The sequence below is a fragment of the Thiomonas sp. SCN 64-16 genome (assembly GCF_001725585.1).
Lineage (GTDB): Bacteria > Pseudomonadota > Gammaproteobacteria > Burkholderiales > Burkholderiaceae_C > Thiomonas > Thiomonas arsenitoxydans.
The window spans coordinates 1-52,084 of sequence record NZ_MEGQ01000015.1 but is presented as its reverse complement, the minus strand read 5'-3'; the positions used below and the strand labels follow the sequence as shown (position 1 = coordinate 52,084).

At 65.0% G+C, this 52,084-nt stretch carries 42 protein-coding genes, 1 pseudogene and 1 riboswitch; of the genes and pseudogenes, 29 read left to right on the top strand and 14 right to left on the bottom strand.

Annotation, left to right across the window (positions count from 1 at the left end; translation table 11 throughout):
* Together ABT24_RS06000 and ABT24_RS05995 are read left to right on the top strand one after the other, a co-directional pair.
* A pseudogene (locus ABT24_RS06000) lies at positions 1-435 on the top strand (bifunctional diguanylate cyclase/phosphodiesterase); the annotation flags it as partial.
* A 2-nt stretch (positions 436-437) separates the two neighbouring features.
* A complete protein-coding gene (locus ABT24_RS05995; protein WP_276729757.1) occupies positions 438-1,403 on the top strand; it encodes a fatty acid desaturase in 966 nt (321 codons plus the stop codon).
* Here ABT24_RS05995 and ABT24_RS05990 read toward each other — a convergent pair.
* Positions 1,400-2,308 (bottom strand): LysR family transcriptional regulator, encoded by a 909-nt coding sequence (locus ABT24_RS05990; RefSeq protein WP_276729759.1) that lies wholly within the window; start codon positions 2,306-2,308, stop codon positions 1,400-1,402. The genes ABT24_RS05995 and ABT24_RS05990 overlap by 4 nt on opposite strands.
* 118 nt (positions 2,309-2,426) lie before the next feature.
* On the opposite strand from ABT24_RS05990, the gene ABT24_RS05985 reads away from it, so the two are divergent.
* The 6 genes from ABT24_RS05985 to ABT24_RS05960 all read left to right on the top strand — a co-directional run bounded on the left by ABT24_RS05985 (position 2,427) and on the right by ABT24_RS05960 (position 8,267).
* Positions 2,427-3,293, top strand: a complete 867-nt coding sequence (locus ABT24_RS05985) for a pirin family protein (RefSeq protein WP_276729762.1) — start codon at positions 2,427-2,429, stop codon at positions 3,291-3,293.
* A 35-nt stretch (positions 3,294-3,328) separates the two neighbouring features.
* Positions 3,329-3,461: riboswitch (TPP riboswitch) on the top strand.
* A 31-nt stretch (positions 3,462-3,492) separates the two neighbouring features.
* The gene (thiC, locus tag ABT24_RS05980; protein WP_276729765.1) at positions 3,493-5,502 is read left to right on the top strand and encodes a phosphomethylpyrimidine synthase ThiC; all 2,010 of its coding nucleotides are present in this window, start codon (positions 3,493-3,495) and stop codon (positions 5,500-5,502) included.
* 4 nt (positions 5,503-5,506) lie between these two features.
* Positions 5,507-6,604, top strand: coding sequence for a glycine oxidase ThiO (gene thiO, locus ABT24_RS05975; protein ID WP_276729768.1), 1,098 nt, complete (start codon positions 5,507-5,509; stop codon positions 6,602-6,604).
* Complete coding sequence (thiS, locus tag ABT24_RS05970) at positions 6,601-6,834, top strand: sulfur carrier protein ThiS (protein WP_276729771.1); 234 nt, start codon at positions 6,601-6,603, stop codon at positions 6,832-6,834. The genes thiO and thiS overlap by 4 nt, the downstream gene beginning before the upstream one ends.
* Position 6,835: 1 nt before the next feature.
* Positions 6,836-7,690, top strand: a complete 855-nt coding sequence (locus ABT24_RS05965) for a thiazole synthase (protein WP_276729774.1) — start codon at positions 6,836-6,838, stop codon at positions 7,688-7,690.
* Between the two features lie 4 nt (positions 7,691-7,694).
* A complete protein-coding gene (locus tag ABT24_RS05960) occupies positions 7,695-8,267 on the top strand; it encodes a TMEM175 family protein (protein WP_276729776.1) in 573 nt (190 codons plus the stop codon).
* 3 nt (positions 8,268-8,270) lie between these two features.
* Here the strand turns inward: ABT24_RS05960 and ABT24_RS05955 are convergent, their stop codons facing one another.
* From ABT24_RS05955 to ABT24_RS05940, 4 genes are all read right to left on the bottom strand, one after another.
* A complete protein-coding gene (locus ABT24_RS05955; protein WP_276729781.1) occupies positions 8,271-10,070 on the bottom strand; it encodes an ArnT family glycosyltransferase in 1,800 nt (599 codons plus the stop codon).
* Between the two features lie 220 nt (positions 10,071-10,290).
* On the bottom strand, positions 10,291-10,635 hold the full coding sequence (locus ABT24_RS05950; protein WP_276729784.1) for a hypothetical protein: 345 nt from the start codon (positions 10,633-10,635) through the stop codon (positions 10,291-10,293).
* 85 nt (positions 10,636-10,720) lie between these two features.
* Complete coding sequence (locus ABT24_RS05945; RefSeq protein ID WP_276729785.1) at positions 10,721-11,587, bottom strand: EAL domain-containing protein; 867 nt, start codon at positions 11,585-11,587, stop codon at positions 10,721-10,723.
* A 2-nt stretch (positions 11,588-11,589) separates the two neighbouring features.
* Positions 11,590-13,347, bottom strand: coding sequence for a hypothetical protein (locus ABT24_RS05940; RefSeq protein WP_276729788.1), 1,758 nt, complete (start codon positions 13,345-13,347; stop codon positions 11,590-11,592).
* Between the two features lie 196 nt (positions 13,348-13,543).
* On the opposite strand from ABT24_RS05940, the gene ABT24_RS05935 reads away from it, so the two are divergent.
* Together ABT24_RS05935 and ABT24_RS05930 are read left to right on the top strand one after the other, a co-directional pair.
* Positions 13,544-14,398 (top strand): DUF6502 family protein, encoded by an 855-nt coding sequence (locus tag ABT24_RS05935; RefSeq protein ID WP_276729792.1) that lies wholly within the window; start codon positions 13,544-13,546, stop codon positions 14,396-14,398.
* A complete protein-coding gene (locus tag ABT24_RS05930; protein ID WP_276729927.1) occupies positions 14,391-16,064 on the top strand; it encodes a DUF5666 domain-containing protein in 1,674 nt (557 codons plus the stop codon). The genes ABT24_RS05935 and ABT24_RS05930 overlap by 8 nt, the downstream gene beginning before the upstream one ends.
* Positions 16,065-16,144: 80 nt before the next feature.
* Here ABT24_RS05930 and ABT24_RS05925 read toward each other — a convergent pair whose 3' ends face one another.
* Positions 16,145-16,468, bottom strand: coding sequence for a PepSY domain-containing protein (locus ABT24_RS05925; protein ID WP_156052764.1), 324 nt, complete (start codon positions 16,466-16,468; stop codon positions 16,145-16,147).
* A 206-nt stretch (positions 16,469-16,674) separates the two neighbouring features.
* Here ABT24_RS05925 and ABT24_RS05920 point away from each other — a divergent pair, with 206 nt between their 5' ends.
* Positions 16,675-18,390: a multicopper oxidase family protein gene (locus ABT24_RS05920; RefSeq protein WP_286737501.1), complete on the top strand. Its 1,716-nt coding sequence runs from the start codon at positions 16,675-16,677 to the stop codon at positions 18,388-18,390.
* Positions 18,391-18,392: 2 nt separating this feature from the next.
* Here the strand turns inward: ABT24_RS05920 and ABT24_RS05915 are convergent, their stop codons facing one another.
* The 4 genes from ABT24_RS05915 to ABT24_RS05900 all read right to left on the bottom strand — a co-directional run bounded on the left by ABT24_RS05915 (position 18,393) and on the right by ABT24_RS05900 (position 24,615).
* On the bottom strand, positions 18,393-18,947 hold the full coding sequence (locus ABT24_RS05915; RefSeq protein WP_276729799.1) for a cupredoxin domain-containing protein: 555 nt from the start codon (positions 18,945-18,947) through the stop codon (positions 18,393-18,395).
* 98 nt (positions 18,948-19,045) lie between these two features.
* Positions 19,046-22,210 (bottom strand): efflux RND transporter permease subunit, encoded by a 3,165-nt coding sequence (locus ABT24_RS05910; RefSeq protein WP_276729803.1) that lies wholly within the window; start codon positions 22,208-22,210, stop codon positions 19,046-19,048.
* Complete coding sequence (locus ABT24_RS05905) at positions 22,210-23,214, bottom strand: efflux RND transporter periplasmic adaptor subunit (RefSeq protein ID WP_276729804.1); 1,005 nt, start codon at positions 23,212-23,214, stop codon at positions 22,210-22,212. The genes ABT24_RS05910 and ABT24_RS05905 overlap by 1 nt, the downstream gene beginning before the upstream one ends.
* A gap of 6 nt (positions 23,215-23,220) precedes the next feature.
* A complete protein-coding gene (locus ABT24_RS05900) occupies positions 23,221-24,615 on the bottom strand; it encodes a TolC family protein (protein WP_276729808.1) in 1,395 nt (464 codons plus the stop codon).
* A gap of 206 nt (positions 24,616-24,821) precedes the next feature.
* Here ABT24_RS05900 and ABT24_RS05895 point away from each other — a divergent pair, with 206 nt between their 5' ends.
* Together ABT24_RS05895 and ABT24_RS05890 are read left to right on the top strand one after the other, a co-directional pair.
* A complete protein-coding gene (locus ABT24_RS05895) occupies positions 24,822-25,499 on the top strand; it encodes a heavy metal response regulator transcription factor (protein ID WP_172979101.1) in 678 nt (225 codons plus the stop codon).
* Positions 25,489-27,033 carry a heavy metal sensor histidine kinase gene (locus ABT24_RS05890; RefSeq protein ID WP_276729811.1) on the top strand — a complete coding sequence of 515 codons (1,545 nt, stop codon included), beginning with the start codon at positions 25,489-25,491 and terminating at the stop codon, positions 27,031-27,033. Before ABT24_RS05895 ends, ABT24_RS05890 begins: the two co-directional genes overlap by 11 nt.
* Before the next feature lie 58 nt (positions 27,034-27,091).
* Here ABT24_RS05890 and ABT24_RS05885 read toward each other — a convergent pair whose 3' ends face one another.
* Entirely contained in the window at positions 27,092-27,676 is a 585-nt protein-coding gene (locus tag ABT24_RS05885; RefSeq protein WP_286737497.1) for a hypothetical protein, read from the bottom strand.
* A 138-nt stretch (positions 27,677-27,814) separates the two neighbouring features.
* On the opposite strand from ABT24_RS05885, the gene thiE reads away from it, so the two are divergent.
* The 3 genes from thiE to ABT24_RS05870 all read left to right on the top strand — a co-directional run bounded on the left by thiE (position 27,815) and on the right by ABT24_RS05870 (position 31,431).
* On the top strand, positions 27,815-29,329 hold the full coding sequence (thiE, locus tag ABT24_RS05880) for a thiamine phosphate synthase (protein ID WP_276729815.1): 1,515 nt from the start codon (positions 27,815-27,817) through the stop codon (positions 29,327-29,329).
* Between the two features lie 256 nt (positions 29,330-29,585).
* Positions 29,586-30,878: an NAD(P)/FAD-dependent oxidoreductase gene (locus ABT24_RS05875; protein WP_276706987.1), complete on the top strand. Its 1,293-nt coding sequence runs from the start codon at positions 29,586-29,588 to the stop codon at positions 30,876-30,878.
* 22 nt (positions 30,879-30,900) lie between these two features.
* Entirely contained in the window at positions 30,901-31,431 is a 531-nt protein-coding gene (locus tag ABT24_RS05870; RefSeq protein ID WP_276729817.1) for a helical membrane plugin domain-containing protein, read from the top strand.
* A 15-nt stretch (positions 31,432-31,446) separates the two neighbouring features.
* Here ABT24_RS05870 and ABT24_RS05865 read toward each other — a convergent pair whose 3' ends face one another.
* Positions 31,447-33,075, bottom strand: coding sequence for a 3-(methylthio)propionyl-CoA ligase (locus ABT24_RS05865; protein ID WP_276729819.1), 1,629 nt, complete (start codon positions 33,073-33,075; stop codon positions 31,447-31,449).
* Between the two features lie 117 nt (positions 33,076-33,192).
* Between ABT24_RS05865 and ABT24_RS05860 the strand changes: the two genes are divergently transcribed.
* The gene (locus tag ABT24_RS05860; protein ID WP_276729821.1) at positions 33,193-34,212 is read left to right on the top strand and encodes a transporter; all 1,020 of its coding nucleotides are present in this window, start codon (positions 33,193-33,195) and stop codon (positions 34,210-34,212) included.
* Positions 34,213-34,217: 5 nt separating this feature from the next.
* Here the strand turns inward: ABT24_RS05860 and ABT24_RS05855 are convergent, their stop codons facing one another.
* Together ABT24_RS05855 and fabI are read right to left on the bottom strand one after the other, a co-directional pair.
* A complete protein-coding gene (locus ABT24_RS05855; RefSeq protein ID WP_276729823.1) occupies positions 34,218-35,135 on the bottom strand; it encodes a hypothetical protein in 918 nt (305 codons plus the stop codon).
* A 32-nt stretch (positions 35,136-35,167) separates the two neighbouring features.
* Entirely contained in the window at positions 35,168-35,977 is an 810-nt protein-coding gene (fabI, locus tag ABT24_RS05850) for an enoyl-ACP reductase FabI (protein ID WP_276729826.1), read from the bottom strand.
* A gap of 77 nt (positions 35,978-36,054) precedes the next feature.
* On the opposite strand from fabI, the gene ABT24_RS05845 reads away from it, so the two are divergent.
* The 12 genes from ABT24_RS05845 to ABT24_RS05790 all read left to right on the top strand — a co-directional run.
* The gene (locus tag ABT24_RS05845; protein ID WP_276729829.1) at positions 36,055-37,929 is read left to right on the top strand and encodes an extracellular solute-binding protein; all 1,875 of its coding nucleotides are present in this window, start codon (positions 36,055-36,057) and stop codon (positions 37,927-37,929) included.
* Positions 37,926-38,984 carry a microcin C ABC transporter permease YejB gene (locus tag ABT24_RS05840; RefSeq protein ID WP_276729833.1) on the top strand — a complete coding sequence of 353 codons (1,059 nt, stop codon included), beginning with the start codon at positions 37,926-37,928 and terminating at the stop codon, positions 38,982-38,984. Before ABT24_RS05845 ends, ABT24_RS05840 begins: the two co-directional genes overlap by 4 nt.
* Entirely contained in the window at positions 38,981-40,048 is a 1,068-nt protein-coding gene (locus ABT24_RS05835) for an ABC transporter permease (RefSeq protein ID WP_276729835.1), read from the top strand. Before ABT24_RS05840 ends, ABT24_RS05835 begins: the two co-directional genes overlap by 4 nt.
* Positions 40,045-41,664 carry an ABC transporter ATP-binding protein gene (locus ABT24_RS05830; RefSeq protein ID WP_276729836.1) on the top strand — a complete coding sequence of 540 codons (1,620 nt, stop codon included), beginning with the start codon at positions 40,045-40,047 and terminating at the stop codon, positions 41,662-41,664. Before ABT24_RS05835 ends, ABT24_RS05830 begins: the two co-directional genes overlap by 4 nt.
* A gap of 345 nt (positions 41,665-42,009) precedes the next feature.
* Positions 42,010-42,585 (top strand): ribosome maturation factor RimP, encoded by a 576-nt coding sequence (rimP, locus tag ABT24_RS05825; protein WP_276706957.1) that lies wholly within the window; start codon positions 42,010-42,012, stop codon positions 42,583-42,585.
* On the top strand, positions 42,582-44,060 hold the full coding sequence (nusA, locus tag ABT24_RS05820; protein ID WP_013105624.1) for a transcription termination factor NusA: 1,479 nt from the start codon (positions 42,582-42,584) through the stop codon (positions 44,058-44,060). The genes rimP and nusA overlap by 4 nt, the downstream gene beginning before the upstream one ends.
* A 61-nt stretch (positions 44,061-44,121) precedes the next feature.
* On the top strand, positions 44,122-47,043 hold the full coding sequence (gene infB, locus ABT24_RS05815) for a translation initiation factor IF-2 (RefSeq protein ID WP_276729838.1): 2,922 nt from the start codon (positions 44,122-44,124) through the stop codon (positions 47,041-47,043).
* Between the two features lie 21 nt (positions 47,044-47,064).
* A complete protein-coding gene (gene rbfA, locus ABT24_RS05810) occupies positions 47,065-47,427 on the top strand; it encodes a 30S ribosome-binding factor RbfA (protein WP_013105626.1) in 363 nt (120 codons plus the stop codon).
* Between the two features lie 31 nt (positions 47,428-47,458).
* Entirely contained in the window at positions 47,459-48,496 is a 1,038-nt protein-coding gene (gene truB, locus ABT24_RS05805) for a tRNA pseudouridine(55) synthase TruB (RefSeq protein ID WP_276729840.1), read from the top strand.
* Positions 48,493-50,319, top strand: coding sequence for a translational GTPase TypA (gene typA, locus ABT24_RS05800; RefSeq protein ID WP_156052744.1), 1,827 nt, complete (start codon positions 48,493-48,495; stop codon positions 50,317-50,319). Before truB ends, typA begins: the two co-directional genes overlap by 4 nt.
* A gap of 49 nt (positions 50,320-50,368) precedes the next feature.
* Entirely contained in the window at positions 50,369-51,271 is a 903-nt protein-coding gene (locus ABT24_RS05795; RefSeq protein ID WP_276729843.1) for a DMT family transporter, read from the top strand.
* On the top strand, positions 51,264-52,084 hold an 821-nt coding region (locus ABT24_RS05790; protein WP_286737486.1), incomplete at its 3' end, for a spherulation-specific family 4 protein. The genes ABT24_RS05795 and ABT24_RS05790, both read left to right, overlap by 8 nt.

The window sequence follows — 52,084 nt, the reverse complement described above, 5'->3', positions numbered from 1 at the left end:
CTCGGCGACGAGGTCATTGTGCTGCTGGCCGATCTGCTGCGGGCGCGCTTTGGGCGGCCGGGCGATTTTGTCGGCCACATCGGCGGGGATGATTTCATCGTGGTGAGCGCCGAGCCCGATGCCGTCGAGCGTCTGCAGACCATTCCGCAGGAATTCGCCGCCGAGATGCCGCGCTTCTTCAATGCGGATCAACGTGAGCGCGGCGGATACGAGGCCGTCAACCGCCGAGGCGAAGCGCAGTGGTTCGGATTTCCCACCGTGTCCTTCGGCGTGCTGACTTTGGCTTCGGGGCAGGTGGAATCGCACCGCGAAGTTTCGGCCCTTCTGGTCGAGCTGAAAAAAGTGGCCAAGGCGCAGGCCTACGACCGGGTGTTTATCGACCGGCGGCAGTACGGCCCGCAGGTCGGAGTGCAAGTGCCGTCCGCCTTGAGGTGAACATGAGCAGCGCGGCAACCGACCCTCGCAGCATTCCGGCGCGGCTCAATCTGTTGCTCGCGGTCTTGGCGCTGACGATGTCGGGCTGGCTGTGGATCGTTCTGCCGCTGCTGCTGCCCGCGCTGCCTGCTTTGGGCTGGAGTCTGCTGATCGTGGTGCTGGCGACCACTTTTTACTGGTCTTTGCTGCACGAAGGCATCCACGCCGTGCTGCTTCCCGACCGGCGCCTGAACGACGCGCTTTCGCGCCTGCTGGCCATCGGCTTTCCGGCGCCGTTTGCGGTGCTGCGGTTCGGGCATCTCAAGCACCACCAGTTCAACCGCACCGCCATCGACCGCAGCGAAGTGTTCGATCCGGCCTTGACCACGCGCAGCGCGGCCGCCTGGCGCTACTACCCGCAACTGCTCATCGGCCTGTATGCCAGCGAAGTGGCCGCGCTGCTGCTGGTGTGGTTGCCGCCGGCCTGGCTGCTGCGACTGGCACAGCGTCTGCCGGCCGAGCCCGGTCTGCCGTCGCTGGCGCAGAGTCTGGAGCGGCAACTGCTCAAGCCCGACACCCTGCGCGCCATGCGTCTGGACAGCCTGACGTCACTGGTGCTGATGGCGTGCAGCGTCTGGCTCTACGGCACGCATGTCTGGATGCTGCTGCTGGCGCTGCTGGGCCGGGGGCTGCTGATTTCGCTCACCGACAACGCCTATCACTATGCGACCCCGCTGCACGCCCCCGGCGATGATGTGCGACAGGCGCGCCAGCTCGATCTGCCGCGCTGGGCCTCGGCGCTGATTCTGCACTTCAACTATCACGCCACCCATCACCGCCACCCGGCGCTACCCTGGAGCAAATTGCCCGCTGCGGCGAGTACGCAAGACCGGCAGTTTGCCCAGCCCTATATGCGCGCGCTGCTGCGCCAGTTACGCGGCCCGATTGCTCAGCAGGTCTTGCCGCGAAGCCGCATTTATGGGCCCTAATCTCTCGGCTCTACGCTGAATTGCTCGGCCAGAAAGTCGAGCAGCGCCCGCACTGCGGGCAGCAGCCCGCGGCGCGATGCGAACACGGCGTGAATGATCTCGGGCCGTGGAGCCCACCTGGGCAGCACATGGGTGAGTTGGCCGCTGGCAAGCTGCGCCTGCACCATCATCAACGGCAGCTGCACGATGCCCGCGCCCGCCACTGCCGCTTCGCGCAGCGCGGGCATGCTCGACGACACCAGACGCGGTTGATGCCGAACTGCGGCCTGCGCGCCTTCAGGGCCGTGCAGATCCCAGGTCTGCGTGATGCCGAGCTGGCTGCCCAGAGCCAGGCTGGGCAGCCCGGACAGGCTGGCCGGGGTCTGCGGCATCTGCGTGCGGGCGAGCAGGGCGGGGCTGGCCACCAGTGCCTGCACCCGCTCGGCAAGTGTTCGCAGCACCAGATCGCTGTCGTCAAGCGGTGGGGGGCGAACGCGCAGGGCCACGTCGATGCCTTCAGCCACTACGTCCACGCGCCGGTTGGTGGCGTCAAGCTGCAACTGGACCTGCGGATAGCGCACCAGGAAGGCCGCGACCATGCCCCCGACTTGCGCATCGAGCAGGGCGACGGGGCAGGTCAGGCGCACGGCGCCGCAGGGCTCGGCATGGGTACGGGCTATGGCTTCTTCGGCCGCATCGGCTTCCACCAGCATGGCCTTGCAATGGGTGTAGTAAGTCTGCCCGAGTTCGGTGACCACGAAGCTGCGGGTCGAGCGTTGGATCAGCCTTGCGCCCAGTTGCGTCTCCAGTCGCGCCAAGCGGCGGCTCAGTTTCGATTTCGGCAGGCCGAGCGCACGTCCGGCGGGTGCGAAACCCCCGTATTCCACCACTTGGACAAAGTAATACAGATCATTCAAGTCGCGCATCGGTTTATTGTTCCATTTGTAGAACGATCAAGGCAAATTTTGCGACTACCGAACGTATCGTTCCGCCCATATTCTTTAGCCATCGCGGGGCTGGGCCCCGGCTTACAGGAGAAACAGCGTGAAAACCCTTCAAGGCATTTACAGCAACCCGCGCCAGCATTGGGTTGGCGACGGCTTTCCGGTGCGTTCGCTGTTTAGCTACAGCAGCCATGGCGTGCAGCTCAGCCCCTTCCTGCTGCTCGACTACGCCGGGCCGACGCAGTTCGCGCCCGGCAAGCAGCCGCGCGGCGTGGGCGAACACCCGCATCGAGGTTTCGAGACGGTGACCATCGTCTATCAGGGCGAGGTGGATCATCGCGACTCGACCGGGGCCGGCGGGCATATCGGCCCGGGCGACGTGCAGTGGATGACGGCCGCAGGCGGCATCCTGCATGACGAGTTCCACTCGCAGGCGTTCACCGAGCGAGGCGGCACGCTGGAGATGGTGCAGCTCTGGGTCAACCTGCCCGCCAAGGACAAGATGTCGCCGCCCGGCTATCAGACCTTGTTGAACGCCGCCATTCCCGACGTGGCCTTGCCCGACGCGGCAGGGCGGGTGCGTGTGATCGCCGGGACGTATGCCGACCACCGCGGCCCCGCACGCACCTTCACGCCGATGGACGTGTGGGACGTACGGCTCAACGCGGGCGCACAGACCCGCTTCGACATCGCCACGGGGCGCACGCTGGCGCTGGTGGTGCTGCACGGCGCGGTGAAGGTGAACGGCGATGCGGTGGTGCGCTCGGCACAGTTCGGCTTGCTCAGCCGTGAAGGCGACGGCGTGCTGGTCGAGGCCGAGGACGACGCCACGCTGCTGTTGCTCAGCGGCGAGCCGATCGACGAGCCCATCGTCGGCTACGGTCCGTTTGTGATGAACACGCAAGCCGAGATTCATCAGGCGATGCAAGACTTCAACAGCGGCCGTTTCGGCCAGATTGCGGCGTAAGCGATCGAGTTGGCGGGGCTACGCCTATACTGCGCCTGAGCTTGTCGGAGCGCCGGGCGAAATTCCCGGCTGAGACTGCGTAACGCAGAATCCGCTGAACCTGATCGGGCTAGGAAGTGCGCCGCGAGTGCGCTTCCAACCTGCGGAGGGAACAAGGCGCCGGTGCAACGGCAGGCATTCATCCATCCCCGGAGGAACCATGTCTGCACTGCCCGAATCCCGCTACAAGGTCGATGCCCCTGAGCTGACCGAGCGCATCACCCGTACCCCCTTCGCCGCGTCCAGCAAGATTTATGTGCAGGGCAGCCGTGCCGACCTTCGCGTGCCCATGCGCGAGGTCAGGCTGGCCGATACGCCGGCGGTGTTTGGCGTGGAAAAAAACCCGCCCTTCGCGGTCTATGACACCTCCGGGCCCTACACCGATCCGCAGGTGAGCATCGACCTGGCGCGCGGCCTGCCCGCGCTGCGCTCTCCGTGGATTGCCGAGCGCGGTGACACCGAGCGACTGCCGGCCTTCAGCTCCGACACCACTCGCCGCCACAACGCCGACGCGGGTCTGGATGCGGTGCGCTTTCCGCAGTTGCCGCTGCCGCGCCGTGCCAAGGCCGGTGCCAACGTCAGCCAGATGCACTACGCGCGCAAGGGCATCATCACGCCCGAGATGGAGTTCATCGCCATTCGGGAGAATCAGCGGCAGGAGGAAATGCTCGATGCCGGACGGCTGAAGCAGCACCCCGGCCAGCATTTTGGCGCGAACATCCAATCGCGCATCACGCCGGAATTCGTGCGCGATGAAGTGGCGCGCGGCCGCGCCATCATCCCCAACAACATCAATCACCCGGAGAGCGAGCCGATGATCATCGGCCGCAACTTCCTGGTGAAAATCAACGCCAATATCGGCAACTCGGCCACCACGTCGAGCATTGCCGAAGAGGTTGAAAAAATGGTCTGGTCCATCCGCTGGGGCGCCGACACGGTGATGGATCTGAGCACGGGAAAACACATCCACGAGACCCGTGAGTGGATTCTGCGCAATTCGCCGGTGCCCATCGGCACCGTGCCCATTTATCAGGCGCTGGAGAAAGTCGGCGGCGTGGCCGAAGACCTCACCTGGGAGCTGTTCCGCGACACCCTGATCGAGCAGGCCGAGCAGGGCGTGGACTACTTCACCATCCACGCCGGGGTGCGTCTGCCCTTCATTCCGCTGAGCGCCAAACGTGTCACCGGCATCGTTTCGCGCGGCGGCTCGATCATGGCCAAGTGGTGCCTGGCGCATCACAAGGAGAGCTTTCTGTACGAACACTTCGAGGATATCTGCGACATCATGAAGGCCTACGACGTGGCGTTCTCGCTGGGTGACGGCCTGCGTCCTGGCAGTATTGCCGATGCCAACGACGAAGCGCAGTTCGCCGAGCTCGACACCCTGGGCGAACTCACGCAGATCGCCTGGAAGCACGACGTGCAGACCATGATCGAAGGCCCCGGCCATGTGCCCATGCAGCTCATCAAGGAGAACATGGACCGGCAGTTGGAGAAGTGCGGCGAGGCGCCGTTCTACACCCTCGGGCCTCTGACCACCGACATCGCGCCCGGCTACGACCACATCACCAGCGCCATCGGCGCAGCGATGATCGGCTGGTACGGCACCGCGATGCTCTGCTACGTCACGCCCAAGGAGCACCTAGGCCTGCCCGACAAGCAGGACGTGCGCGACGGCATCGTCACCTACAAGATCGCCGCGCACGCGGCCGATCTGGCCAAGGGCCACCCCGGCGCGCAGGCGCGTGACAACGCGCTCTCCAAGGCGCGCTTCGAGTTCCGCTGGGACGACCAGTTCAACCTCGGCCTCGACCCGGAAAAGGCCAAGGAGTTTCACGATGAAACCCTGCCGAAAGACGCCTTCAAGACGGCGCATTTCTGCTCCATGTGCGGGCCGAAGTTCTGCTCGATGAAAATCACGCAGGAAGTGCGCGAGTACGCCGCCAAACAGGGCGTGGATGCAGAGCAGGCCGTCGAGGTGGGCATGGCGGAAATGTCGGCCGAGTTCCGCGCGGGAGGCAGCGAGGTCTATGTGCACGCCCCGCTGCCGGGCCGCACCAAGGCGGGGCGTGCCCCTTCGGGGGGGGGCGAAGGCGGAGCCGCAGCAGGGGGGGCGTTGACTCCGTTGCCGGGTTCGCGGGCTCCTGCGCCGCAACAGCAGGAGAACTGAAGACATGACGCGGACTGCTGAAGTGGTGATCGCGGGGGCCGGGCTTGCTGGTCGCCTGCTGGCGTGGCGTCTGCTCAGCGCAGGCGTGCCGGTCACCCTGGTCGATGCCCGCGACCGCGATGATCTCGACCATGCGGCCGGGGTGGCTGCCGCCATGCTGGCCCCCTACGCCGAGCTGGTGGTGGGCGATGCCGATCTGTTCGCGCTCGGCGAGCAATCTTTGGCGATCTGGCCGCAATGGCTGGCCACGCTGCAGGCGCAGACCGGGCAGGCGGTGGACTTTCACCACGAAGGCTCGCTGGTGGTCGCGCACGCGCCCGACTACCCCGGTCTGGCGCACTATGCCGACCTCATCCGCTACCGCCTGCCTGCCGACAAACGCGACGCGGTGCAAAGCCTGGACGGGCCGGGCATCGCCGCGCTGGAGCCCGAATTCGCTGGACGTTTCAGCCGCGGTCTTTGGCTGCCGCTCGAAGGCCAACTCGACAACGGGCAATTGCTGCAAGCCCTGCAAGCCGCCATCGAGCAGGCCATGGCGCGCGTGGGCGGGCAGTGGCTCGAGCGCACCACTGTGCAAAGCGTGCAGGCCCGCTCGGTACACACCACCGACGGCGCGCTGATCGAGGCCGATGCGGTGGTGGACTGCCGCGGCGTGAACGCGGCCTGGCCGGGCGTGCGCGGCGTGCGCGGCGAAGTGCTCACCGTGACCTGCCCGGCGGTGAACCTGCGCCGCCCGGTGCGGCTGATCCATCCGCGCTACATGCTCTACATCGTGCCGCGCAGCGAAGGGCGCTTCATCATTGGCGCGACCGAACTGGAGTCGCAGGACACCGGGCCGATCACCGTGCGCTCCATGCTCGAACTCGCCAGCGCGCTCTACAGCGTGCATCCGGCGTTTGGCGAAGCGCGCATCACCCGCGTGGCCACCAGCCTGCGCCCCGCAACCGACGACCATCAACCCGTGTGGAAGCAGCGCGAGGGCGTCTGGCAATTGAACGGCTTCTATCGCCACGGCTATCTCGTGGCTCCAGCGATGGTGCAGCGGGCCGAGCGCGATCTGTTGGCCCTGCTGCGCTCGCAGACCGTGGAGACTCTTGGATGAGCACCCCCAATCTTAAAATCGCATCGGCGCTGTCTCTGCAAATCAACGGCGAGCCCGTGCAAACTTCCAGCACCACGCTGGCCGACTTGCTCACCGAGCGCGGCTATGACGCCACGCTGGCTTTGGCTTGCGCGGTGAATCGGCATTTCGTGCCGCGCACCCTTTGGGCGCAACAGGTCTTGCAGCCGGGCGACGCCATCGAAGTGGTCAGCCCCGTGGTGGGAGGATGAAATGGATCTCGCCAACATGAATCAGACGGCTTCTCCCGTGCAACCCCACTGCGCCGTGCTGAGCCAGCCCGACCCCTTGCAAGTTGGAGGCGTCAGCCTGCACAGCCGCCTGTTTCTTGGCACCGCGCGTTATCCGGCGCCCAGCGTGCTCGCCGAGGCCGTGCAGGCCGCGCAGGTGGAGGTGCTCACCGTGTCGCTGCGCCGCTTGGCTCCAGAAAGTCAGTCCGGGCAGGCGTGGTGGCAGCGCATCCGTGAGATGGGGCGGCATCTGCTGCCCAACACCGCCGGGTGTCACTCCGCGGAAGAAGCCATCACCGTGGCGCAGATGGCGCGTGAAATTTTCGGCACTCACTGGATCAAGCTCGAAGTCATCGGCGACGACTACACCCTGCAGCCCGATCCCTGGGGCACCGTGGCCGCCGCGCAAACTCTGGTGCGTGAAGGCTTCGCCGTGTTCGCCTACACCACCGACGATCTGGTGACCGCGCTCAAGCTGCGTGACGTCGGAGTCGCCGCCATCATGCCTTGGGCCGCGCCCATCGGCACCGGCGCCGGGCCGCGCAACCTGCCCGCGCTGCGCACCCTGCGCGAGCGCTTGCCAGACAACGTGCTGGTGGTCGATGCCGGCATCGGCACCCCCCACCACGCCGCGCAGGTGATGGAACTGGGCTATGACGCCGTGCTGGTGAACACCGCAGTGGCCGAGGCCGGCGACCCGGTGGCGATGGCCCGCGCTTTTACACTGAGCGTGCAGGCCGGCCGTCTGGCCCACCGCGCGCTGCCCATGCGCACGCGCGAAGTGGCGCAAGCCTCCACGCCCATGGTGGGCGTGCCGTTCTGGCATCAGGGGAGTTGAGCGCGTGAAAAAAGGACGTCTGGAAGCCTTCAGCGATGGCGTGTTCGCCATCATCATCACCATCATGGTGCTGGAATTGAAAGTGCCGCACGGCGAGCATCTTGACGCTCTGCTGCCGCTGTGGCCGGTCTTTCTCAGCTATGTGCTCAGCTTTGTCTATGTGGGCATTTACTGGAACAACCACCATCATCTGTTCCAGGCGTCTGACCGGGTTTCGGGCGCGGTCTTGTGGGCCAACCTGCACCTGCTGTTCTGGCTCTCGCTATTCCCTTTCGTCACCGGCTGGCTGGGGGAAAACCACTTTGCCGCGCTGCCTGCTGCGGTGTATGGCATCGTGCTGCTGATGGCTGCGATGGCCTATTGGATTCTGCAAAACACGCTGATCGCCGCGGAAGGCGAGCGATCGGTGCTGCGGCGCGCCTTGGGCCAGGACTGGAAGGGCAAGCTCTCGCCAGTGCTCTACCTTGCAGGCATCGTGGTCAGTTTTTGGCAGGCCGGGGCGGCGCTTGCGTTTTATGTAGGGGTGGCGCTGCTCTGGCTGGTTCCTGACCGGCGGATTGAAAAAACGCTGCGCTAAGGTTTAGCGTTTGGCGCCGCGGCTGTAAAACACCACGCTGTCCTTGAAAGCCGTGCTGTGCAACCCTTGGGCGAGCCCGCTGGCCAGCCAGCTTTGCAGCCGCTTGCGCGACACCCACACAGCGAAGGGCTTGCCCTCGGCCCGGGCCTTCTGCAGCGCGTTTTCGTTCACGCAAGTGTTCTGCCGCCTGTCGTCCCGGCAGCCGAACCACAGGTCTTCGCTGGCGCTGTCGATCACGAACAAGTGGGGGACGCCGTAGAACAAAAGCGATGCGTCGTGATCCTCGAAGGTTTGCCAGGAGAACCATACGGTGTCTGCGGGCAAGAGTCGATGCATGACCCCAGCGACCTGTTTCTGCGAGATCTCGGCCGTTTTAGCGACAGCGAGCTGAGCGGAGAAATCCACCATGATCACCGCGCTCAGGCTGAAGACCGCCAGACCGAGGGCCAGCCTGCGCGACCACAGCAGCGCGCCGCCGATGAACGCCGCCAGCGCAACTCCGATGACCAGCGCGGGCAGCCAGCCGAATTGCGCTGCGGGCAGGCCAGAGCGCAGCAATTCGGCCTGCAGCGGCGGCGTGAATGTCAACGCCCAGAGGCCCAGCGCGGCCATGCCGAACAGCAGCGCCCCCAGCCCAAGGCGACGGGGCAAGGCGGCGGCGCCGTCGTCACCGACCCGTAGGGCCGCCTGCAGCTGCACACCCAGCCACCAGGCGACCAAGGGCACCACGGGCAGGAGGTAATACGCTCCCTTGTCGCTCGCAGAGCTAAAGAAGACGGTGAGGATGATTGCGGTGTTGCGCGCCCAGCGCGCTGACGCGGTGGCCGTATCGTCGCCGTGCAAGCGGGGCGCAAACGCGGCGAGCACGGCGAGCAGCGGCGTCCACTGAAAAAAGCCGATCAGCAGCTTGGGGCCGTAGTACCACCAAGGCCCGTGATGAAAATCATCCGGAATGCGGGTGCCCAGAAACCGGCCGATGGTTTCGTTGACAAAGAAAAACCAGCCAAAACCCGGCAGGATGCGCAGCGCGGCCAGATGCCAGGGGGCCGCAACCAGTACGAAAAGGGCGATGGCCCATGGATCGAGATAGAACTTCAGCAGTTCGCTGCGCTTCCATGCGCCGGGGGCCGCCAGCAGTTGCACCAGGGCGACCAGGCCGAGCAACAGCAGCGCCTCCGGGCCTTTGGTCAGCGTGGCGAGCGCCACTGCAACAGCGGCGGCACGCAGCCAGACCCGCTGCCGGCGCTCCACCGCAAGCACCAGCAGAGCCAGGGCGGACAGCCAGAAAAACACCATCAGCGGATCGAACAGGATGTAGCGGGCGACCAGCACATAGCCCAATGCCGTGCCGGTGACCAGCGCGGCGAACCGGCCCGCAAGCGGCGCGGACACCGCCCGGCCCAACACGATGCACCCGAGCACCGTCAGCCACGCGGCCACGGCGTCGGGCAGCCGCGCCTGCCAGGCCCCGGCGCCGAAGGCCTTGAAGCTCAGCGCCATCAACCAATAAAGCAGCGGCGGCTTTTCGATGTAGGGAACGCCGTCGAGATGGGGGATGATCCACGATCCGCCATGCGCCATCGTCAGGGCAATGCTGGCATAGAGCGCCTCGTTGGTGTCGCGGATGGGGGCGGCACCCAGACGCCAGAACAGGCTCGCCGCTGCAATCAGCAGTACAAGGCCATCAACCAGAAGACTGGCTCGCCACCGCGCATCGGCCAGCGCCGCGATCCGCCCTAGCTTGTGAGCAGGCGTTGCTGCGGCTTGTGGGGTTGAGCAATGCAGGGAGGTGCTATGACGCATGAAAAGCGAATTGCGAATGGAGTTTGGCAAAGAGTTTGGCAAATTGGCCTGTAACCGCCAGGAGCCTGTTGGGCGTGCAAGCGCCACATTTTCGTGAACACATGCGCTCGTGAAAATGAAAAGCGGATGACGATTTCGTCATCCGCATTGCCCCCCCGGAGGGAGCGAGCTGTGAACGCCCACAGAGCGATGGCAGGCGCTGCCCGGGTGCGCGCTCGTCTCAGTCGCCGCCGCGGTCGTCTTCTCCATGGTGACGATCCCAATGCCTGTGATCGCGCCTTTCTCCGCGGTATTGGGGTCCGGGGGCGTAATAGGGCGGCGGTGCGGCGTAATAGACCGGAGCCGGAACGTATTGCACCGGTGGCGCCACATAGACCGGCTGCGGCGCCACCGGGTAGGCGTTGCCGACGTTGGCGATCAGCCCCGGCACGCCGATGGCCAGTGACCAGAGTGGGGAGTCATCCGCCTGCGCGGCGGGAAGCGCGACGACAGTGCTCAGCGCGATTGCCGCCAGGGTTTTTGCGAACAAATGAGGCAAGCGGGGGTGGGAGTTGGTGGTTTGCATGATGGGATGAACGGTTCGGGTTGGAAACGGGTTGACGGGCAGATGGGTATTTCGAGTGAAGGCGCGGTGGAGGACATGTCGGGCGTCATAGCGTCGACCGCACGGCGGTTGGCTGCCCCCAGAAAAACCCCTGTCCCCAATGCACGCCGAGGTCGCGCAGGTACTGCAGCGCCGCCTGGCTTTCCACGCCCTCGGCGATGGTGATGAGGTTCAGGTCTAGCGCAAGCTGGAGCAGGTGGCGCATCACCTGCTCGCCCTTGGCCGTGCGCAGGCCCGTCTGCACCAGGCTTCGGTCCAGTTTGAGATAGCGGATGGGCAGGGCCAGCAGATAGGGGAAGGCGCTGTGATTGCTGCCGAAATCGTCGAGCGCCAGTTCAAAGCCCAGATCGAGCAAGGGCTCGAGGTTCGCAAGCAGGCGGGCCGGATCGGTGTCGAGATTGCGCTCGGTGATTTCCAGCACCCAGGGTGTCTGGCTTGTATCGGCGCCGCTCTGCTTCTGCTGCCAGTGCCGGTGCTGCTGCGCGAGCTTGTCCATGCAGGACGGCTCAGCCAGGAACGCGCTGGAGCAGTTGAGGAACAATTTCCCCGGGGCCGCCGCGAACGGTACGGGCTGACAGGCGGCCATGGCTTGCGCGGTGATGACAGCGTCGATGCGCGGCTCGATGCCTAATTTAGCGGCCGTGCCGATGAACGCCTCCGCCGTCACCACCCGCCCTTGCGGGGTCAGCAGACGCGCCAGCGCCTCCTGGCCCATCGTCTGCAGATCGTCCAGACGCAGGATGGGCTGATAGGCCACGCGCAGTCGCTGTTCCTGCAAGGCCAGCCGCAGTTGGGCGCGCGCAAAGGCGTCGCTGCTGCTGGCGGCGTCCAGCCGCTCCCGCACCCACTGGGCCTGTAGGAGAGAGTCTGCAGAAGACAAGGCCGACGGTGCGATGAACTCTGGCGCACCCATGGTCAATGGTCCTGATGGGCGGGATTTTCCTGCAGCGTATCCAGCGGGTTTTCGTTCATCACGAACAGGCCGTTGGAAGCGGGCGCAGCGGTGCTGTAGATCATGTCCTTGGCGCCCATGACATAGAACATCTGGCCGGTGAAGGTGCTGCTTTTTCCGGAGGGATTGGACTGGGTGATGGTGACGCTGGGTGCACTCAGGATGTAGGGCGTAGTGCGGGTGTTGTTGAGGGAAAAATTGCCGAAGCCCACGCTGGCGCGGGGCATGAAATCGTCGTCGCTGTAGTTGTGTCCATTCCCGCTGGGTAGAGCCTGACTGAGATCAAGCCCTGCGGTCTGCGGCATGACGCAGGCGCCGAGCACCAGTCCTCCTACTGTGGCGCCCGTCCCCATGAGGCGCACGCCAAACATGCCGCTGTTGCTTCGACAATTCACCCCGTCGCTGCGCTGAGAACTGTATTGCGCGATTTGCGCCCAGCCCGGCTCGCTGTTCTGCGGCACCAGCACCGCATCGAAGCGGGTAAGTACGCCGCCCGACTGGGTGCGGCCGCCCATGCGCAGGCCATAGCCGACGCTGGCGCTTGGGACGCTGGCGGTCGATGAAGCGCTGCTCGCAGGCACACTGGGGCTGGGTGCGGGCGCCGTGCCGCCGACGACAAATCCGCTCGGCAGCAGCCCGGCCTTGCCGGCCAGCACATAGGTGTTGCCTTGGCCGTCATTCACCGTCAGGGTCATCAGGTTGCCGACGATCACGCCGGTCACAGTGCCGCTGCCGTCCGCCGAACTGAGGTTGCCGTTGGCGTCCACGCTGACCAGGGTGTTGAGAATGCCAGGTGGCAGAGTTCTGGTCTGTGTGGGAATGGATGCAGCGGATGCGGTGGAAGCCGGCGGGGTCGGCAGCATGGGCAGGGCGCTCATGCCCGATTGCGCCAGCACGCCCTGCAGGCTGTAAGTGCCAGGAGCCACGGCAGGTGCGCCTTGCTCCAGCACGTCGCCGAGGTCAAGCTCAGGCGCCCAGCGTTCATCTGACGAGATGTACTGCATCAGCGACTTGAGGTTGCCGTCGCAACTCGGGCCGAGCGTGGTCGACGCCGAGTTCAGCGCACTGGCTGCGTTGTTGGACAGCCCCTGTTTGGCGATGTCATGCGCCATGTCTTCGGTGTCGTGATACTGCGCCGGGCGAGCGCAGTAGCCGTCGGCCACGGCCTTGATCGCGGCGGACAGCGCGAGGATGTCATCGTGATGCTGGGACAGCAGCGCTGCATAAAGAGCGGGCGTGAGGTTGGCATAGCTGCCGCCCGAGGCGATATAGACCGCCAGCGCGGCGGTGGTCACCTGGCTGATGACCAGATTCGGCAAGTTGGCCGATGTGAGCGAACCCGCGGCGAGCACGGCGCTGCTCGTGCCCAGATAGGCGGTGAGTACTACCTGGCCGTCCGGCGAGGTGGCATTGGCAAACAGCGGTACGGAGGTGTTGGGCAAAGTTGCCTGCACGGTGTAGTTGCCGCTGGCGTCTGCCGTGGCGGTGCCCACCACCACCGAGCCTGGCTGGCCCATGGGGGCAACCGTAGTGAACGTCACCGCCGCGTTGGCGATGGGCGCATCGATCACGGCGCCTTTGAGCGTGGTGTTGGCTGCGACCGGGTTGATCTGGGCCGTGCCGCCGCCGCCCCCTCCGCAGGCGCTCAGGCTGAGCGCCAGGGCGGCTGCGATGGGCAAGAGTTTTCGGGTGGAACGTGTGCGGGGTTGCGAGGGCTGCATGAGGATCTCCAAGAATGGGTCGGTGGCGCGCCGCATGACGATGCGTGCCGGAATAATAGATGGGAAAAAATAACATGCAATAAAAATCTTGCATTAAACTTCGGTCAACGCCTTCAAACGTCTTCAAGCACCTCGATCAAAACTCATGGGACGCCCCCCGCGCCGTCTGCCTTGCCCTCCTCCGCCAGAGCATCCAATGCCTGCGTCGGAGGATGTGTTGCGGGCGCTCGCGCAAGTCATGGCACCGCTGGCGCGCCTGCTGCTGGCCAGTGGCCTGGACTACACCCGTCTCGCCGCGGAACTCAAGCCCCTGTTTATCGAGCAGGCCAGGCTGGAGCTGCTGCGCTCGGGGCAGAAAGACACCGATTCGGCCATCAGCTTGCTCAGCGGCGTGCACCGCAAAGATGTGCGCGAATGGCGCACGAATGGGCTGAGCGGCCGCATCGCGCAGGAGATGTCGATCAGTTCGCAGGTGTTCGCCCGCTGGGTGCAAGACCCTCTTTATCGCGACCGGCGCAAACGCCCCAAGCCTTTGCCGCGTCTGGGGCCGGCGCCGTCTTTCGACAGCCTGGCGCGCAACGTCACGCAGGACATCCATCCCTTTACCGCATTGACCGATCTGCTGCGCCTCGGGCTGGTGACAGTCAAGACCGTGAAGGGGCAGGAATGGATCGTGCCGCACCGCGAGGGCTTTGTGCCGCCGCCGGGATCGCGTGATCTGCTCGATCTGTTCGGCGCCAATCTGTCGGACCATGCGGCGGCGGCCGTCGGCAATTTGTTGGGGCAGCCGCCCCAACTCGAGCAAAGCGTGTTCGCCGAGGGCGTGACGCCCGAATCGTCCAGAGAACTGGGCGAGCTGGCGCGCAAGCTGTGGGCGCAGGCACGCGCCGAAATGATCACAGAGGCCACCCGGCGTTATGCGGCCGACCAAGGCCGCGCCGATGCCACCTGCCGCCTGCGTTTTGGCGCCTACTACTGGGCGGAGGATGTCTCGCAGCAGACGCCGCAGCCCGACCCCACGGCAACGGGAGACGACCGTGACGATGCATAAAAATCATTTGCGCAAACTGGGCGCGGCGGCGCTGGTTCTGCTGGCCGCCTTGTTGGCTTCCTGTGGGGGCGGTGGCACGGTGGCCACGACGGGCGGCGTCGGCACGGGCGGCACGGGCATTTCCACCGGCACCGTCACCGGCTTCGGCAGTGTGGTGCTCGATGGCACCGCCTACAGCAGCGCCAGCCCGGTTTACTACGCCGGCACCGATCAGGACGAAGAGGCGCAGACTTCCTCCACTGCGGTGAATCTGGGCGACCAGTTGCAGATTCGTCTCGACGCCCAGGGGCATCCGAGCAAAGTGGTCATCGATCCTGAGCTGATGGGGCCGGTCGCCAACCTGGGTGCAGGCGGCTTCACGGTCAATGGCGTGGCGGTTCGGGTGAACAGCAATGCAGACGCCGGGCCGGTGACCTACTACACCGGGTTGAACGATTTTTCCAGTCTGCAGGGCGGCATGCAGGTGGAGGTACACGGCGCCTACGGCCAAAGTGCCAGCGGGCAGGGCTATATCCAGGCCACCCGCATCGAGCAGTTGCCCGCCAGCAATCCGGTGACGCGGCTGACCGGCGTGGTCAGCCATCTCAATGCGGCGAACGGCAGCTTCCAGATTGGCACCACCCTGGTGCAGACTCAGGCTTCAACCCTGATCACGCCGTCGGGCATGGCGCTGGCGAATGGACAACTGGTGAATGTCTGGAGCAACACGGCACCTGCGGCCAATGGCGCGATTCAAGCAGGCGCGGTCAACGTGCGCACCCTGCGCGGCGTTTCCGGCCCGGCGCAGGTGGGCGGACTGGTGGCGCAGTTGGCGGGCAGCCGCTTCCAGGTCGCGGGCATCCCGGTCGATGCCAGTGCGGCGAATCTCGCCAGCGCAGTGCAGAGCCTGAGCAATGGCGCGTATGTAGTGGTGCAGGGGCAGGCCGATGCCTCCACCGGGGTGCTCACCGCCACATCTTTGCGCACCTACGCGAACAACCCCGCGCAGGTGGAATTGCGCGGCACCATCACCGGCTTTGTGAGCGCCAGCAATTTTCTGGTGCGCGGCGTACCGGTGGATGCGTCTGCGGCGAACGTGGTGTTCACCGGCGGCACCGCCGCCTCGCTACGAAACGGGGTGTTTGTGGACGTGGTCGGCCAAGTGGCGGGCAGCAGCGGCAATCTGGTGACGGCCAGCAGCGTGGCCGTGCTCAGCCAGGCGCCCGATGGCGGCACGGTGGACTATCAGGGCACGGTCAGCGCGGTGAATCTGGCCAGCGGCGTCTTCAGCCTAAGCGTGCAGGACGACGGAAAGACCCAGACCTTCCCGGTCACGCTCGCCCCGAATGTGGTGTTCAGCCATGGGACGGTCGCGCAATTGATCGATGGGGCCAACGTGGAGATCGAAGCCACCAATACGGCGAGCGGGCTGCTGGCCTACAGCGTGTCATTTCAGAAAGTGCAGGCCTCCTCTGGCTCCAGCGATGGGACGTCCTCGCCCGTGCTGGAGACCAAAGGCACGCTCTACAACCTCACGGCAAGCAGCTTTGAGATCAACGCCCTGACCATCCAGATCAACGGCGCCATGCCCAAGAATGGAAAACTGGTCAACGGGGCGAAAGTTGATGTGAGCTTCATCCAATCCGGTAGCCTGAATCTGGCTCAGGAGATCAGTCTCGACGACTGAGAAAATGGGCCCAAAAAAACCCGGCGGCGCCGGGTTGAAATGAAGCGAGGGTTTTGTGTTGCCTGCTCAGGCGGGGTCGATCAGTCGGCGTTGGCGCCTTCGACACTGTTTTCAAGCACGGCGCCGGTCTGGGCGTCCACGCCCACTTCATGCTCGGTCTGCCCCACTTTGAGGTCGAAGGAATAGCGCAGGCCGCTGCCGCCCTTTTCCTTTTCGAGTTCCTGGTCGGTGATGGTGGCGCCAGGGAGGGCTTTGAGAGCGATGGCGCGCGCTTCATCCAGCGTCACCTTGGCTTCCTTGGTGTATTGCGAACCGTCCATGGCATAGGCGGAGCCAGCGGCGCCGGCCAGGCCAAGAGCCAGCGCGCTGGCGAACAGAAATGCGGTTTTGTTGCGTTGTTGCATGATCAAACTCCTTATGAACTCTTGCGAGCGAAACACCGCTGGATGCGGCGATCGCAAACCGTTTGCGATGGAAGGAGTGTCGTCTTCTGGAATGAGCGCACGCTTAGCAAAACGTCACGGTTTGATGACATCTGCACACAACTCGGCAGACGGCATCCGCATACAGTGCCCGGTATGTTGACCCAACGATTAAAGAGAGGCGCGCCATGAAATCACCCGCTGAACGCCAGACTGTTCCCAGCGCAGAGGATGCAACGTTGAATCTGCCCCGTCGCAAAGCATTGTTGGCGCTGGGGGCGCTGGGGGCGCTGGGCGTTGCGGTTGCCGGGCAGGCGCGCGGCGCTGGAATGGGCGGCATGGCGGGGATGCCGGGCATGGGCGGCATGGCGGGCATGGACATGGGGCAGTCACAGCCGACGGCTGCTGCGCCAGGAGTCGGCGTGTTCAGCCGCGCCTTGCTCATTCCTCCGGAGCTTCATGGCCAGCCGCGCGACGGCGTGCTGCATTACGCCCTGCGTATGGCGCCGGGGCGCAGCATGCTGGTGGATGGTCTGCAGACCGCCACCTGGGGCTACAACGGTGCGGTGCTCGGCCCCACGCTGCGCGTGCCGCGCGGCAAAGCCGTGCAAATCGATCTGAACAACGCGCTGGATCAGTCCACCACCCTCCATTGGCATGGCGCGCATGTGCCGGGCGAGATGGATGGCGGGCCACAAAGTCTCATCGCGCCCGGCGGGCAACGCCGCGTGCACTTCACCCTGCAGCAGCCCGCGGGCTCGCTCTGGTATCACCCCCATCCTGACACCCGTACCGGGCCGCATGTCTATGCGGGCCTGGGCGGCCTGTTTCTGGTGGACGATCCTGCTGACCAACACCTGGGTTTGCCGCAGCAATACGGCGTGGACGATATTCCCCTCATCCTGCAGGACCGCCGTCTCGCTGCCGATGGCCGACTGCTTTACATGACCCGCATGATGGATCGCATGGGCATGAAGGGCGATCGCTTTCTGGTCAACGGTCGCGAGCAGCCGTACTGGAACGCGCCGGCGCAGTGGGTGCGGCTGCGCCTGCTCAATGCGGCCAATGCCCGGGTGTTCAATCTGGCGTTTGCCGATGGCCGCGTGTTTCATGTCGTCGCCACCGATGCCGGTTTGTTGCCGCGCCCGGTGCCGGTGCACACCTTGTTGCTGGCGCCGAGCGAGCGCGCTGAAATCCTGGTGGACCTACGCGGCGATCAGGGCAAGCGCTTGGTATTGCGCAGCGATTCCGGCGTCGTGGTGCCGGATCTGAGCTCCATGCCGATGGACGCCGACGCCTTCGATCACCAAGGCTTTGACCTATTGGAGTTCAGAGTCGGCCCGCCTGCGGGTACCCCCGCACGGCTTCCCACCCGCATGGTGGATCTGCCCGTGTTGCGTGCCGACGCGCCAGTGCGCCGCTTCACCTTGCAGGGCATGTCGGGCAACATGATGGGCGGCGCAATGGGGGGTATGGAGGGTATGGGGAGCATGCGCAGCGGCTCGCAGGCGATGGATGCGAGCGAAGTCGGTCCTGGCGGCATGAGCCTGGGGGTTGGAGGGCAGAAGCTGTTTTCCATCAACCACCACCACATGGACATGGCCCGCATCGACCAGCGGCTGCGCCTGGGATCCACCGAGATTTGGGAAGTCGCCAATCAGGGCCATATGGCGCATCCCTTCCACTATCACAGCACCTCGTTCCAGATTTTGAGCCGCAACGGCAGCCCGCCGCCCGCGCACGAAGCCGGGTGGAAAGACACTGTGCTGGTGCGGCGGGGCGAAACCGTGCGGCTCATCGCCCACTTCGGTCAACCGGCGGGTGATGCCCATCCCTTCATGTTCCATTGCCACATTCTGGAGCATGAAGACAACGGCATGATGGGCCAGTTCACCGTGACCTGATCTCAGCCGCCAAAGTAACCCGGCAGAATTTTCTCGTGCGTCGTCGGCGGGTTGTCGGCCAGCAGGCGTTTGTCGGTGGTGACGATGATCAGCCCGGCCATCGGGTCGCCGAAACCGTGCACGGTGGGGCGTTTTTTCGGCACGGTGCGGCCGCCCGGCTCCTTCGCCAGTTCGGCGTGCACCGAGCAGTAATAGAACTGCAACCCCGGATGCTTGAACGCAATCGCGTAGGTGCTCACCGGGTGTCCTGGGCCGGGCGTGCCTTGCACGGCGCCATCGAAGCGGGTGCTGGTTTTGCCCGTCAGCGGGTTGTAGCCGATGATGGTGTGCGCGCCCGTGTCCTGATCGACGAACACCACCTTTTGCCCGGGGCGCACCACCACCACGTTTTCCAGAAACATGTTCGCGCCGTTCATGTGCACATAGACCGGCGTTGCCTGGGACGTTGCGGCGGTGGCGGCGAAGCTACCGGGCGCCAGTAGCAGAGCGCCGGCTGACAGCAGCGCGCTTGCCGCGGCATTGCGCGCCCGAGCGCGCAGGGGGTTGGACGTGTGCAAGTTGATCTCCTTGGCGATGGCGGGTTGTGCAACAACCGGCGGCGACCACCGCTTCGTGCCGGTTGCAAACGAGGGATGAGTGTGAGCGGTAAGAGTCTTCATTCGGGCGCCCGGTTCCGGGGATGGGCCACGCCAAAACGCAGCGCCAGCGAGGGCAGCACGAACAGGTTGTAGAGCAAGCTGGTGAGCAGTCCGCCGAGCAGCGCCACCGCCATCGGCCCTTCGATTTCGCGCCCCGGCGCATGCAGGCCTAGCGCCAGCGGCAGCACACCCAGTGCCGTGACCAGGCTGGTCATCACGATGGCGGCCAAACGGTCGGCCACGGCGCGCTGCAGGGTATCGGTGTTCCAGTCCAGGCCCTGCTCGCGCTGCAATTGCGCGGCATGGGCAAAGATGAGAATGGCATTGCGCAGGCTGATGCCCATTAGCGCGAGCAGGGCGATCACCGCGCCCAGCGAGAGCACGCCGCCCGCCAGCCAGGCGGCGAACACGCCGCCCGCCCAAGCGGTGGGAACCGAGAGCAGCACCAGCAGGACCTGCCGCGTCGTGGTGGAAGCGGCCTGCAGTGGCGTGGCCGCATGCCCCTCCCGCGCATGAGGTCTGCGTCCCAAGGCGATCGACAGCAGCAGGATCAACCCGGCCAGCACCCCGAGCACGTCCACACCCAGCCGCTGCAGCGTGGCGCTGCGCTGCGCCGCTTCGCCCTCGAATTGCAGGGTGACGCCTGGCGGCAGTTGCACCTGCCGGGCAATGGCCGCGCGGGCGCGCTGCACAAAGCCGGTGAGATTGGCCGATGTGGTGGAAGCCAGCACGGTCTGCTCCCGCTGCCCGCCCAGATGGCGGATGTCCGACGGGCCGCTGGCGGCGCTGATGCGCGCCAGCTGCGACAGCGGCACGAAGCCCAGCATCGGCGTGCGAATCAGCAGATCGCCCAGTGCCTGCGGATTGCTACGGGCGCTGCGGTCCAGCACCACGCGCACCGGCACCGGCACCGCGCCGTGGAACACTGTGCCGGTGATGCGGCCGGCAAACGCGGTCTGGATGGTCTGCAGCACTGGCAGCGGCTGCAGCCCCCAGCGACGCAGCGCCTGCGCATCCAGGCTGATGTCGAGTTGCGGCACTCCGGGTGGCGCCTGCAACTGCACGCCGGTGGCCGTGGGCAGGCGGCTCAGCACGGTGGCCACTCGGGCGGCCACGGCATCGAGGGTGTGCAGATGGTTGCCCAGCACATGCACCACCAGCGGCGCACCCGCGCCGCTGGCCACGGTGTTGTCCATGCGCTCGGTGAGAAAGCTGTTGACGCGAAAGCTGGCCCCGGCAAAACCGCCGAGCACGCGCTCGATGGCGGCCAGCGCCTGCGCCGAATCGGCACCCGGTTTGAGATTCACGTCGAGCGAACTGCTTTGCGTGCCGGAGGCGTCGGGCGAAAGCGTGGCGCGGCCGGTGTGCTGCGCGACCAAACGGACTTGGGGCAAGCGTTCGAGCGCCTGGGTCACGCGCGCACCTTCGTCCAGCGAAGCCTGGATGGAGGCGCCCGGCGCCAGCCGCATGTGCACGATGTATTGCCCTTCCTGCAGCGGCGGCAGAAAGCTGCCGCCCATGCCCTGCGCCAGCAGCGCCGCACCGCCAACGAGCAGAAGGGTGATGAGTGCCGCGGGCAGCCAGTGCGGCAGCAGACGGTGGAGCAGGGCGCCATAGCCACGTTGGGCGACGCGTACCGGGGCAGGCGTATGAAGCCGGTGATCGCGCCCGGCCAGCAGCAACGCGGCCAGCGCTGGCGTGACCGTGAGCGCAACCGCAAGCGAGGCCAGCACCGACAGCGCATAAGCCTGCGCCAGCGGCGCGAACAAGCGGCCCGACAGCCCCGGCAGCAACAAGATCGGCACGATGACCAGCAGCACCGCTGCGGTGGCGTAAACCACCGCGCCGCGCACTTCCAGGCAGGCAGCGAGCACGACGCGCAACGGCGGCTGCGGGAGCGCGGCCACGGCGTTGGCGCGCAGTCGGCGCAGGATGTTCTCGACGTCGATCACCGCATCGTCCACCACCACGCCGATAGCGATCGCCAGGCCGCCCAGGGTCATCACATTGAGCGTCACACTCATCCACACCAGCACGGTGACCGCGGCCAGCAGCGACAGCGGAATGGCCAGCGAGGAGATCAGCGCCGCGCGCCAGTCCAGCAGCGTCAGCGCAATGACCAGCACCACCAGCAGCGCGCCCAGCACGAGCGAATCGCGCACATTGCGCATGGCGATGGTGATGAAGTCCGCCGGGCGGAACAGCTTGGCATGCAGCGCGATGCCCTGCGCCGCGAGCGCGGCCCGGTGCCGCTGCAGCACCGCCTGCACGCCACGCGTCACCTGCAGAGTGTTGGCGCCGTAAGACTCCTGAATCTTGAGGATGACTGCCGGCTGGCCGCTGATACTGGCGCCGCCGATGGCGGGCAGCGAGGCATAGCCCACCTGCGCCACATCGCCCAGAGTGATGGCGCCGTCCGGCGTGGCGCGCAGCACGGTGTCGGTTAGCGCCTGCGGGGTGTCGGCCGCGCCGTGGCTGACCAGCAGCACGCGTTGCTGCGGCGTGGGCATGAAGCCCGCGCCCAGCAGCCCCGTGGCGTGCTGGGTGGCCGCCTGCACTTGCTGCAGATCGAGATGAAAGCGCTGCAGCGCCTGCGGATCGACCCGCACCTGCAGCGCCCGCACCTGCTGGCTGAACACCAGCACATTGGCCACGCCGGGCACGGCCATGAGTTGCGGGCGAATATCCCATTGCGCGATGGACTGCAGATCCATCAGGCTTTTGCGGTGCGAAGTCAGCCCGGCCATCAACACCGTGCCGGTGCTGGAGGTCAATGGAATCAGCCGCGGCGGCCCGACGCCCGCAGGCAGATGCACGCTGGCGAGGTGTTGCGCCACGCGCCAGCGGTCCTCCTGCAGCTGGGTGTCGGCCTCGAAGTACAGCTTCAGTATCGAAATACCCGGCAGGCTTTTCGACGCCACCTGCTTCACCCCCAGCAACCCGCTGGACGCCGCCTCTAGCGGGTTGGTGACCAGCAGTTCCACCTGCTCGGGCGACAGGCCGGTGGCCTCGGTCTGCACCTTCACCATCTTGGCGGCGAATTCGGGGAACACATCGGTACTCGCGGTGCGCGCGACGTTCACCGCCAGCGCGGCGAGCAAGACCGCCAGCGCCAGCACCACGCCACGGCGACGAATGCTCAAGGCGATGAGCGCGGCTTGCCAACCCGAGGTGCGAGCCATCAGTCGTCGTCTCCGCCAACCGCGGGTAGGGCGTGCGGTTTCGGTGGCGGCGTCAGCACCAGTCCGGCGCCGCGCGTCACCACATCCACCGCGCCCCAGCCCGGCTGCACATACCCGCCGTGCAGCGGCCAGGCGGTGGACACCTTGCGCGCGGTGAAATGGCGGGCCTTGCCTTCGGCTGAGGTGGCGACGAACACGACCGCCTCGGCGTCAGTCCACACCACACTGCTGGACGGCAGCCTGACGCCAGATTGCGCTCGTGCGGACTGCACTTCGGCCACCAATTCCAGCCCCGGCATCAGACCGGGCGCGGCGGGGGCGATGAGCACCTCGCGCCATCCCTGCAACTGGCTGGAGGCCGCAGCGGCCGGGCCGATGACGCGGGCGTGCACTGTGCGTTGGCTGCCTGGAATATGCAGTTCGACTTGCGCTGTCTGGGGCAGGGCTCGGCCCGGCGGCAGGGTGAGATCGACGATGAGTTCGCTTCCATTCAGAATGGCCTGCCGCAGCGCAGTTTGCCTGCTCAGTTGCGACGCCAGCGCCGTGCCAAGCTGGGCGGTGAGCTGTGCTTGAGCCACGTCCACTGCCGCACGGGCGCTGTCGACCTCGGCCCGCGCTTGCTCGGCCGCCGCCTGCGCTTGCTGCACCTCGGCCAGCGCGACATTTTGTCCGGCCTCGAATAGCCCCTGATCGCGCTGCGCCTGCATGGCGGCGAGTTGCAGGTTGCTTTGAGCGACCTTGAGCCGCGACCTTGCCGCGTCTAGTGCAGTCAGGCTGCGCAGCAAACTCGCAGGGCTCTGGACGGTGGCGCTGGCGGTGAATCGCGTGCGGTAATTCGCGGGCGTGAGGTGCTCGATCCGCAAGTCGGCCGACGCCATCTGCGCTGCGCTCCACAGCACGGGGTGCGGCAAGGCGGCCTGCGCCGAAGTGGCCCCCAGCCAGCACGCGGCCGCGCAACAGGCCGCAAGGCTGAGGCGGAGGAGTAAGGGTTTTTTGCTCTGCATCAGGCTTTACTCCTTGCGCCAGACCACTTGAGACAGATGCGGCGCAACAGTGGGCGGCATGACAGCGGGCGGCGCCGAGTTGGAAGGCCGCGACCGGGCTGCCGAAAGAATGGGTTGCTCGAGCGCGCCCTGCAATGCGCCGAGCGCCTGCCATTGATCGGCGCGCGCTTGCAGCGCCGCCTGCTCGGTGGACAGAAGTCGCAGTTGCGCACGCAGGGCAGGTTCCGGTCCAAGCAGTCCGCGGTGCTGGGCGGCAAGGTCGGCGTTGAGCAATGCCCGATTGGCGGCGATCAATTGCTCGGCCTGGCGCACCCGGTCTTGTGCGGTCTGCAGGGCGGTTTCCGCCCGTTCGATGCGCACGAGCACTCGCGCCTGCGTTTGCTTGAGCAGGGCCTCTCGCAAGCTCAAACGCGCGCGGGCGGCAGCGATCTGGCCCTGATGCTGGTTGAACAGGGGCAGAGGGATGCGAGCGCCGAGCATCAGACGGTTGACACCCTGATCGCGCTCGGCGCCGGGGGCGATCGACGGCGGCCCGCCGTCGCTCTGGGCCTGCGCCAGCCGCAGGGCGGCCTGCGCCGAGAGCACCTCTTGCCAGGCGGCGCGAACATCGTCGCGCTGTTCCAGCGCCTTGCGCCGCAACTGCGTTAGCTGGGTTGCATCTGGAAGGGTTGGAAGGCTGTGAAGCGCAGAAAAGTCGATTTTCATTCCCTGCAGCGCGGCAATCGGCAGACCCATCGCACCGGCCAGAGCGACGCGGGCGGCGCCTTCCGCGCCGATATCGCGGCTCTTTTGCAGGGCGGCGTTTTGTGCGGCCTGCTGGGCCAACGCGGCGGCCAGTGGTGAGTCCACACCTGCTTGCGCTCGCGCGGCGGTGCGGCCTTGCAAGGCTAGATCGGTTTCCAGCACTCGTTGCTGAAGATGCACCCTTTGCTGCGCCGCCCAAAGCGAGACATAGGCCTGTTGCACTTGGTCGCGTACCGTCCAGCGCGCGCCGCTCAGCAGCAACTGCGCAGCGTGCACGCCCGCCTCGGCACGCGAGGTCTCTGAGGTGCGTTGAGCCTGCGATTGCAGCAGCAGGCCGATGGCCATGCCCACAGTCCACGGGCTCGGCGCCAGCAGCCCGGCCGCGGTGCCGTATTTCAGACCGAGCTGCAGACTGGGGTTGGGATACTGGCGGGCGATCTGCAAGTCGGCCTGGGCCAGTTGCGCGTCGGCGCGGCCCACCTTCAGGCTGGGGTGGAAGTAGAGGGCGGCCAGACTCAGATCTTGCAGCGTCCAGGGCTGGGCGATTGGGTGCGGCGTCCCCGTCTGCAGGGCGATAAAACGCTGCAATCGCGGATCGAGCAGGCTGCGGTGTTGCAGTGCATGGGCGCTGGCTTGCGGAGTGACTTCGGGGGGCAAAGCCGGTGCGCTCGCGCATCCGCCCAGCAGCGCTGCGAATAGAGCTGCAAGTAGCAATCGACCCGCGTAAGAGCGGTTTGATGAGCGTGCTGTCATTCCCGCATGCTGCACTGCGGGGCTTGACGCCGACATGAAGTCCGCATGACGATTCCGTCATGTTGCAGACCGATACGTCGCTCTGCCCGCGGCGGGCCGACAATGCGGGGATGCGAATTCTCATTGTCGAAGATGAGGCCAAAACGGCGGCCTATCTCAAGCGCGGACTCGGGGAGAACGGCTTCATCGCGGATGTCGCCGTCGATGGCACGGATGGTCTGCATCTGGCGCTGACCCAGCCGTACGACTTGATCGTGCTCGATGCCATGCTGCCCGGCCGCGACGGCTGGAGTGTGTTGAGCGAACTGCGGGCGCGGCAGACCACCCCGGTGCTCATGCTCACCGCGCGCGACGGCGTGGCCGATCGGGTACGCGGGCTGGAGCTGGGCGCCGACGACTATCTGGTCAAGCCTTTCGCGTTTTCTGAGCTGCTGGCGCGGGTGCGCAGTGTGCTGCGGCGCGGTGTCACGCGCCTGCCCGACGTGATGGAAGTGGCCGATCTGCGGGTTGACATGCATCGCCAGCGCGCCGAGCGCAGCGGGCAGCGGCTGGCGCTCACCCCCAAGGAGTTCGCGCTGCTGGCGCTGTTGTCACGACGCGCTGGCGAGGTGCTGTCGCGCACCCTGATTGCCGAACAGGTCTGGGATATGAACTTCGATAGCGACACCAATGTAGTGGACGTACACATTCGTCGCTTGCGCAGCAAGCTCGACGAGCCCTTCCCCGCGCCGCTGCTGCACACCGTTCGCGGGGTGGGTTATGTATTGGAAGTGCGCGATGCAAAGTGATTCGACCGAGGCCGTGGTCGCTTCCCGGTCTTCCCCGCGAACCCAGGCAGGCGAGGGCCGAAAGAGGCAAGGCATGGGCCTGCTGGGCTGGGCCGACTTTGCGCTGCGCCGTCTGCGCCAGTACGGGCTGCCGCCGCGCTCGCTGGCGGCCTGGATGGCGGGAGCGTTTTCGCTGACATTGGCGCTCATCCTGCTGGCGGCAAGCAGCTGGGTGTACTGGGGCCTGAGCGCGCGCATGATGCAGGAAGACCGCGAGTCGGTACTGCGCAAACTCGATACCGTTGCCGCGCTGCTGCAGACCCACCCCGTGCAGAGTGATGAGGTGGGTCAGGAGGCTTATCTCAAGCTGCCGCCGGATGCGCCGCGCGACCTCTACCTGCGCCTGCTGGACGCTCGTGGGGCCGTGCTGCTGCAAACACCGGGCTTTAGCCGTGCGCTGAATGAGGCCGCTTTTCTCACGCCGGGCGTTGAGGGAGCGCCGCGATTGCACGAAGTGCATTTGCCTCACGATCAGCATTACCTCACCGCCCTGCTGCCGCTGACGGCGCGGGTTGCGGCAGGGGCAGCGCTCACACCCATGCGCCTGGAAGTGGCGCTGAACCGTACGGCGGAGTCGCGCATTTTGGCCGATTACCGGCTCCGCCTGTCGGCGGTGCTGCTCGCGGCCATTCTCGCTGCGGCCGCGGCAGGTTATGGCATCGCCTGGCGCGGTCTGCGTCCCTTGCGGCATATGGCCGATTCCGCACGCGGTATCGGTGCGCAAGACCTGCACAAACGGCTCGATACCCAACGCCTGCCCGCAGAACTGCAGACGCTCGCCCTGGCCTTCAATGTCACCCTGCAACGGCTGGAGGAATCGTTCGGCCGCATCTCCCAGTTTTCCGCCGACATGGCGCATGAATTGCGCACACCCATCACCAATCTTTGGGGCGGGCTGGAGGTGGCGCTGGGCAGGCCGCGTGAGCCGGGCGAATACCGTGAGGCGCTCGAATCGGCGGTGGAAGAGTGCGAGCGTCTGTCGCAAATGATCCAGACCCTGCTGTTTTTGGCGCAGACCGAGCATCCAGATGCCGCGCTGCGGCTGGAACGGCTGGATGTCGCGCAGGAACTCCGCACCCTGGCCGATTTCTTCGAGGCAACCGCAGCCGAGGCCGAGGTGCGCCTTCATGTGCGGGTGACACCGCAATTGGCCTTTCAAGCCGACCGCATGCTGCTCCAGCGGGCCATGGGCAACCTGATCGGCAACGCCTTGGCGCACACCCCGCGTGGCGGTGCGGTGACGCTCTCAGCGCATCCACACAGTGGCGGAATACGTATTGAAGTGGCCGACACCGGATGCGGCATCGCCGCCGAGCATCTGCCGTACCTGTTCGACCGCTTTTACCGCGCCGATGCCGCACGCAGCCGAAGCCGCGGCGGGTTGGGCCTGGGGCTGGCCCTGGTGCGCAACATCGTGCGCCTGCATGGCGGCGAGGTCAGCGTCGAGAGCATTCCGAGTCACGGAACCCGAATGATGCTGGACTGGCCCGCCTGAAAACAGCGCAGGGGCGCTGATCCGAGGGCCGCGATGGCAGCCTTGCCGCTCGCGGCTTTCAGTGATTGTCGCGTCCGTGACCGTTGCCTGGCCCATGGTCAGGCCCGTATCCGTGCTGTTCCCGGTCATGCCGGTCCGGGCCGCGTCCGTGGTCTGGGCGTTGTCCCGGGGGGCCGCCCTCGGGGCGATAACCGGGGCGGGGCGACTCGGCGCGGAAACGCTTCCATTGCGGATCGCGGTCGTGGCGATAAGCGCGGTCTTGGGCCCGCTGCCAGTCGCGATCATGGAATTGGCGCAGGCCGGGCGGAATGCGTGCGGCGGGATGCCACGGGCCGCCGTAGTGCGGGCCGGTGTACCAACGTCCACCGCTGTTGTAGTAATAGACGCCGCCAAGGTAGAACAAAGGCTGCGATACCCCCAGCGCGACATAGCCGCTGAATTCGGGGAGCCAAATCATGGTGGGCGGCGCCGCGACGACTACGGGCGGCGGCGCATACACCGGCTGCGGCGCCACATAGACCGGTTGCGGAGGCGGCGTGCCGATGCTGAACTGAATGCTCACCGGAGGGCCATCAGCGTGCGCAGGCAAAGCCCAGACGCAGGCGCTCAGGAGGAGGGCGGGGAATGCGAGATTTGGTTTCATGGGATACCAACGGAGACGATCAGGGAAAGTTGACAAGTGGGTCTTGCCATCGAACTGAAATAGGTGTGCTCAGCTTACAAGACTTGAGCCGTAGCGCAGCTTGCCTACACTGCGGTAAACAACCGAGAAAACTCCAATATGACGACGACTGCCTATCTTCTCACCATTGACGCTCACGATCCCACGGGGGGCTCGGGCCAGGCGGCCGATCTCGCCACCTGGGCTGCGCTGGGCTGGCGCGGGACGAGCATCACCACGGCGCTGACTGCGCAGAACTCCTACGGCGTGCAGGGCGTGCAGGCTGCGGATGTGGCCTTGCTGCGCAACAGCCTGCGCACCTTGCTGGCCGATGGCGAGCCCGCCGCAGTGAAAATCGGCATGATCAGCCATGCCGCGGTGGCCGAGGAGGTGGCGCAGTTCGTCGAAGCGCGGCAGTGCCCGGTGGTGTGGGACCCGCAACTGGCTTCGGCGGACGGCTCTCAGCCCTGGGCCCGAGCGCACGGTGGCGGTCTGGCCATGCGTCTGGCACAACGGGCCGACCTCATCACCGCCAACCGTGCGGAGGCCAGCGCCTTGCTCGATCTGCCTGCCTGGGAGATGGGGCCTGCCCCGGCCGCATGGATCAACGCGATTCGCAGCCGTTGGCTGGAGGTGGGGGCGCCGCATCGCGCCGTGGTGGTGAAAGGCGGCAATGCCTGGGGGGCGCACAACACAGATTGGTACATCACCAGCAGCACGGTGCTGCCGCTCGTCAGCCGCCGCCTGCCGCGCAGTGCGCATGGTTCAGGCAGCGTTCATGCCAGTGTGTGCGCCGCGCGACTGGCCGAGGGCTGGAGCGTGCTCGACGCCGCTGCCGAGGCGCAGTTGCGAGCGCATGCCGGCATCGATCAGGCCATTGCGGCCGGACCGGGTCGGCCGAACACCCGAACCGACGCGCGGGCTGACAGCGACGATCTGCCCTGGCTGCCGTTGCCGGGGCAGTCTGAAGAGGCGCCGCCCGATTTCGCGCGGCTCTCCGGGCAGATCGGGTTTTATCCCGTCGTGCCCGATGCGGACTGGGTGCTGCGTCTGCTGGAGTGGGGCGTGTGCACCATCCAGCTGCGTATCAAGGAAATCGAGGGCGCCGAATTGCGCATGCAGATTCGCGAAGCTGTGCAGGCGGCGCGAGAGGTGCCGGGCACGCAGTTGTTCATCAACGACCACTGGCGCGAAGCCATCGAGGCGGGCGCCTATGGCGTGCACCTCGGGCAGGACGATGTGCATACCGCCGACCTGCCCGCCATCCACACGGCCGGGCTGCGACTGGGTCTGAGCACTCATACCCCGGCCGAGATCGCCCGTGCGCATGCGCTTCGGCCTTCCTATATTGCGCTCGGCCCGGTTTTTCCCACCACGCTCAAGGCCATGCCCTATCGCCCGCTGGGCCTGGAGCGCCTGACTCAGTGGCGGCAGTGGTTGTCCCCGCGCTACCCGGTGGTGGCCATCGGCGGCATCAGCCTGGGGCAAATGTCGGCGGTGCGGGCCACCGGGGTATCCGGCGCGGCGGTGGTCAGCGCGGTGACGCAGGCGGTCAACCCACGCCTGGCCGTGCGCGAGGCCCTGCACATCTGGCCGGCCTGCGCTGACGAAGCCGTGGCGCAGGCGATGGTTTGAAGCGCAAAGTTTTAAGAGTTGACGCTGCAAAAATGAAGTCTTGCTGAAATGCGGCGTTTGGTTACCGCTGTTCTGTGAAAGGTCGTCGCGGGCGTAAATGGATGCAATAAACGAGATGTTTGGTTTGAATTGACATACTCGCTGGACTATGGTTTGTGCAGGGTCGGTTGTCGCACAGGTGTCTTGGTGTGGTGAATTCGGCCACCGGGGTTGGGCTCTCTTTCCCCGGATCCACAACTCACTTGAGGAGAACGCCATGAGTGCAGCAAAACCACGGGTCTTGATTCTGGGCGGCAATTTCGCGGGCCTGGGCAGTGCGCAGGAAATCCGCAAATACGCGGGCGACAGTGTGGACATCACGGTCATCGACCGCAAACCCTACCTGTTGTACGTCCCCAATATTCCGGCAGAGGTATTCGAGAACCGCAACCCGCAGCTCACCATGACCATGGACATCCTGGAGCCGCTGCACGACATCGGCGCGCGCTTCATCCAGGGCGAAGTCACTGCCCTCGATGTGGATGCCAAGCGCGTGGACTATGTGCCCAGTGAGCGCCCCGGCGCAGCGCCCACCTCCACGACCTACGACTATCTGGTGGTGGCTTTGGGCAATCGGCTGGCGTTCGACAAGATCGAGGGCTTCGCGCAGTTCGGCCACACCGTCACCGACAACACCTACGGCGAGGCTCTGCGCCAGTATCTGATGCACGACTACAAGGGCGGGCCGATCGCCATAGGCTCGGCGCGCTTCACCCAGGGCGATGGCGCCAAGGGACTGGAGCCGTATCCCGGCGGCAGCATTCCTGCAGCCGAGGCCGCGTGCGAAGGCCCGCCGGTCGAAACCATGCTGGCCTGCGCCACCTGGCTAGGACAAAACGGCAAGGGCGGGCCGGACAAGATCACCGTGTTCACCCCCGCGGCGTTGATCGCCGAAGACGCTGGCGAAAAAGTGGTCGGTCAGTTGCTCGACATCGCCAGCGGCATGGGTTTTCACTACATGAACAAGACGAAGGACATCAAGCGGCTGACCAAGGAGGGCGTGGAATTCGCCAACGGTCAGTCGGTCGAGGCTGAGTTGAAAATCATTTTCCCCGACTGGACGCCGCACGCCTTCCTCAAAGGCTTGCCGATCAGCGACAGCGAGGGCTTCATCATCACCGACTTGCTGATGCGCAACCCAAAATATCCCACGGTCTTTGCTGCGGGAGATTGCGCCGCCGCCACGCTGCCCAAGCTCGGCGCCATTGGCCACCAGCAGGCTGAAATCGTCGGCAAGCAAATTGCCAAAGACATGAAGCGGCTCACGGCCGAGCAGGCCGATGGCAAGCTCCAGCCTGTGGTGTATTGCATTGGCGACATTGGCAACAACCAGGCCTTCTACATCCGCTCCAACTCCTGGTTCGGCGGCGACACCCAGGTGCTCAAGCTCGGTCACATTCCCTATTTGCTGAAGATGCAGTACAAAAATCTGTTCTTCCGCTCCAAAGGCAAGATGCCGCCGTGGGGCCTGGACGCAGCCCGCATCATGGCCGAAAAAATGGCGGCTTGAGCCAGCGCAACGGGAGACCACCATGGACATGACCGATACCTCGAAGGCGACCGCGGCCGCCCCTGCACTCAACCCGACGCAATGGGCCGCGCTAGGCCGTATGGCCGACCGCTATGCGCAGGCCGAAGAACTGGGCAGTTTTGCGGTGAAAAACCTCGGCGGCGAAATGACCGAAGCGGTGCTCACGCTCACTGAACTGGTGCAAGACCCCAAGCTGCTGCCCGCCGTGCGCGAGCTGCTCGCCACCCTCGTCACCCTCTACGAAGTGGGCGCTTTGCGGCAACTGCGCGATAACGCCATCCTCGCGGCGGAGGGGCTGCGAGACACCGACCTCAACGCCACCATGACGCAGATGCTCAAGCTGCCCGACAGAATCAGCGCGGTGATCGATCAGGCTAGTCAAGCCTCCGACGATAAACACCTCGGCGGCTTCGGCGGCCTGATGCACATGCTGCGCGACAAGGAAGTGCAGCACGGCATCCAAACCCTGGCCCGCATGGCCGGCGCGCTGAACAACAACGACCCTGACAGCAAGGGAGCTGCGGGGCATTGAAGCCCGAGTCTTACCTCAGGCTTGCGGGGACGCGGTCAACTCAGCGCGCAGGCGGTTTTTCAGAATCTTGCCGGTGGCGCCTAGGGGAATGGCCGGGACGAAGACCACATCGTCCGGGATCATCCATTTGGCCACCTTGCCTTCGTAGAACTTCAGCAGCTCGTCGCGCTCCAGCGTGCTGCCTTCGCGCTTGACCACGACCAGCAGCGGCCGTTCGTCCCACTTCGGGTCGGGGCGGGCGATGCAGGCGGCCATGGCCACGGCAGGGTGGGCCATGGCGATGTTTTCCAGTTCGATGGAGCTGATCCATTCGCCGCCGGACTTGATCACGTCCTTGGTGCGGTCGGTGATCTGGATATAGCCGTCGGCGTCGATGGTGACGACGTCGCCTGTGGGAAACCAGCCGTCCTGCAAGGGGCTGGGCGTCTCGCTGCGGTAGTAGTCGCTCGCAATCCACGGCCCGCGCACCAGCAAGTTGCCGGTGGATTTTCCGTCCCACGGCAGGTCGTCGCCGTTGCCGTCCACCACGCGTACATCCACCCCGAAAATCGGCCGCCCCTGCTTGACCTGAATGGAAAATTGCGATGCTTTATCCAGTGCCAGGTGTTTGTTTTTCAGGCTGCACAAGGTGCCCAGCGGGCTCATTTCGGTCATGCCCCAGGCGTGCAGAACGTGGATGCCGAGTTCCTCTTCGAAGGCGCGGATCATGGCCGGGGCGGCCGCGGCGCCGCCGATCACCGTGCGCTGCAAGCTGGGAATTCTGACCTTGTTGTCGCGCATGAAATTGAGCAGTCCGAGCCAGACGGTGGGCACGCCGGCGGCCAGGGTCACGCCCTCGTCGCGCATCAGTTCGAACAGCGATTTGCCGTCGAGCGCCGGGCCGGGGAACACCAGCTTGGCGCCGGTCAGCGCCGCCGCGTAGGGAATGCCCCAGGCGTTGACGTGGAACATGGGCACCACGGGCAACACGCTATCGCGCGCCGACAGGTTCATCACATCGGGCAGGGCGGCGGCGTAGGCGTGCAGCACGGTGGAGCGGTGGCTGTAGAGCACGCCCTTCGGGTTGCCGGTGGTGCCGCTGGTGTAGCACAGCGAGGAGGCGGTGTTTTCGTCGAACACGGGCCAGGCGTAGCGGGTGGGTTGCGCTGCGAGCAATTCGTCGTAGCTCAGCACCCCTGGGATGGCCTCGGCCAGATCGGCGGGCAGGGCACCAGTTTCGCACAGCGCCACCCAGTGTTTCACCCCAGGGCAATGCGCGGCGATGGCCTTGGCAATGGGGGCGAAGGTGAGATCGAAGCACACCATGCGGTCGTCGGCGTGGTTGATGATCCACGCAATCTGCTCGGGGTGCAGCCGGGGGTTGAGGGTGTGCAAAATGCGCTCGCTGCCCGATACGCCGTAATACAGCTCGAAGTGCCGGTAGCCATTCCAGGCGAGGGTGCCCACGCGGTCTTGCGCCGTCAGCCCCAGCGCGTCGAGCGCGTTGGCGCACTGGGCGGCACGCTGCTGCACTTGGGCATAAGTGGTTCGGTGAACATCGCCCTCTACCCGGCGAGAGACGATTTCGGTGTCGCCGTGATAGCGCGCAGCGAAATCGAGCAGCCCGGAAATCATCAGCGGATGGTTTTGCATCAAGCCCAGCATGGCGGTCTCCTGTTTTGTGATGTTTACCAATTGTTGCACTGCCGGGCTGGGAGGTGCATGACAGGGTATTCACTGGAGTTTGCGATCATTGCGTCTGCCACTCTCGCCATCCCGCCCATGACCGTACCCGTTTCTGTTATTGCACCTGGCCAATCCGGCTTGATCTGCGGCTATCTGTTCGATGCACAGGGGCGCGGCCAAGCGCTGGATCTGTACCAAGTCGAGCGTTGGTTCGGTGATGCGGCGCCGACGGACGGGGAGTCTTTCGTCTGGCTGCATTTCAACGCGGCCAATGTCACCGCTGAAAAGTGGTTGCTGGCTAACCTGCCGCATGCCGCGCATTGCTTCGAGACCCTGCGCGAGGGGGTGCGTTCCACCCGGCTGGAAGTGGTGGATCAGGCGCTGGTGGCCGTGGTCAACGATGTGGTGTACGACTTCGCACAGCGCGAATCGCTGCAGGTCTCCACCCTGTGGATGAGTGTGGAGCGGCGACGGGTCATCAGCGTGCGCATGCAGCCGCTGCGGGCCATCGACCGCCTGCGCATCGCGGTCAAGGCGGGCGAGACGTTTTCCTCGCCGCTGTCGCTGGTCGATCATCTATTGCGCGATCAGGCCGATGAACTCATCGCCATTCTGCGCGGCGCCGCGAGCAAGGTCGATGCCATCGAAGATCAGTTGCTCGCCGGCCGCCTGGGCCGGCGCCGGGTGCAACTCGGTGCGCTGCGCCGCAATCTGTTGCGGCTGCAACGCCTGCTGGCGCCTGAACCGGCGGCCATGTTCCGCCTGCTCAGCCGTCCGCCGCAAAGCCTCGGGCCGCAGGACTGGGAGGAGCTGCGGCATTCCACCGAGGAGTTCTCGGTGGTGCTGCGCGATCTCGTGGCGCAGCAGGAGCGTATCAAGCTGCTGCAGGAAGAAATCGCCGCCAGCATTGAAGAACGCACCGGGCGCACCCTGTTCGTGCTCACCGCGGTGACGGTAGTGGCGCTGCCGATGAATGTGATCGCCGGCCTGTTCGGTATGAACGTGGGCGGCATTCCCTTCGCGGAAGACAAGGCCGGGTTCTGGACCATGGTGGCCGTGGTGCTCATGGCCTCCGGCCTGCTGGCGTGGCTGCTGTTTCGTCGGGGCGACGACTGACCTCTTTAGCGCGTCACTTCGACCAGCCACATCGAGCCATTGGCCTTGACGCTTTTCTTCGACGACCATTGCGGTTCGAGCACGGTGTGGGCCGAGGGAACGCGAATCCACGCATAAGCGCCGGAGCATTGGTTGTAGCCGTTGTCGTTCTGCCCGCCCAGCGTCCAGCCAGCCGGGGCGAAGTAAGGGTTGTAGGGATCGCGCGCGGAACTGCTGTAGTCCGCCGGGCCCCAGAACGACACCACGATGCTGTCATCCGCGGTTGTTTCCAGCGGGGTGCGCAGGCCGTAAGGCGTGGTGTTGCTGAAGCCCCAAGCGCCGATCTGGCGGGCGCCTGCGACGACCACGACGTAGAGGCTGGCTTCGTCCGCACCATGCCCCGGCGCCTTCACCAGGCTCCAGCTCTGTCCCGCGCCGCCCCGGGCGTTTTCGCTGATGAACAAGGCTGTGCCCGCTTTTTGGTCGGAATAAGTCTGCCCCGGGTTGATCGGCTGAAAGGTGTTGCCCTTGTTGTCGCGCAGCGATTGCAGCGTGGCCGGGCTCTGGGTGAGCACCTGTACCAGCACCAGCGCGCCCTGAGGCGGCGTGTTAACCGGCGGGGTGGACAGCACCGGCAGATCGGTGCCTGCCGAATTGGCGGCGAACGCATGCGCTGCCACGGCAATGCTCTGATGTTTCGAGGGCCCCCAGGGCCGGGCTGCGCCCAGCCCGCCCCCCGTGGGGGTCAAGGAAACTTGGGGCGGCCCTGCGTTTCCTTGAGAGGCGGATGCCGCGGGCGTATAGGCGGTTGCGCCCGCGAGATAGTCAGGCACGCCGCTTGCCCCGGCGATGGACTGGGATGCAGTCCGTTTGCCGCAGCCGGTGAGAAGGAGCGCCGCAGAGATGGCGGCAAAGCACAGCACGGGAACGATTCGTGTCCGCATGGCCCATCCTCCTTCCACGCCGGGCGTGTGTCTTACTCGCCCAGAGCGGCCATGCCGCCGACCACGGCGTGCATGCCGGCATCGACGTGCAGAATCTCCGCGGTGATGCCGGCCGCCAGATCGGACAGCAAAAAGGCCGAGGCGTTGCCGACCTGCTGGGTGTCCACATTGCGGCGCAGCGGGGCGTTGGCCTCGTTGAACTTGAGCATCTTGCCGAAGTCGGCAATGCCCGAGGCCGCCAGGGTCTTGATCGGCCCGGCGCTCACGCCGTTCACCCGCATGCCGCGTGGGCCCAGCGACTCGGCCATGAAGCGCACCGTGGCTTCGAGTGCGGCCTTGGCCACGCCCATGGTGTTGTAGTTGGGCACCACGCGCTCTGCGCCCAGATAGGTCATGGTGATGAGCGAAGGCATCTGGCCCGTCTCCACCGATTTGCTCAGCAGCGGCAACGCGGCCTTGGCCAGCGCGGGGAAGGAATAGGCCGAGATGTCGTGGGCGATGCGGAATCCTTCACGAGAAAGGCCGTCCATGAAGTCGCCGGCAATCGCCTCGCGCGGCGCGAAACCGATGGAATGCACCAGGCCGTCGAGTTGCGGCCAATGGGCGGCCAAGCCGCTGAAGGTGGCCTCGATCTGGGCGTCGTCGCTCACGTCGCAGTCGAACACCAGGCTGCTGCCGAACTCGGCGGCGAAATCGGTGATGCGCTGCTTGAAGCGTTCGCCCACATAGGTGAACGCCAACTCGGCGCCCTCACGGTGGCAGGCCTGGGCGATGCCATAGGCGATGGAGCGGTTGGACAGCAGGCCGGTGATGAGAATGCGTTTGCCTTGAAGGAATGCCATGATGGGGCGCTTTCAGTTGTGATGCAGTCTTGCGGGGGTTTGCCACGCAGCCGTGGCAAGTCATGCAGAATTCTCGCATGGCACACGCCCTGTCCCGTCCGCTATCTCCCGCCCGCCGCCGCTTGCTGCAAAGCCTGCCGCTGGGCTTGTTTCCGTTTGGGGCGGCGTGGGCGAGTCAGCGGGAACAACAGCCGGAACAACCGGCCTACGCGCTGTATGACCAGCCGAAGTATCCGCCCGGATTCACCCATTTCGACTACGTCAATCCGCAAGCGCCGGTCGGCGGCAGCCTGGTGCTCACGCCGCCCACCGTGGGCGGCAGCTTCGACAAGCTCAACCCCTTCACCCTCAAAGGCAACGCCGCGCCGGGGCTGAACACCCTGGTATTCGAGACCCTGATGACCGCCAGTTGGGACGAACCCAACACCGTGTACGGTCTGCTGGCCGACGATATTTCCGTGGCGGCAGACGGGCTTTCCGTGCTGTTTCACCTCAACCCGCTGGCGCGGTTTTCCAACGGCGACACCGTGACCGCGCACGACGTGGCCTACAGCTACAACACCCTCGTCAGCAGCGCGGCCGCGCCGCAGTTCGCCAGTATCTACGCCGACGTGGCCGACGCGGCCGCGCTGGATGAGCGTCAGGTGCGCTTTACCTTCAAGCGGCGCAATCACGAGCTGCCCATTTTGCTTGCGGGCCTGCCGGTGTTTTCGCCCAAGTGGGCGGGCCAGCGCGCGTTCAACGAAGTGATCGACACGCCCATCGCCAGCGGCCCCTACCGCATCGCCCGCACCTCGCAGCAGCGCGACATCACCTACGCCCGCCGCGCCGATTACTGGGGCTGGCACTTGCCCACCCGTCGCGGGCAGTTCAATTTTTCCGAGGTGAGCTACAAGCTTTATCTCGACGGCACGGCGCGGCTCGAAGCCTTCAAGGCGGGGGAGTACGACCTGCTGCAGGAGTTCATCGCCCGCAACTGGGCGCGGCAGTATCGCGGCCCGAAGTTCGACAGCGGCGCGCTGAAAAAACTGGAGCTGCCCAATCACAATCCGGCCGGGTTCCAGGGCTTCGTGGTCAACCTGCGCCGCCCGCAGTTTCAGGACGTTCGGGTGCGTCAGGCGCTGGCGCTGGCGCTCGACTTCCAGTGGCTCAACCGCATGCTGTTCTACGGCGCCTACAAGCGCATCGAAGGCTATTTCGCCAATTCGCCGTTCGACGCGCATGGCGCGCCGGGGCCGGATGAACTGGCCTTGCTGGAGCCGCTGCGCGCCAAGTTGCCGCCGCAGGCCTTCGGCGCCTTGCCGAGCATGCCATCGACGGCCCCGCCGAACAGTCTGCGCGGCAATCTGCTCAAGGCGCGCGCGCTGCTGGAGCAGGCGGGCTGGCACTGGCGCGATGGTGCGCTACGCAACGCCAAGGGGCAGGCATTGGTGATCGATTACCTCGACAGCCAGGGTTCGATGTCGCGCATCATCTCGGTTTATTCGCAGGCGCTGCAACGGCTGGGCATCACGCTCAACTATCGCCTGGTGGATTTCGCGCTGTATCAGCAGCGCATGGACACTTTCGACTTCGACATGACCACCATCCGCTACGGCGGCAGTACCAGCCCGGGCAACGAGCTGTTCGACCGCTTCGGCTCGCGCGCTGCCTCGGTGCAGGGCTCGGACAATGTCTGGGGCCTGCGCGATCCGGCCGTCGATGCGTTGATCGAGCGCGTGGTGGCGGCCTCCTCCATGCAGGCGCTGCAGACCGCCTGCCGCGCGCTTGATCGCGTGCTGGTCTGCGGCTGGTATTCGGTGCCGCAGTGGTACAGCGACACCTTCCGCGTGGCGATTGCCGCACACAAATTTTCCTGGCCGAAGACCTTGCCGCTGTACTACCAGCCAGAAGGCTGGGCGGTGCAATGCTGGTGGGCTGATGCCAAACCCGCTTCCGGAGCGTCGGCATGAATCTCTGGGCCTATATTTTCAAGCGCGTACTGCTGATGATTCCCACCCTGCTGGGCGTGCTCACCCTCACCTTCATCGTGGTGCAGTTCGTCCCCGGCGGGCCGGTGGAGCAGATGGTGTCGCAACTGCGCGGCAAGGAAGACGGTGCGGCAGGTGAAGCCGCCACGGCGCAAGGCATTTACCGTGGTGCGCAGGGCATCTCGCCCAAGCAACTCGCCGAGCTGCGCCAGCTCTACGGTTTCGACAAGCCGCCGCTGCAGCGCTACCTCGACATGCTGTGGCAGTTTGCGCATTTCGACCTCGGCCGCAGCTATTACCACCACGAAGCGGTGTGGACGCTGATCAAGGAACGGCTGCCGGTCTCCATCTCGCTGGGCTTGTGGAATTTTCTGCTCACCTATCTGATTTCCATTCCGCTGGGCATCGCCAAGGCGGTGCGGCATGGCAGCCGCTTCGATGTGTCCACCAGCATTGCGGTGCTGGTGGGCTACGCCATTCCAGGCTTCGTGCTGGGCGTGCTGCTGCTGGTGCTGTTTGCGGGCGGCACCTGGTTGCAGTGGTTTCCGCTGCGCGGGCTGGTGTCCGACGGCTGGTCGCAATTCAGTCTGTGGCACAAGATCACCGACTACCTGTGGCACATCACCTTGCCGGTGCTGGCGGCCACGGCGGGCAGCTTCGCCATCATCACCATGCTGACCAAGAACGCGTTTCTGGAGGAAATCCGCAAGCAATATGTGTTGACGGCGCGCGCCAAGGGCTTGAGCGAGCGCACCGTGCTGTGGCGGCATGTGCTGCGCAATGCGCTGGTGCCGTTGGTGACGGGCTTCCCCGCGGCGTTCATCGGTGCGTTCTTCGCCAGCTCCCTGCTGATCGAGACCCTGTTCTCGCTGCCGGGGCTGGGACTGCTGTCTTATGAAGCCGTGATGCGGCGCGACTATCCGGTGGTGATGGGCTCGCTTTACCTGTTCACCCTGATCGGACTGTTCACCAAACTGATTGCCGACCTGAGCTATGTCTGGGTCGATCCGCGCATCCAGTTCGGAGCGCTGCGGTGAGCGCCGCCGCGTTGGCGCAGACGCAGCCCGCGCGCCATCCCTTTCTCACGCAGGGATGGGCGCGGTTCAAGGCGCATCGCCTGGGGCGCTGGAGCCTGTGGCTGTTTCTGCTGCTGTTCGGACTGAGTCTGCTCGCGCCCGTGATCAGCAACGACAAACCGCTTCTGGTGCGCTATGACGGACGGTTTTATCTGCCGCTGCTGCACAGCTATCCCGAAACCACGTTTGGCGGCGACTTTCACACGCCGACCGACTATCTCGACCCCTACATTCGCGCCAAGCTGTCGGCCCCCGGAAATTTCGCGCTCTATCCCCCCATTCCCTACAGCGCCACCACCATCGACTACTTCGCGCAGCGGCCTTTTCCCTCTTCGCCCTCGGCGCGGCATTGGCTGGGCACCGACGATCGCGGGCGTGACGTGTTGGCGCGGCTGATCTACGGCTTCCGGCTGTCGGTGCTGTTCGCGCTGGCGCTGACGGTCACGGGCACGCTGCTGGGCCTGCTCATCGGCGCCGTGCAGGGCTATTTCGGCGGGCGCATCGATCTGTCGGTACAGCGGCTGATGGAGGTCTGGGGATCGATGCCTGAGCTGTATCTGCTGATCATTTTTTCGGCGGTGTTCGCTCCCGGCCTGGCCTTGCTGCTGGTGCTGCTGTCGCTGTTCGGTTGGATGGGGCTGGCCGACTATGTGCGCGCCGAGTTTTTGCGCAACCGGCAGATGGACTATGTGCGTGCCGCGCAGGCGCTGGGGCTGTCGCACGCGCGCATCATGTGGCGGCACATCCTGCCCAACAGCCTGACGCCGGTGGTCACCTTTCTGCCGTTTCGCATGAGTGGGGCGCTGCTGGCGCTCACCAGTCTGGACTTTCTCGGTCTGGGCGTTCCGCCGCCCACGCCCAGTCTGGGCGAATTGTTGGCGCAGGGCAAGGCCAACCTGGATGCCTGGTGGATTTCAGCGGCAGCTTTCGGCGCGCTGGTGAGCATCCTGCTGCTGCTGACCTTCATCGGTGAGGCGCTGCGCGACGCCCTGGACCCCCGGCACACCGGCGCGGGCCGGGGATGAGCGACATGCCTTCAATCCCTTTGCTCAAAGTACGCGATCTGCAGGTGCGTTTTGGCGCCCAAACCGTGGTGCATGGCGTCGATCTCGACATCGCCGCGGGCGAAAAAGTCGCGCTCGTCGGCGAATCCGGCTCGGGCAAGACCGTTTCGGCGCTGGCCTTGCTGCGGCTGCTGGACGGGGCGCAACAAACCGGCAGTGTGATGTTCGACGGGCGCGAACTCTCCACACTGAGCGAGCGCCAGATGCGCGGTCTGCGCGGCAAAGACATCGCCATGATCTTTCAGGAGCCGATGACCGCGCTCAACCCGCTGCATCCGGTCGGGCGGCAGATTGCCGAGGTGCTGGAGCTGCACGAGGCGCTGTCGCGTCGCGCGGCTTGGGCGCGGGCCGTGGAGTTGCTGGGGCAGATGGGCATCGACCAGCCCGCGCGGCGTGCGGCGGACTATCCGCATCAGCTCTCCGGCGGCCAGAGGCAGCGGGTAATGATTGCCATGGCGCTGGCTTGCCGCCCCCGCCTGCTGCTGGCCGACGAGCCCACCACCGCGCTCGACGTAACCGTGCGCCGCCAGATTCTCGATCTGCTCGACGCCTTGCAGGCCGAGTACGGCCTGGCCTTGCTGTTCATCACCCACGACCTTCATCTGGTGCGGCGCTACGCGCACCGCGTGGCCGTGATGCAGCAGGGCAGGGTGGTGGAAGCCGGAACGGTTACCTCAGTATTCGCCGCGCCGCAGCACCCCTATACGCAAATGCTGCTACGCAGCCGCCCACGCCGCCTCGTGCAGGAGTCCGAAAAAAAAGCGGCGCCGCCGCCCACCGTGCTTCAGGCGCGGGCGCTGAGTGTGCGCTTCGCCCAAAACAGCGGTTTCTGGCGCAAACACTGGCACACCGTGCTGCAGGACATTTCGCTGGAATTGCTCGCAGGGCAGACCTTGGGCGTGGTGGGCGAATCGGGCAGCGGCAAATCGACCCTCGCGCTCGCACTGCTCGGCCTGCTGCGCCGACAGGGCGGGGAGGTGAGTCTGCTGGGACGCGATCCGGCCCGGTTGTCCGCTGCTGCGCTGCGCCCCTTGCGCGCGCAGGCGCAAATCGTGTTCCAGGACCCGTTTTCCAGCCTGTCGCCACGGCGCACCGTGGCGCAGATCGTCGAAGAGGGTCTGGAAATTCATCGCCCTGAGTGGAGTGCCGTGCAACGTCGCGAGCGCGCCCAGCAGATTCTGGCGGAAGTCGGCTTGCCGCTTTCACCGGCCGAAATGCAACGCTATCCGCACGCATTTTCAGGTGGGCAACGCCAGCGCATCGCGATCGCGCGGGCCCTGATTCTGGAGCCCAAGGTGCTCATCCTCGACGAGCCGACCAGCGCGCTCGACGTCACCGTGCAGCAGCAGGTGCTCGACCTCCTCGCTGCACTGCAGCAAAGGCTTGGACTGGCCTATGTGCTCATCAGCCACGATTTGTCGGTCATTGGCGCGCTGTCGCACCGTGTGCTGGTGCTGCACCAGGGAAAGGTGGTCGAACAAGGGCCGACAGACGCCGTGCTGCGTGCGCCACGCCAGCCCTACACCCAGGCCTTGCTCGCAGCATCCGATCTGGGGGAAGAAGTGCGCGACGGATAGCGCAAAGTGTGCGCAGCCGAGGCGCGTTATTGCCAAAAAGTTCCTTCCTCTCTATAATCCACTTTTTTGTTGACCGCAAGAAAATTTCCGAGAATTTCAGACTCAGGCTTTGTCAGACTTTATCTGATGGGGCATAGAGGGCGCAGTTCAGAGCGCAGTTTTCAAAGAAAAAGTAGTCAAAGAGCAGTCGCTTGGCAGTGGCAGAACAGCGGGAGAGCGCAGTGTGCGGGCCCGACCACAGCAGTGAGCAAAAACTGGGCGACGTCATCGCCCTTTTTTTTTGCTTGCGCGGCGGGCGATTGACGAGATTTGCGGTCAGGTGATGAACGAAATATTGGCAAACGCATGAGTGCAGCACAGGCAATCGATACGGCAGTCACCAGTCTTGGACTGGAACTCGTGGAGGTGGAACACCTTCCGCGCGGCTTGCTGCGCGTGACCATCGATCATGCCGACGGCGCCCCGGTGACGGTGGAAGACTGCGAGCGGGTGACCCGTCAGTTGCAGTATGTGTTTGAAGTGGAAAACGTGGACTACGGTCGTCTGGAGGTGTCGTCTCCCGGCTTGGACCGTCCTCTGCGCAAGGCAGAAGATTTTGTGCGATTTGCCGGGTTGGAGATCGACGTCGTTCTTCGCGTGCCGTTTCAGGGTCGCAAGAAGTACCGCGGCGTTTTGCTCGAGCGCTCGCAAGACGACGAGCCGGGGCGTTTTTCCGTCGCCTTGTCGCCGCCTGAGGTGGGCGCAAAAGGCAAAGGCAAAGGCAAACCCGGCGCCGCGAACAAAAAGCCGAAAGCTGTCGGAGCACCTGTCGCTCCCAAGGCAGAAGAGCAGGACGTGTTGTCCGTCATGAATTTCAGTCTGGCCGAGGTGCGCGATGTGCGCCTGGTGCCTGTTGTCGATTTTGGGAGTAGTCGAAAATGAGTCGCGAGATTTTGATGTTGGTGGACGCCCTGGCGCGTGAAAAGAATGTCGATCGCGATGTCGTCTTCGGCGCCGTCGAGGCCGCACTGGCCTCCGCAACCAAGCGTCTGTACGAAGGCGAGGCGGATGTGCGCGTGCAGATCGACCGCAACACCGGCGAATACGAAAGCTTCCGTCGCTGGCATGTGGTGCCGGACGAAGCCGGGCTGCAGTTGCCCGACAGCGAAATTCTGCTGTTCGAAGCGCGGGAACAGATTCCCGATATCGAAGTGGGCGACTACATCGAGGAACCGATCGAGAGCATCGCCTTCGGCCGAATCGGCGCGCAGGCGGCCAAACAGGTCATTCTGCAGAAAATCCGTGACGCCGAGCGCGAGCAGATCCTCAATGATTTCCTGGCCCGCAACGACAAGATTTTCAACGGCTCGGTCAAGCGTCTCGACAAGGGCGACCTCATCATCGAATCGGGCAAGGTCGATGCGCGACTGCGCCGAAGCGATCTGATCCCGAAGGAAAACCTGCGGGTGGGTGACCGGGTGCGCGCGGTGATTACCAAGATCGACCGTACCGCCCGCGGCCCGCAGATCGAAATTTCGCGCACTGCGCCTGAATTCATGATCGAGTTGTTCCGCCTGGAAGTGCCCGAGATCGAGCAGGGCCTGATGGAAATCAAGTCTTGCGCCCGTGAGCCGGGAGTTCGCGCCAAAATTGCGGTGGTGTCGCACGACCGCCGTGTCGATCCCATCGGCACCTGCGTGGGTATTCGCGGCTCGCGCGTGACCGCGGTGACCAACGAACTCGGCGGCGAACGGGTCGATATCGTGCTCTGGTCGGAAGATCCGGCGCAGTTCGTCATCGGCGCGCTGGCGCCGGCGAATGTTTCGTCCATCGTGGTGGACGAAGAAAAGCACGCCATGGATGTGGCTGTGGACGAGGAAAATCTGGCGCTGGCCATCGGCCGCACCGGGCAGAACGTGCGGCTGGCCTCCGAGTTGACGGGGTGGAAGATCAATATTCTCAGCGCCGAAGAGTCCGACGCCCGCAACACCCAGGAAACGCAGAAAATGCGCAGCCTGTTCGTCGAAAAACTCGACGTCGATCAGGAAGTGGCGGACATTCTCATTGCCGAGGGGTTCACCAGCCTCGAAGAACTGGCCTACGTGCCGATCAACGAAATGCTGGAGATCGAGGCCTTCGATGAAGACACGGTCAATGAACTGCGTGAACGCGCCCGCAATGCCTTGCTCACGCAGGAAATCGCGCGCGAGCAGAAGCTCGATGAAGTCGATCCGGCGCTTAAGGCGCTCGATGGCCTGAGCGCAGACGAGCTGGCCCTGCTGGCCGAAGCCGGTGTGCTCACCCTTGACGATCTGGGCGATCTGGCGACCGACGAGCTCACCGGCATTCTCCGCACCGACGAGGCCCGGGCCGCCGACCTCATTCTGAAGGCGCGCGCGCACTGGTTCGACGCCTGAACCCCTCCGAACCTGTCGCCCGCACTTCACACGTTTCAAGCCGTACTAGGACACACCATCAATGGCCAGTCATACCGTCTCACAACTCGCTGCAGAACTTGGCAAACCCTTGAACCTTTTGCAGGAGCAACTGCAACAGGCGGGAGTCGGAGCGCGCGCGGCAGACGACGTCATCAGTGAGGCCGACAAGGCCCGCCTGCTCGAGCACTTGCGCGCGGCGCATGGCGGTGCAGCTGGCGGCGAGCGCAAAAAAATCACCCTGACCCGCAAGCAGACCAGCGAGATCAAGCAGGCGGACGCCACGGGCAAGGCGCGCACCATTCACGTGGAAGTGCGCAAAAAGCGCGTGTTCGTCAAGCGCGACGAATCCGCACCGGTTGCCGAGGCGTCGGCTGCACCCGAGTCGAACGAGCCGGTGGTGGATGATGCCGAACTCCAACGCCGCGAGGCCGAGGCGCAGCGTCAGGCCGATTTGCTGGCGCGCCAGGCCGAAGAGTTGGCTGCGCAGCGCGCAGCCGAGCAGGAACGTCGGGCTGCCCTAGAGCGCCAGGAGCAGCAAGCCCGCGAGCAGGCCGAGCGCGAGGCTCAGGCGGCCCGCGAGGCTGCAGCCAAGTCGCAACAGCCCGCGACCGTGACGGCCGAGCCGACCGCGCAAATACAAGACAAGCAAGACAAGGAACCGTCGCAAGCGAGCGAGGCGGCTGCCTCGGCTTTGGCGAGTTCGCAGGCCGCTGCTGCCGAGCGCGCCGCGGCGCAGAAGAAGCAGGACGCCGAAGAAACCGCCAAACTGGCGCAGATCGAAAAGCGCCGCAAGGCTGCCGAGGCGGAAGCCGCCGCCATTCGCGACATGATGGCCCGCCCGCGCACGGTGATGCGCGCCGAGAAACCTGCGGTCAAGACGGCCGAGGCAGCTCCCGTCAGCGGCAGCATCAAGGGCACGATCCACAAACCGGCGGCGGGTGCAGCGAAGACGGCCGGGGCCAGTGCCACGGCCGCGCCGGGCACTGCGACGAAGAAGGACGACAAGCAGGTCAAGTCGGAAAAGCTGTCGTCCTCCTGGGCGGACGACGCTGCGAAAAAGCGCGGTGCGTCGATCAAACCCCGCGGCAATCCCACCGGAGCGCCGGGTGGCTGGCGCGGCCCGAAAACGACGGGTGGGCGTCGCGGCGGACGCAATGATCGGGGCGGTGAGCAGCATGTGCAGGCAGCGCCTGCCGAGATGATCGTGCGCGAAGTGCATGTGCCCGAGACCATTACCGTGGCCGAATTGGCGCACAAGATGTCGGTGAAGGCCGCCGAGGTCATCAAGAGCCTGATGAAGCTGGGACAGATGGTGACCATCAACCAGGTGCTCGATCAGGAAACCGCGATGATCGTGGTCGAGGAACTCGGTCATACCGCCGTTGCCGCCAAGCTCGACGATCCCGAAAACTTCCTGACGGAAGACGGCGAAGGCGCGATGGCCGACGCGGAACAATTTCCGCGAGCGCCGGTGGTCACGGTCATGGGTCACGTCGACCACGGCAAGACTTCGCTGCTCGACTACATCCGCCGTGCCAAAGTGGCGGCAGGCGAGGCTGGCGGCATTACGCAGCACATCGGCGCCTATCACGTCCAAACGCCGCGCGGCATCATCACCTTCCTCGACACCCCGGGTCACGAAGCCTTCACGGCCATGCGGGCGCGTGGTGCGAAAGCGACCGATATCGTCATTCTTGTGGTGGCCGCAGACGACGGCGTAATGCCGCAGACCAAGGAAGCGATTGCCCACGCCAAGGCGGCAGGCGTGCCCTTGGTGGTGGCGCTCAACAAAATCGACAAGCCGGGGGCCAACCCTGATCGCGTCCGCCAGGAACTGATTGCCGAGAGCGTGGTGCCCGAGGAATACGGCGGCGACTCGCCCTTCGTGCCCGTGTCTGCCAAGACCGGCGAAGGCATAGATAGCCTGCTTGAACAGATTCTGCTTCAGGCCGAAGTGCTGGAGCTCAAGGCCCCGATTGACGCCCCAGCCAAAGGGCTGGTGATCGAATCGCGCCTCGACAAAGGCCGTGGTCCTGTGGCCACCATCCTGGTGCAGTCGGGCACGCTCAAGCGCGGGGACGTGGTGCTCGCCGGGGCCGCATTCGGCCGCGTGCGCGCCATGCTCGACGAGTTGGGCAAGCCGGTGACCGAGGCTGGGCCGTCCATCCCGGTGGAAATTCAAGGTTTGACCGAAGTGCCCAGCGCCGGTGAAGAAATCATGGTGCTGCTCGATGAGCGCAAGGCGCGCGAAATTGCGCTGTTCCGCCAGGGCAAGTACCGCGATGTCAAGCTAGCCCGCCAGCAGGCCGCCAAGCTCGAAAACATGTTCGAGCAATTGAACGAAGGCGCGCAAAACCTGCCGCTCATCATCAAGGCCGACGTGCAGGGTTCGCAAGAAGCGCTCATCCATGCGCTCACCAAGCTCTCCACCTCCGAAATCAAGGTGCAAGTGGTGCATGCGGCGGTCGGCGGCATTTCCGAGAGCGACGTCAATCTGGCTATCGCCTCGAATGCGGTGATCATCGGCTTCAACACCCGCGCCGATGCTGGAGCGCGCAAACTGGCCGAGAACAACGGCATCGACATCCGCTACTACAACATCATTTACGAGGCGGTCGACGAGATCAAGGCGGCCATGTCAGGCATGCTCACGCCGGACAAGAAGGAAGAGACTCTGGGTCTGGTCGAAATTCGCCAGGTGTTCCGCATCCCGAAGGTGGGCGCGGTGGCCGGCTGTATGGTGTTGTCGGGTCTGGTGCGCCGCTCCGCGCAGGTGCGCGTGTTGCGCAACAACGTGGTCATTCACACCGGCGAGCTCGATTCGCTCAAGCGCTTCAAGGACGATGCGCGCGAAGTCAAGGAAGGCTTCGAGTGCGGCCTGTCGTTGAAGAACTACCAGGACATCGAAGAGGGTGATCAGCTCGAAGTCTTCGAGATCAAGGACGTGGCGCGCACCCTGTAATGGGCCAGCAGCCAGACTGAGATGAAGCGCGCAACGCCCAACCGCACCCAGCGTATCGCTGACCAGATCCAGCGCGATCTGGCCGAACTGATTCAGCGCGAGCTGCGCAACCCGCAGCTCGGGCTGGTGACGCTCACCGATGTGCAGCTCACGCCCGACTACGCCCATGCCAAGGTTTACTTCAGCGTGATCGGCGCCGAGCCAGACACTGCGCGCCAGATCTTGAGCGACAAAGCCGGGTATCTGCATAGCCTGCTGTTCAAGCGCCTGCAGATCCACACCGTGCCTACGCTGCACTTTCTGTTCGATCCGACCACCGAGAAGGCGGCGGAGATGGACGGGCTGATCCGCCAGGCCTTGGCGCAACAGGCCAAAGACGATTGACCCGGCGTGCCGCGCCCGGGTTTTGACCACCATGAATGTCCAAAAAACGCCTTGGGAGGCGGTCAACGGCGTGCTCCTACTGAACAAGCCCCGCGGGTTGACCTCGCAGCAGGCTTTGTTTCGCGTGCGCCGCAGGCTGCGCGCCGCGAAGGCCGGGCATGGCGGCACGCTCGATCCTCTGGCCGACGGTCTGTTGATGCTTTGCTTCGGCGCCGCGACCAAGTTCGCCCAGCGTCACCTCGAAGCCGACAAACGCTATGTGGCTGTACTGCAACTGGGCGTGCGCACGACGACCGATGACGCCGAAGGCGAAATCGTCGAACGCCGTGCCGTAGAGGTGAGCCGGTCGCAGGTCGATGCCGTTCTGCCGCGGTTCATCGGCGCCATCAGCCAGACGCCGCCGGTGTATAGCGCGCTCAAGCGCGACGGAAAGCCGCTTTACGCCTATGCCCGGGCGGGCGAGACCGTCGAGGTGGCGGCCCGCACGGTGCAAATTCACTCGATGGACGTGTTGTCGCTGCAAAACGACCAACTGGCGCTGACCGTGCATTGCGGCAAGGGCACATACATTCGCGCGCTGGCGCGTGACATCGGTGAGGCGCTAGGCTGTGGCGCGCATCTGGCGGCACTGACGCGCACGGCAAGCGGCGGTTTTTCGCAGGAACAGGCGTTGACGCTCGACGAGGCCGAAGCGCTGGCCCCTGCCGATCTGCGCAGCAGGCTGCTGCCGACCGACGTGCTGCTGCAATCTTCGCCGCGCCAGAATCTCGACCTTGCCTTGGCCCAGCGGTTTTTGCACGGTGCTCGTCTGAGTGGTTTGGCGCCGGATGAGCCTGCAGTGCCGGGCGAAGACGTACGGGTTTACGGACCGCTAGCGGCGGGCCAGGACGCCGTGCTGCTGGGCATCGGCGCCTGGGAGCAAGGCGCGGAGTCGGTTGTGTTAACGCCGCGCCGCCTGCTTTGCTCCGACGAACTCGCACCTGCCAGAACTTTTGCGATACCGCCTCCCATTTCACAACCCCGAACCGAATCTCTCCCCGAATCTCTCCATCAGGACGCAACACCATGAGCAAATCCATCCGCAATATCGCCATCATCGCCCACGTCGACCATGGCAAGACCACCATGGTCGACCAGCTGCTGCGCCAGTCGGGCACCTTCGCCGAACACGAAAAAGTCGTGGACACGGTGATGGATAACAACGCCATCGAACGCGAGCGCGGCATCACCATTCTGGCGAAGAACTGCGCGGTGAGCTGGGAAGGCACGCACATCAACATCGTCGACACCCCGGGCCACGCCGACTTCGGCGGTGAAGTCGAGCGCGCGCTGAGCATGGTCGATGGCGTGGTGCTGCTGATCGATGCCCAGGAAGGCCCGATGCCGCAGACGCGCTTCGTCACCAAAAAAGCGCTGGCCCTGGGGCTCAGGCCCATTGTGGTGGTCAACAAGGTGGACAAGCCGGGCGCCAAGCCGGACGCCGTGGTCAACGCTGCCTTCGACCTGTTCGACAAACTGGGCGCCACCGATGAGCAGCTCGACTTTCCCGTGGTCTATGCCTCGGGCATCAACGGTTGGACTTCGCTGGAAGAAGGCGAACCGGGCCAGCAATGGGGCCCGGACATGTCGGCTCTGTTCAACACCATTCTCAAGCATGTGCCGCCGCATAGCGGCGACGCGGCAGCGCCGCTTCAACTGCAGATTTCGGCGCTGGACTACAACAGCTTCGTCGGCCGCATCGGCGTGGGCCGCATCAATGCCGGCACGATTAAACCCGGCATGGACGTGCTGGTGATGGAAGGGGTGGACGGCAACTCGTTCAAGGGCCGTGTCAATCAGGTGCTGACCTTCCAGGGACTCGACCGCGTGCAGGTGACCGAGGCGGGCCCGGGCGACATCGTGCTGATCAACGGCATTGCCGACATCGGCATTGGCGTGACCGTCACGGATCCGCTCAACCCGGCGCCGCTACCCATGCTCAAGGTGGACGAACCGACGCTGACCATGAACTTCTGCGTCAACACCAGCCCTCTGGCCGGCCGAGAAGGCAAGTACGTCACCAGCCGCCAGATCTGGGATCGGCTGCAAAAAGAATTGCAGAGCAATGTGGCGCTGCGGGTGAAGGAGACCGACGAAGACGGCATTTTCGAAGTCTCGGGCCGCGGCGAACTGCACTTGACGATTCTGCTGGAAAACATGCGCCGCGAAGGCTATGAGCTGGCGGTGTCCAAGCCGCGTGTAGTGTTCAAGGACGTGGACGGCGTGCGCCATGAGCCGATCGAGTTGGTGACCGCTGACATCGAAGAGCAGCACCAGGGCGGCGTGATGCAGGCGCTTGGCGAGCGCAAGGGCGAGCTGGTCAATATGGAGCCGGACGGCCGCGGCCGCGTGCGCCTCGAATACCGTATTCCGGCGCGTGGCCTGATCGGTTTCACCAATGAATTCCTCAACCTGACCCGTGGCTCGGGCCTGATCTCCAATATTTTCGACGGCTACGAGCCGCACAAGGGCGAGATCGCCGGACGCAAGAACGGCGTGCTCATCTCCATGGACGATGGCGAAATCTTCACCTACGCCCTGGGCAAGCTCGATGACCGCGGCCGCATGTTCGTCAAGGCGGGTGATCCGGTTTACGAAGGCATGATCGTGGGCATACACAGCCGCGACAACGATCTGGTGGTCAACGCCACCCGGACCAAACAGCTGACCAACTTCCGCGTGTCCGGCAAGGAAGATGCGATCAAGGTCACGCCGCCTATCGACCTGAATCTGGAATATGGCGTCGAGTTCATCGAAGACGACGAACTGGTCGAAATCACCCCCAAGAGCGTGCGTCTGCGTAAACGCTATCTGACCGAACAAGAGCGCAAGCGCGCCGGTCGCTCGGCCTGAGTCTGCTCTGAATCCCGCCCCGAATCCCGCTCTACACCCCGCGCGGCAGATGGTGGCCAAACCTCACCTCCGCGCCGTGCTCGCCATGGTGGGCGCCACGCTGATGTGGAGCGTGGCGGGGGTGATCACCCGGCATCTGCATCACCAGAACGGGCTTGATCTGGTCTTCTGGCGCAGCAGCTTCGCGGCGCTGGGCGTGTTGGCCTGGCTGCTCTGGCGCCAAGGGCCACGCGGTCTGGCGCGCGACGTGCGGCATGCTTCGCCGCTGTTGTGGCTGTCAGCCGGGTTCTGGGGGGTGATGTTCACCGCCTTCATGGTGGCGCTCACCCTGACCACGGTGGCGCAAACCCTGATCGCCGAAAGTCTCAGTCCCCTCATCGCCGCCTTGCTGGGTTGGCTGGTGCTGCGCCACGCCTTGCCCGCGCGGACCTGGCTGGCCATCGTGCTTGCCCTGACGGGTATGGGATGGATCGTCTGGCAAAACCTGCATCACCTCAACGGATCGACACAGTTGCTCGGTATGCTCGTCGCGCTGGCCGTGCCGTTCAGCGCGGCGGCCAACTGGGTCAGTCTGAGACGGGCCGGGGCCGCTGTGCCGATGCAGGCGGCCGTGATGTTGGGTGCGCTGTTCTCGGTGCTTGCCGTGGCGTTTCCGGCCTGGCCTGTGAGCGTGGACCTGCACGATCTGCTCTGGCTGGCGTTCTTGGGCGTGTTTCAGCTCGCTGTGCCGGGTTTGCTCGCTGTCTGGGCGGCTCAGCGTCTGGCCCCGGCAGAGGTCGGTTTGCTCGGTCTGCTGGAGATTGTGTTCGGCATTCTCTGGGCCTGGATCGGCGCAGGTGAACAACCCAGCTTCGGAACTTTGATGGGCGGTGGACTGATCATGTTCGCACTAGTAGGCAACGAATTACTGGGATGGCGGCAGATCAAACGGGGAGAGCAAATTTATGCTTAAAAATTTGCGCCACGCAGGCCTGTGGATCGGCCTGACGGCTTTGTTGTTGTCAGGCTGCGGCGGCGGGGGCGGCACCAGCGCCTCTGCTGATAGTGCGACCACGGGCGCCACACCTGTTGCCTTGAAGCGCACCACGCCGATGGGTGTGCTGGTACCGCTCTACGGCTATCCGCTGGTGTCCAGCGGCAGCGGCGCGACTTACACGACGTCCGAAAATCCCGCCTGGACGGAGGTGGCCGCTAATGCGGCAGCGGTGCCCACGGTCGCCATCATCAACCCGCAAAACGGGCCGGTCGCATGCACCACTCCGCCCTCGGCCACGCTCAGCGCTTTCACGCAGGGCATCGGTCAGCTTCACGCCGCTGGGGTGAAAGTACTGGGCTACGTTCACACCAGTTACGGCTCGCGCGCGCTCTCGCTGGTGCAGCAGGATGTGCAGACCTACGCCCAGTGTTATGGCGTGGACGGCGTTTTTTTTGACGAGGTTTCCAATAAGGGCAGCCTGGCGAGTTATTACGCGGCCGCCGCTGCCACGGTGCGCAAGGACATTCAGCCGGGTAGTGGTCAGGCCGTGCTGGTCGCCATCAATCCCGGCACCTATCCCGACCTGTCCATCGCCCAGACGGCCGACATCACGGTGATGCACGAAAGCGCAGACCTGAATCTACCCGCCGCGCCGGCGAGCCTCGCTTCTTACCCGTCGGCGAAATTCGCCTATCTGGCGCTGGGTATCAGCAATCTGACGCAGACTCAGGCTGCTGCGCTTTCCAGTCTGTACCAGCAGGGCGTCGGTTATGTTTATCTGACCGATCA

Bases quoted from the DNA above. Each gene is read 5' to 3' on its own strand.
- nusA (WP_013105624.1), top strand. From the start codon at position 42,582: ATGAGTCGCGAGATTTTGATGTTGGTGGACGCCCTGGCGCGTGAAAAG.
- ABT24_RS05905 (WP_276729804.1), bottom strand. From the start codon at position 23,214: ATGCAGAGCAAAAAACCCTTACTCCTCCGCCTCAGCCTTGCGGCCTGT.
- rimP (WP_276706957.1), top strand. From the start codon at position 42,010: ATGAGTGCAGCACAGGCAATCGATACGGCAGTCACCAGTCTTGGACTG.
- ABT24_RS05940 (WP_276729788.1), bottom strand. From the start codon at position 13,347: ATGCAGCCCTCGCAACCCCGCACACGTTCCACCCGAAAACTCTTGCCC.
- ABT24_RS05995 (WP_276729757.1), top strand. From the start codon at position 438: ATGAGCAGCGCGGCAACCGACCCTCGCAGCATTCCGGCGCGGCTCAAT.
- ABT24_RS05925 (WP_156052764.1), bottom strand. From the start codon at position 16,468: ATGCAACAACGCAACAAAACCGCATTTCTGTTCGCCAGCGCGCTGGCT.
- ABT24_RS05865 (WP_276729819.1), bottom strand. From the start codon at position 33,075: ATGCTGGGCTTGATGCAAAACCATCCGCTGATGATTTCCGGGCTGCTC.
- ABT24_RS05950 (WP_276729784.1), bottom strand. From the start codon at position 10,635: ATGCAAACCACCAACTCCCACCCCCGCTTGCCTCATTTGTTCGCAAAA.
- ABT24_RS05955 (WP_276729781.1), bottom strand. From the start codon at position 10,070: ATGCGTCATAGCACCTCCCTGCATTGCTCAACCCCACAAGCCGCAGCA.
- ABT24_RS05935 (WP_276729792.1), top strand. From the start codon at position 13,544: ATGCCTGCGTCGGAGGATGTGTTGCGGGCGCTCGCGCAAGTCATGGCA.
- fabI (WP_276729826.1), bottom strand. From the start codon at position 35,977: ATGGCATTCCTTCAAGGCAAACGCATTCTCATCACCGGCCTGCTGTCC.
- thiE (WP_276729815.1), top strand. From the start codon at position 27,815: ATGACGACGACTGCCTATCTTCTCACCATTGACGCTCACGATCCCACG.
- thiS (WP_276729771.1), top strand. From the start codon at position 6,601: ATGAGCACCCCCAATCTTAAAATCGCATCGGCGCTGTCTCTGCAAATC.
- thiC (WP_276729765.1), top strand. From the start codon at position 3,493: ATGTCTGCACTGCCCGAATCCCGCTACAAGGTCGATGCCCCTGAGCTG.
- ABT24_RS05795 (WP_276729843.1), top strand. From the start codon at position 50,369: ATGGTGGCCAAACCTCACCTCCGCGCCGTGCTCGCCATGGTGGGCGCC.
- typA (WP_156052744.1), top strand. From the start codon at position 48,493: ATGAGCAAATCCATCCGCAATATCGCCATCATCGCCCACGTCGACCAT.
- ABT24_RS05875 (WP_276706987.1), top strand. From the start codon at position 29,586: ATGAGTGCAGCAAAACCACGGGTCTTGATTCTGGGCGGCAATTTCGCG.
- thiO (WP_276729768.1), top strand. From the start codon at position 5,507: ATGACGCGGACTGCTGAAGTGGTGATCGCGGGGGCCGGGCTTGCTGGT.
- ABT24_RS05990 (WP_276729759.1), bottom strand. From the start codon at position 2,308: ATGCGCGACTTGAATGATCTGTATTACTTTGTCCAAGTGGTGGAATAC.
- ABT24_RS05860 (WP_276729821.1), top strand. From the start codon at position 33,193: ATGACCGTACCCGTTTCTGTTATTGCACCTGGCCAATCCGGCTTGATC.
- ABT24_RS05830 (WP_276729836.1), top strand. From the start codon at position 40,045: ATGAGCGACATGCCTTCAATCCCTTTGCTCAAAGTACGCGATCTGCAG.
- ABT24_RS05840 (WP_276729833.1), top strand. From the start codon at position 37,926: ATGAATCTCTGGGCCTATATTTTCAAGCGCGTACTGCTGATGATTCCC.
- ABT24_RS05870 (WP_276729817.1), top strand. From the start codon at position 30,901: ATGGACATGACCGATACCTCGAAGGCGACCGCGGCCGCCCCTGCACTC.
- infB (WP_276729838.1), top strand. From the start codon at position 44,122: ATGGCCAGTCATACCGTCTCACAACTCGCTGCAGAACTTGGCAAACCC.
- ABT24_RS05895 (WP_172979101.1), top strand. From the start codon at position 24,822: ATGCGAATTCTCATTGTCGAAGATGAGGCCAAAACGGCGGCCTATCTC.
- truB (WP_276729840.1), top strand. From the start codon at position 47,459: ATGAATGTCCAAAAAACGCCTTGGGAGGCGGTCAACGGCGTGCTCCTA.
- ABT24_RS05885 (WP_286737497.1), bottom strand. From the start codon at position 27,676: ATGAAACCAAATCTCGCATTCCCCGCCCTCCTCCTGAGCGCCTGCGTC.
- ABT24_RS05910 (WP_276729803.1), bottom strand. From the start codon at position 22,210: ATGGCTCGCACCTCGGGTTGGCAAGCCGCGCTCATCGCCTTGAGCATT.
- ABT24_RS05890 (WP_276729811.1), top strand. From the start codon at position 25,489: ATGCAAAGTGATTCGACCGAGGCCGTGGTCGCTTCCCGGTCTTCCCCG.
- ABT24_RS05845 (WP_276729829.1), top strand. From the start codon at position 36,055: ATGGCACACGCCCTGTCCCGTCCGCTATCTCCCGCCCGCCGCCGCTTG.
- ABT24_RS05920 (WP_286737501.1), top strand. From the start codon at position 16,675: ATGAAATCACCCGCTGAACGCCAGACTGTTCCCAGCGCAGAGGATGCA.
- rbfA (WP_013105626.1), top strand. From the start codon at position 47,065: ATGAAGCGCGCAACGCCCAACCGCACCCAGCGTATCGCTGACCAGATC.
- ABT24_RS05855 (WP_276729823.1), bottom strand. From the start codon at position 35,135: ATGCGGACACGAATCGTTCCCGTGCTGTGCTTTGCCGCCATCTCTGCG.
- ABT24_RS05965 (WP_276729774.1), top strand. From the start codon at position 6,836: ATGGATCTCGCCAACATGAATCAGACGGCTTCTCCCGTGCAACCCCAC.
- ABT24_RS05930 (WP_276729927.1), top strand. From the start codon at position 14,391: ATGCATAAAAATCATTTGCGCAAACTGGGCGCGGCGGCGCTGGTTCTG.
- ABT24_RS05945 (WP_276729785.1), bottom strand. From the start codon at position 11,587: ATGGGTGCGCCAGAGTTCATCGCACCGTCGGCCTTGTCTTCTGCAGAC.